This is a genomic window from Spirosoma sp. KUDC1026 (genome assembly GCF_013375035.1).
GTDB lineage: Bacteria > Bacteroidota > Bacteroidia > Cytophagales > Spirosomataceae > Spirosoma.
In genome coordinates this window covers 2945343-3003013 of sequence record NZ_CP056032.1, presented here as the reverse complement: position 1 = coordinate 3003013, position 57671 = coordinate 2945343, and the positions used below count along the sequence as shown (strand labels likewise).

General features: G+C 52.6%; 37 protein-coding genes (1 of these 37 only partly in view). 15 read left to right on the top strand and 22 right to left on the bottom strand.

From position 1 onward, the window contains the following. The 3 genes from HU175_RS12580 to HU175_RS12570 form a co-directional block, all read right to left on the bottom strand. A protein-coding gene (locus HU175_RS12580; protein WP_176566935.1) for a VCBS repeat-containing protein crosses the window boundary here: on the bottom strand, nt 1-2520 show its 5' portion. 843 nt of this gene lie to the left of the window's left edge; only the first 2520 of its 3363 coding nucleotides appear in the window; it begins with the start codon at nt 2518-2520; its stop codon lies off the left edge, out of view. 68 nt (nt 2521-2588) lie between these two features. Beyond that, the gene (locus HU175_RS12575) at nt 2589-4145 is read right to left on the bottom strand and encodes a SusD/RagB family nutrient-binding outer membrane lipoprotein (RefSeq protein WP_228724141.1); all 1557 of its coding nucleotides are present in this window, start codon (nt 4143-4145) and stop codon (nt 2589-2591) included. Between the two features lie 15 nt (nt 4146-4160). Next, on the bottom strand, nt 4161-7334 hold the full coding sequence (locus HU175_RS12570; protein WP_176566934.1) for a SusC/RagA family TonB-linked outer membrane protein: 3174 nt from the start codon (nt 7332-7334) through the stop codon (nt 4161-4163). Nucleotides 7335-7708: 374 nt separating this feature from the next. On the opposite strand from HU175_RS12570, the gene HU175_RS12565 reads away from it, so the two are divergent. From HU175_RS12565 to HU175_RS12545, 5 genes are all read left to right on the top strand, one after another. Next, nucleotides 7709-8899, top strand: a complete 1191-nt coding sequence (locus HU175_RS12565) for a glycosyltransferase (protein WP_176566933.1) — start codon at nt 7709-7711, stop codon at nt 8897-8899. A 252-nt stretch (nt 8900-9151) separates the two neighbouring features. Further along, nucleotides 9152-9946, top strand: coding sequence for a TolC family protein (locus HU175_RS12560; RefSeq protein WP_176566932.1), 795 nt, complete (start codon nt 9152-9154; stop codon nt 9944-9946). Nucleotides 9947-9953: 7 nt separating this feature from the next. After that, nucleotides 9954-12128, top strand: a complete 2175-nt coding sequence (locus HU175_RS12555; RefSeq protein ID WP_176566931.1) for a GumC family protein — start codon at nt 9954-9956, stop codon at nt 12126-12128. A gap of 125 nt (nt 12129-12253) precedes the next feature. Next, complete coding sequence (locus tag HU175_RS12550) at nt 12254-19021, top strand: polyketide synthase (protein ID WP_176566930.1); 6768 nt, start codon at nt 12254-12256, stop codon at nt 19019-19021. A gap of 6 nt (nt 19022-19027) precedes the next feature. Further along, entirely contained in the window at nt 19028-23086 is a 4059-nt protein-coding gene (locus HU175_RS12545) for a non-ribosomal peptide synthetase (protein WP_176566929.1), read from the top strand. A gap of 85 nt (nt 23087-23171) precedes the next feature. Here the strand turns inward: HU175_RS12545 and HU175_RS12540 are convergent, their stop codons facing one another. Together HU175_RS12540 and HU175_RS12535 are read right to left on the bottom strand one after the other, a co-directional pair. Next, complete coding sequence (locus HU175_RS12540) at nt 23172-24140, bottom strand: zinc-binding alcohol dehydrogenase family protein (RefSeq protein ID WP_176566928.1); 969 nt, start codon at nt 24138-24140, stop codon at nt 23172-23174. A 2-nt stretch (nt 24141-24142) separates the two neighbouring features. Next, nucleotides 24143-24283 (bottom strand): hypothetical protein, encoded by a 141-nt coding sequence (locus tag HU175_RS12535; RefSeq protein WP_176566927.1) that lies wholly within the window; start codon nt 24281-24283, stop codon nt 24143-24145. Between the two features lie 66 nt (nt 24284-24349). Between HU175_RS12535 and HU175_RS12530 the strand changes: the two genes are divergently transcribed. Genes HU175_RS12530 through HU175_RS12520 form a run of 3 tightly spaced genes read left to right on the top strand, consistent with a single transcriptional unit; the run spans nt 24350 to nt 25617 of the window. After that, complete coding sequence (locus HU175_RS12530) at nt 24350-24712, top strand: VOC family protein (protein WP_176566926.1); 363 nt, start codon at nt 24350-24352, stop codon at nt 24710-24712. A gap of 10 nt (nt 24713-24722) precedes the next feature. Beyond that, nucleotides 24723-25169, top strand: coding sequence for an EVE domain-containing protein (locus HU175_RS12525; protein ID WP_176566925.1), 447 nt, complete (start codon nt 24723-24725; stop codon nt 25167-25169). Beyond that, a complete protein-coding gene (locus HU175_RS12520) occupies nt 25153-25617 on the top strand; it encodes a MarR family winged helix-turn-helix transcriptional regulator (protein ID WP_176566924.1) in 465 nt (154 codons plus the stop codon). The genes HU175_RS12525 and HU175_RS12520 overlap by 17 nt, the downstream gene beginning before the upstream one ends. Before the next feature lie 73 nt (nt 25618-25690). Here the strand turns inward: HU175_RS12520 and HU175_RS12515 are convergent, their stop codons facing one another. The 4 genes from HU175_RS12515 to HU175_RS12500 form a co-directional block, all read right to left on the bottom strand. Further along, nucleotides 25691-27382, bottom strand: a complete 1692-nt coding sequence (locus tag HU175_RS12515; protein WP_176566923.1) for a TlpA family protein disulfide reductase — start codon at nt 27380-27382, stop codon at nt 25691-25693. Between the two features lie 164 nt (nt 27383-27546). After that, on the bottom strand, nt 27547-28113 hold the full coding sequence (locus HU175_RS12510; RefSeq protein ID WP_176566922.1) for a PPC domain-containing DNA-binding protein: 567 nt from the start codon (nt 28111-28113) through the stop codon (nt 27547-27549). 225 nt (nt 28114-28338) lie between these two features. Beyond that, complete coding sequence (locus HU175_RS12505) at nt 28339-28872, bottom strand: DinB family protein (RefSeq protein ID WP_176566921.1); 534 nt, start codon at nt 28870-28872, stop codon at nt 28339-28341. A gap of 190 nt (nt 28873-29062) precedes the next feature. Further along, nucleotides 29063-31729, bottom strand: a complete 2667-nt coding sequence (locus HU175_RS12500; RefSeq protein ID WP_176566920.1) for a glycosyltransferase family 2 protein — start codon at nt 31727-31729, stop codon at nt 29063-29065. A gap of 246 nt (nt 31730-31975) precedes the next feature. Between HU175_RS12500 and HU175_RS12495 the strand changes: the two genes are divergently transcribed. After that, on the top strand, nt 31976-33292 hold the full coding sequence (locus tag HU175_RS12495) for a glycoside hydrolase family 2 TIM barrel-domain containing protein (protein ID WP_176566919.1): 1317 nt from the start codon (nt 31976-31978) through the stop codon (nt 33290-33292). A gap of 2 nt (nt 33293-33294) precedes the next feature. Here the strand turns inward: HU175_RS12495 and HU175_RS12490 are convergent, their stop codons facing one another. From HU175_RS12490 to HU175_RS12465, 6 genes are all read right to left on the bottom strand, one after another. After that, nucleotides 33295-34155 (bottom strand): HAEPLYID family protein, encoded by an 861-nt coding sequence (locus tag HU175_RS12490; protein ID WP_176566918.1) that lies wholly within the window; start codon nt 34153-34155, stop codon nt 33295-33297. A 59-nt stretch (nt 34156-34214) separates the two neighbouring features. Continuing rightward, a complete protein-coding gene (locus HU175_RS12485; protein ID WP_176566917.1) occupies nt 34215-35480 on the bottom strand; it encodes a sensor histidine kinase in 1266 nt (421 codons plus the stop codon). A gap of 22 nt (nt 35481-35502) precedes the next feature. Further along, complete coding sequence (locus HU175_RS12480; protein WP_176566916.1) at nt 35503-36180, bottom strand: response regulator transcription factor; 678 nt, start codon at nt 36178-36180, stop codon at nt 35503-35505. 188 nt (nt 36181-36368) lie between these two features. Further along, on the bottom strand, nt 36369-37808 hold the full coding sequence (locus HU175_RS12475) for an MOP flippase family protein (protein ID WP_176566915.1): 1440 nt from the start codon (nt 37806-37808) through the stop codon (nt 36369-36371). 30 nt (nt 37809-37838) lie between these two features. Continuing rightward, the gene (locus tag HU175_RS12470) at nt 37839-40160 is read right to left on the bottom strand and encodes a T9SS type A sorting domain-containing protein (RefSeq protein WP_228724140.1); all 2322 of its coding nucleotides are present in this window, start codon (nt 40158-40160) and stop codon (nt 37839-37841) included. A gap of 80 nt (nt 40161-40240) precedes the next feature. Beyond that, nucleotides 40241-41152, bottom strand: coding sequence for a gliding motility-associated C-terminal domain-containing protein (locus tag HU175_RS12465; protein ID WP_176566913.1), 912 nt, complete (start codon nt 41150-41152; stop codon nt 40241-40243). Between the two features lie 218 nt (nt 41153-41370). On the opposite strand from HU175_RS12465, the gene HU175_RS12460 reads away from it, so the two are divergent. The 5 genes from HU175_RS12460 to HU175_RS12440 all read left to right on the top strand — a co-directional run bounded on the left by HU175_RS12460 (nt 41371) and on the right by HU175_RS12440 (nt 46237). Continuing rightward, complete coding sequence (locus HU175_RS12460; protein WP_176566912.1) at nt 41371-42123, top strand: 4'-phosphopantetheinyl transferase family protein; 753 nt, start codon at nt 41371-41373, stop codon at nt 42121-42123. Nucleotides 42124-42307: 184 nt separating this feature from the next. Further along, on the top strand, nt 42308-43285 hold the full coding sequence (locus tag HU175_RS12455; RefSeq protein WP_176566911.1) for a hypothetical protein: 978 nt from the start codon (nt 42308-42310) through the stop codon (nt 43283-43285). Between the two features lie 27 nt (nt 43286-43312). Further along, nucleotides 43313-44185, top strand: coding sequence for an alpha-1,2-fucosyltransferase (locus HU175_RS12450; RefSeq protein WP_176566910.1), 873 nt, complete (start codon nt 43313-43315; stop codon nt 44183-44185). Nucleotides 44186-44306: 121 nt separating this feature from the next. Next, on the top strand, nt 44307-45179 hold the full coding sequence (locus HU175_RS12445; RefSeq protein ID WP_176566909.1) for a glycosyltransferase family 2 protein: 873 nt from the start codon (nt 44307-44309) through the stop codon (nt 45177-45179). A 395-nt stretch (nt 45180-45574) separates the two neighbouring features. Further along, nucleotides 45575-46237, top strand: coding sequence for an acyltransferase (locus HU175_RS12440; protein ID WP_176566908.1), 663 nt, complete (start codon nt 45575-45577; stop codon nt 46235-46237). A gap of 12 nt (nt 46238-46249) precedes the next feature. On the opposite strand, the gene HU175_RS12435 is transcribed toward HU175_RS12440, so the two are convergent. From HU175_RS12435 to HU175_RS12410, 6 genes are all read right to left on the bottom strand, one after another. Continuing rightward, complete coding sequence (locus HU175_RS12435; RefSeq protein WP_176566907.1) at nt 46250-47467, bottom strand: glycosyltransferase; 1218 nt, start codon at nt 47465-47467, stop codon at nt 46250-46252. A gap of 13 nt (nt 47468-47480) precedes the next feature. Then, on the bottom strand, nt 47481-48953 hold the full coding sequence (locus HU175_RS12430) for an O-antigen ligase family protein (protein ID WP_176566906.1): 1473 nt from the start codon (nt 48951-48953) through the stop codon (nt 47481-47483). 13 nt (nt 48954-48966) lie between these two features. After that, nucleotides 48967-50175, bottom strand: coding sequence for a glycosyltransferase family 2 protein (locus tag HU175_RS12425; protein WP_176569204.1), 1209 nt, complete (start codon nt 50173-50175; stop codon nt 48967-48969). A gap of 21 nt (nt 50176-50196) precedes the next feature. Further along, nucleotides 50197-51138, bottom strand: coding sequence for a glycosyltransferase family 2 protein (locus tag HU175_RS12420; RefSeq protein WP_176566905.1), 942 nt, complete (start codon nt 51136-51138; stop codon nt 50197-50199). Further along, on the bottom strand, nt 51117-52292 hold the full coding sequence (locus tag HU175_RS25025) for a sugar transferase (protein WP_317167733.1): 1176 nt from the start codon (nt 52290-52292) through the stop codon (nt 51117-51119). The genes HU175_RS12420 and HU175_RS25025 overlap by 22 nt, the downstream gene beginning before the upstream one ends. 136 nt (nt 52293-52428) lie before the next feature. Next, nucleotides 52429-52947: a PleD family two-component system response regulator gene (locus tag HU175_RS12410; RefSeq protein ID WP_176566903.1), complete on the bottom strand. Its 519-nt coding sequence runs from the start codon at nt 52945-52947 to the stop codon at nt 52429-52431. A 742-nt stretch (nt 52948-53689) separates the two neighbouring features. On the opposite strand from HU175_RS12410, the gene HU175_RS12405 reads away from it, so the two are divergent. Continuing rightward, nucleotides 53690-55129 (top strand): helix-turn-helix domain-containing protein, encoded by a 1440-nt coding sequence (locus HU175_RS12405; RefSeq protein WP_176566902.1) that lies wholly within the window; start codon nt 53690-53692, stop codon nt 55127-55129. An 82-nt stretch (nt 55130-55211) separates the two neighbouring features. On the opposite strand, the gene HU175_RS12400 is transcribed toward HU175_RS12405, so the two are convergent. Next, nucleotides 55212-57479: an aconitate hydratase gene (locus HU175_RS12400; RefSeq protein WP_176566901.1), complete on the bottom strand. Its 2268-nt coding sequence runs from the start codon at nt 57477-57479 to the stop codon at nt 55212-55214. Between the last annotated feature and the right edge of the window lie 192 nt (nt 57480-57671).

Genomic DNA, 57671 nt, shown 5'->3' with positions numbered 1-57671 from the left:
ATCGCACACCAGCCCCAGCTTTTCGGCATTGCCCAGGCAGATCGGCGTGGCATCCGTGAAATGACCGTGCCCATCGTTCAGCAGCACGCTGCTCCGGGCTACCGTCGGGTAGTTTCCCGGCACAAACCGGGCGCCCACAAACAGGTCAAGATCCCCGTCATGGTCAACGTCAAAGGGTGTAACGCAGGCACCTGCTACGGTTTCTTTCGGAAGGGCATTCACCGCTTTGGTGAAGTTCCCCCTGCCGTCGCCTAGGTAGAGCCGATCCTGCAGTAATGGATCATTCTGGGCAAATGGGTACCCACCACTCACGACGTATACATCCAGATCACCATCTTTGTCGGCGTCAAAAAACGCGGCTGCCTCGTCCTGACTGCCCCGGTCCTGCTCGAAAGCCGACACGGACTGCTGGCGTAACGTACCGTCGGCCTGCTGCAGCCACAAAACCCCGGCCTGCCCTTTAGCGCCTGCTACGTACAGATCGTTCCGGCCGTCCTTGTTCACGTCGCCGGTAGCCAGCTTGGGACCGCTGTAAGAGAACTGATAGGGTAACAGTTGCTGCCGTTTAAAATCGTTGGTATCAATGGGCGTATGTCTCCATCCAGAAACGACGGTTTCGGCAAACAGGGCCGCTGATGGTTGAGGATACGTAAATACTTGTGTCGCATCTTCATAGCGAGGAGCCAGCACCTTGCTTGCGGGTACGTTGCGCACTAGTTGGGTATGACCATCGGGGTAGACAATCCGTACGGAATCGGCTTTTTGCTGACGGTTCAGACCAATCGTCAATGGGACGTACTGACACGATTGGAAACCGCGTACCGGCGAAAATTCCTGGTACTGCGCGTGGCCACCGGCATATACCCACACTTTGGTACCCGTCAGCTGACGCGCTGGGTTATTCTGTTGTAGATTGATGGTCAGGAACGTAGCGTTCCGGTCTTCAACGGCCTTATTCTGGTAGATAACCGCGGGGGCATTCATCGCGTTGGCAATCAGATCGAGGTCACCGTCGCTGTCCAGATCAGCGTAAGCCGCGCCATTCGCTTTTATAGCTCGGGTCAGGCCCCAGTCTTTCGTTACGTCGGTAAAGGTCAGGTCGGCATTGTTACGAAATAGAAACCCACCTACGTCAATAGACGGCATCCGGTCGAGGATCTGGTCGACTGACGCACCCTGCCCGGTTTCGCGGGCCTTCACCCGCTCGTCGACCGTAAATTTCAGGAACTCCATGTTGGTGTAATCCTTCTCATAGCCGTTTGTAACAAATAGATCCTTCCAGCCATCGCCGTCGTAATCAGCCAGCAGCGCCGACCAGCTCCAGTCGGTATTGGCGATACCAGACAACTGACCAATCTCCGAAAAGGTAGGCATCGCCAGGCCGTTTTCGGAAGTCGTTACGCCGTTGTTCAGCTGCAGCATATTCCGCATGGTCTGGGGGTGAAATCCGGCATCCAGCAGCATGCGGTATTTGTCGTAGTTATCGTCACCCGAGGAGAGTTTGATCCGTTCGTTCGTTGCCGGTAGCATGTCCAGCGTCAGGATATCGGGCCGGGCGTCGTTGTTGATGTCGGCCACGTCGGAGCCCATCGAGAACAGTGACGTATGGCCTGTTGCCTCTCGCGCTACGTTGCGAAATGAGGGTTTACCCGGCCCGTGTTGGCCGGTATTCAGGTAGAGATAGTCCTCTTCGTTGAAATCATTTGATACGTACAGGTCCGGCCAGCCATCGGCGTTCACGTCCGACACGGCAATGCCCAGCCCGAAACTCAGTACGTTGTTGATCAGTCCCGACTGGGTCGATACGTCGGTGAAATGCGGCTTTTCATCGGGACCTTTATCGTTGCGATAAAGCTTGCTGCCGAAGCGGTTATCCTTCTCCTGCTTATACGAACCCAGGAGTTTGCTGAAACCAGCGTATTGCGGCAGGGAGTGATTCAGCACAAACAAGTCGGGATCGCCGTCGTGGTCGTAATCAAAAAAAGCGGCTTGGGTAGAGTACGATGCATCGGCAATGCCGTACTCAGCTGCGCGTTCCGAGAAGGTTGGCCCGCCGTTCAGCGTGTCTTTGTTGTTGATGAACAGGAGATTTCGGCGCAGGGTCGAATCGCCCATCGCCGAGCGGCAGACGTAAATATCCAGCCAACCGTCCTGATTCACATCGGCCAGCGTGACGCCCGTTTTCCAGCCATCAGTGGCCGCTACGCCTGCTTTATCGGTTACGTCGGTAAAGGTCAGGCCGCCCTGATTCAGATAGAGTCGGTTCGGGGTTTTGTTGCCGGTAAAGTAAATATCCGGTCGGCCGTCGTTGTTCAGATCACCCACCGCTACCCCCCCGCCATTGAAATAGTACGGGTAGTTCAGAACGTTATTTTCACCTTCCTGTTTGACGTCGTTCACGAACGTAATACCAGTTTGGTCAGCCGTCAGCTCGTTGAACAGGGGCGTTTCGCCGGATTGACAGGCCATTGCCAGACTTGTCATGCCTACGTAGAGCCAGCCATAAACTCGTTTAATCATACCTGAAATATAGCGAAAGCGGAGCCAATCCACTAAGGCTGACTCCGCTTTCTGAAGGGTACTTTAGATTAGTTTTTATCCCACCAGAGGGGGGTCGTTACTTTGTCGGGACCATTAATCAGCGATTCGGCTTTTTTGGCCTCTACCGTATTGGTCTGCTGCTCAACCAGCAGGATCGGAATCCGACGCAGCACCCCACCGGCTGGAATATCCGGGTTATCCGAATTCACTACCGGATACAGTTTCGGATAGCGCGTCCGGCGGTATTCGGCCCAGCCTTCAAAGCCATCCGGGAAGATAGCCAGCCATTTCTGGGTGCCAATCTGCTCACGCTGGATAGCTTCGGTAGCGCCCCAGGCAACCGGAATCGTGCTCAAGGGCGCCGATTTTAGGAAATCGTTCGGAGCCACCGGCGTTTTGGTGCTGGTCTGATAGGCAGTAATGGCCGCAGCGCTCGTTACGCCCCACTGGGTCAGTGACATAGCGATACCTTTGTTATAATAATCCTTCGCTGTACCACCCATATTCCAGCCGTTCAGGGCACCCTCCGCCATCAGGAAATAAGCCTCGGCGGTCGCCATTACGTTCTGAGCCGTTCCCAGACCAGTGGATGTCCACCGTTGCCCAACGTGCGAGTTGGCGTCAGCGGTATTAGCAGGATCGGTTAACTGAGTTGTTGCCAGCCCGTTACGTAGCCCTTCGTAGGTATTGGTTTTCACGGCTGGCAGGAAGTAAGTTGGCAGGCGTGGGTCCTCGTAGCCTTTCAGCACCGATTCCATGGCCGCACTCATCCGAAACTCGTTCCAGTCCGACATGATGGCCAGCCCGTTGTTGTCACCGCCTTTCGTGCTACGCGCCACTAGGGCATCATCGTCAGGGCTGGTGGTCAGGACGCCACCCGCCACCGCAGCTTCGGCTTCGGTTTTTGCCCGGGCCGGATCAACTTTCGAAATCCGCAGCGCCAGCCGGAGCCGGAGCGTATTGGCGAACTTGATCCATTTGTTTACATCGCCCCCATAGATCAGGTCGAATGAGCCGTATGGTTTTTCGGACGTTTTGGTTTTCAGCAACGTCGTAGCAGCTGCTAACTTCTTGAAGAAATCGTCGTAGATTTTGTCCTGCGCATCATAGGCTACCGACGTAGCGGGTTCGCCGGCTTTAAAATACGGGATCGGTCCAATGTAATCCGTCCAGCGGTGGAACGAGTATACCCACCAGATATTGGCCAGCGCATTCTCCGCCGAGTTGGCGTCCGTGCTGCTCATGATGGTTTTCAGCTGGGGCACCACCTCGGTGTACTGCGCGGTCCAGGGACCGCCCAGCCAGTCCATCCGGATCACGAACCGATCAGACGGGAAGTATGTAGCTACGCAGGCGAAATACTGCGCATACTGGTCGGAGAAGAGGTTCTGACCAACCTGATAGTTACCGCCGGGCAGTGTTGCTGCCGACTGCGCTTTCGAAAACAGGTAAGGAATTTCGCCCGCACCAATCGTAGAAATCTTCGTCTGGTTGGTGTTGATCTCGTCGAAATTCGTGGTGCAGCCAACAGCCCAGAACAACGGAGCCGATAGGCTTGCCGCCACAAGAGTCTGCCGCAAAAGCTTTTTATAGGGTGTCATCATGACGATAGTTTCGAATTAAAAGGAAAGTTTCAGATTCAGACCGATGCTCCGGTTCGACGGCAGCGTTCCGTATTCAACGCCCTGGAAGTTACCATTGCTGATGTTCACGTCCGGATCGAACCACATCTTGCGCTTGCCAATACCCGGAATGTCCAGGATGGAACTGCCCCGATAGAACCAGAACAGGTTACGGGCAACGAACGACAACCGGGCTGACTTGATAAAGAAGTTTGATGGTACCGGAATGCCGTAGCCGATCGACACTTCACGGAGCCGGACGTTGGTCGCGTCATAGGCAAAGAATTCGCCCCAGCCGTAGCGTTTGCCCGATACGGTCTGCCAGAATTGCTCCGCCGTAATGGCCGTCGTGTTGGCCTGTCCAGCGCCTACCAGCGTTACCCCATCAGCCCCGGCGATACCCGCCGTACGACCTGGCAGCACCCAGCCACCTTCCCGATTCTTCGCCGTCACTTCGGGGATACCGCTGAATGCCAGGTTCATCTCCGTACCCGATACGGCAATGCCACCGATGCGGGCATCAACCAGGAAGCGGAGTGAAAAGCCTTTATACGTGAACGAGTTCGTGAAGCCCAACAGCATTTTCGGGTTGAAGTTGCCAATATACTCCTGCTCTTTTGTGGCAACCGGCAAGCCGGTCGATACGATTGATGTCGTTCCTGTCGGACCGGTTACCTGCTGAGAGCCAACCAGGTACTGACCCGTGGCCGCATCCTTTGCCCAGCGATACGAGACGATATCCCCGTATGAACCACCTTCTGCCACAATCGGCGACGCTGACCGGCCATACCCACCGGACAGGAATGCTAGTTTGATATCGGGCGATAGGCTAATGATTCGGTTCCGGTTCAGGCCCATATTCAGCGTCAGATCCCAGGAGAAGTCAGTGGTTTTGATGGCCGTTCCGTTGACCACCACCTCAAGGCCCATGTTCCGGATATCACCCGCGTTGATGTACTGGTTGCCGAAGCCGGATGCCGGCGCCAACCCCAGTCGCAGCAACTGGTTGATCGAGTTCGTTTTGTAGGCCGTCACCGTCGCCCCCAGTCGGTTGTTCAGGAAGCGCGCATCGACGCCAAGTTCCAGACTTTTGGTGATCTCAGGTTTCAGGTTACCGATCGCCTGCGTACCGTCCCGGCTGATAAAGCCGGAACCCGCTCCCTGGCTATAGGAGTAGTTGGTCTGCAGCAGGTAGGGATCAGCTCCGTTACCCACTTGAGCATACGATCCATTGATTTTCAGATACGACAGTGGGCCGTTGATTTTCAGCAGATCCGATAACACCACTGAAGCACCGATTGAGGGATACTGAAACGAATAGGGTGCGGGCAAGGTCGACGACCAGTCATTACGCAGGCTGGCATTTAAGAAAATAGCGTCCCGCCAGGCCAGCGAAGCCTGCCCAAACAGCGACTGGGTCTGCACGCGGGAGAAATCATCTCCCACACTCAGGTTAGTACCGAAGTTCAGGTTGAATCGGTTGGGTACGTTCAGGCCGTCGGCCAAGCTATTGGTCGCCTGGTACCGGGTGTCCTGAATAATGGCCCCCGCCTGGTAATCGAGCGTCAGGTCTTTGCCGAGATTGTTCTTCCCGTCGATTAACAGGTCATACCAGCTTTGGGTGTTGACAATGTTATTCCGGGAGAACTTACCACCCGCCTGGTTGGCCCACAGGATCGTTCCCTGCGAGTAGCTTTCTTCGTTTTTATCGAAGTACTTGTCGAGGTTCGCCCGGCCCTGAATGCTCAGGAAGTTGGTCAACTGATACTTGGCCGACACAAATCCGATAACCCGGTCGCGATACTGATTGATGGCGGTCTGATTGATCATCCAGTACGGATTCTGGTAGATCGACGACAGGGTCGATGGCCAGGCCGTTGGTGTCGGAATATTGAATGCGTTCGGCGCAGCATAGTTCTGCGCTGTAGCCAGACTGATATTACGGGGGATCTGGTACAGGTCAATGACCGGCGCGTTTTCTTCACCCGTCCGGGGTTTGTTCAGCACCGATTGGTTGATGTACGTCACTTTCGCGTCGGTCGACAGTTTCGAGCTGATCTGGTTCGACAGGCGCAGGTTGATGGTATGACGGTTCAGGTTGTTGCCCGGCACTATTCCCTGCAGCGAGTTATTGGTGTAGGACAGATACGTCTGCGACCGCTCCGATCCCCCCGTAATGCCGATGGAATTGTTCCAGCCGACAGCCGTCCGGAAAAAATCACGGATGTTGTTAGGCTGAGCCGAATACGTATCTGCCTGACCCAGATAGTTCGTGTAAGACTGGCCGGTCATGGCTGCCCCCCAGCTGGCCCCAACAGCCGGATCGAGTTTACCACCCACGCCTTGTCCGTACTGATTCTGGACGAAGGGCAGCGCAAACGGCTTCTCGATCGACACGCCGGAGTTTACGTCGACTGCTACACGGCCCGCTTTTCCCCGTTTCGTGGTGATCAGAATTACGCCATTGGCCGCCTGGCTGCCGTAGAGCGCAGCTGCCGACGCCCCCCGTAATACGGTGGTGGTTTCAATATCGTCGGGGTTAATGTTCGAGGCTCCATCCGAATTAGCAACACTACCAAAATCACTGTTAGCCTGCCCGAACGTACTGTTGTTGATGGGCACCCCGTCGACAACAATCAGGGCGTTGTTCGTACCCTGAATCGAGCGGTTACCCCGCAGCACAATCCGCGAGCCCGTTCCCGGACCACCCGAGCCCTGGGTAATGTAGGCACCGGCAATTTTACCCTGCAGGGTATTCAGGACGTTACCATCACGCACCTCATTGATCTGCGACGTTTTGATGGTCTGCGTCGCGTAGCTCAGCGCCTTGGCCTCTTTCTTGATCCCCAGCGCCGTCACAACAACTTCGCTAAGCTGTCGGTCATCCGGAACCAGGCTGATGGTAAAGGTCGTCTGGTTGCCAATTTTAATCTCCTGATTGACGTAGCCGACATGACCGACTACCAGGACATCACCCGCGTTAGCCCGAATCTGGAAATCACCGTTGGCATCGGTGCTGGTACCTCGTGTCGTTGACTTAATCACGACGTTGGCCCCACTCAGCGGTTGGGCATTTTCGTCATTAACTTTACCGCTCAAGACACGTTCCTGCCCTAGTACCCAGGGCGTCAGAAGCAGCAAAAAATGAATTAATAGTAGTGTTTTTTTCATAGACCAGTTGTCACAAGTGGGGTTGATACGATAAGAATACGATACAGTAACAGAAAGGCTTCGATTTTCGAAACCATAACGTAGGCATACTGCCGGCAAAATAGCCATTTCGCAAAATTAATACAGAATATTTTAAACAATTTTAAAATATTATTAAACCTTATCACTCTCTGATGGATCTTACGTTTTGAAAAGACGCTGGTCAGTAGTAGTTAATCGATCCTTGTCAAGACATCGGCAGCCTTTTTTTGTATCATCAAATTTTTCAATCAATATTATACAGGCCAGAAGACCTAAAGCAATTTTTTGCGTCTAACGTACTATGTAACGCGATCGGGTAACCAGTTCACCGATTCTCGTTTTCTATCATCATTATGTATATACTATACGTTCTCTATCTAATCGTTCTCAGTTACATTGGGCTTACCGTTTTATACGTCGCCATTTTTTCGGCTGCCAGCCAGTCCGGTGGTACGGATGATGTCTATCCGGCTCCGGTGACAACATTCCGGAGAATAGGCGTGCTAATACCAGCTTACAAAGAAAATGCGGTCATCGTCGACTCGATCCAGACGAACTTACGGCAGAACTACCCCAGCGACCGCTACGACCTGATCGTCATTGCCGACTCCATTCATCCCGACGTGCTGGCCCAGCTGGCTACGCTCCCTATTCGGGTATTCGAGGTGTCGTTTGCGGTATCTACCGTTGCCAAAGCCATCAACGAAGCCCTGTCACGGATTGCTGATAATGAGTATGATATTATCGTCGTTTCCGACGCAGATAACCACATGGCGCCTGACTTCCTGGATCGTATAAACACGGCCTTTTCACAGGGCTGGCGGGCGGTGCAGGGCCATCGGGTGGCCAAGAATACCAATACCAGTGTAGCTGTGTTGGACGCAATCAGCGAGGAGATCAACAACAGCATCTTCCGGAAAGGCAGCCGGGCGCTGGGTCTTTCGGCGTCAATTATTGGCTCTGGCATGGGCATCGAACCGCCCCTGATGAAGCAGGCCATGGCTCATCTGCAAACTATGGGTGGGTACGACAAGGAACTGGAGATGAATCTGATTCTGGCTGGCCACAAAATCGGCTACCTGGAGCAGGCGTTAATTTATGACGAAAAAGTGGCGCAGAAAGCCGTTTTTGAAAACCAGCGTACCCGCTGGATTGCCGCCCAGTGGCAATTTCTGCGGTTTTATTTCCGCCGGGGCGTAGCGGAATTCGCCAATGGCCGGCTGGCGAGCGGATTCAAGTTTGCCCAGGCGCTGGTTCTTCCCCGGGTTCTATTGCTTGGCCTATTGGGCATTTGCTCGTTTCTGGGCCTGTTTACTGGCGACCCCGTCCTGTGGGGGTTCCCCCTCGTGCTGCTCATTATCCTGATGGCTAGTCTTATTACGGCTGTTCCATCTTATCTACGGGATCGTCTTACGGTACGAGAATTGCTCTTGATCCCGGTACTCATGCTCAGCTTTGCGAAGGCTATTTTTAATATCCGGAAGGCATTCAAAAGTTTTTTACCAACACCACATACCAGTTCACCCGATCGGCGGGTGCCCTAAAAACCCATTTTTTTTAGTCGATTAAGTTTACTTTGTGACAAAGAGAGGAATTAGTAGTCAAAAGCTAGCAGCCATTCGAAGACAAGAAGGGTAACAGATAAGTAAAATAGTATTCCGAAACTAATAAAGTTACAACGAACCGTTCAGGAATACCAGCACTTTTCACCTGATTCTATCTGATGTCTGTCTGACTGGCTATCATGCCCTCTACAGACGGTTGTAAGGATGCATTTTTTTGTTTACGCGTGTACTATGTTCAGTGTTTTACGAATTAACCTGCTGGTTCTGGTTATCTTTCTTTCCACAGCGGTAGGCTTCGGTCAGACCCGTAGTGCCAGGGGGTTGGTTTCCTTTGGCCAATCGTCGGGATCTGGAAACGATTCGTTGTTTCTTGATATTGACAAAGACATTGCGGTACAGTTGATGCCGTTTGATGAGTTGGTGAAGATTGCTGTTGCCTCGTCGCCACTCATGAAGTATCAGAATGAATTAGTCAATTCGCTGGATGCCGTTAAAACACTGTCGAAATTTCAGGTTCTCCAGAACGTATCAGGCTACGCGAACTATTCAGGGGGAAATCAGTCACTGATTTCGTCCTCAGCGACGTTACCGCAGGGCGATTTTCTGGGGCAGATTGCCAACGGCTACCGGGTTGGTGTTGATGTTCGGGTTACGCTTTACGATATTTTTGGTCGTAAGTATCAGGTGCGTCAGGCACAGTCCAACCTGAAAGCGGCCGCTGTCCAGAAAGATATTATCGAGTTGCAGATCCGCCGGGAAATGATCACGATTTATCAGGACATGATTACGGCGCAGCAGATGCTTAAAATTCGGCTTCTTGATGAGCAGTCGTCGCTCACCGCGCTGCGGGTAGCCGAAGCTGAACAGCAGAAAGGAACGGCAACGGCTGAAATTATTGCAAATGCAACAACCCGATATGTGCAGACGAAATCGATATCGGAACAGGTTAAAGGTGATTTTTTAAAAAGCGTACATCAATTTGAAGCCTTGGTTGGCGTTCCCATCCAGCGGTTAAAACGTTACTAAGAACCTTATGAATACTGAGGTCTTTCTTCGGCTGCTGAAGCAGCATATAGTATGGTTTATCCTTATTCCCTGCGTCACCGCTGGTACAGCCTGGTATTTTACCCGGAACGAAGTAAAGGTCTATAAATCTCAAGCTACGATCTACACGGGGCTCGTTTCCCGGTATTCGCTTCTGTCCGATCAGCAGAACAGTTTCATGGATCGGTCTTCGGTCGCGCTGGATAACCTGCTCACAACACTCAGTTCGAAAGAAACCCTGACCCAGGTTAGTCTGAGTCTGCTGACCGATCACCTGATGCTGCAACAGCCCGACAGCCTGGTTTTGTCGTCGGCCGGTTTTGAAGCCCTGCGTAACGACATCCCGTCCGAATGGCAGCCCCTGCTGATGGACGAAAGTAATCCCGTCCGCCTGCGTAAGACGCTCGACAGTCTGGCAAAATCGCAGTTCGACAATCCGATCAAAACGTTGCTGTTTAAGTCGAATTCGTATTACTCCCTGCAGCGGATTAACGAAAATCTGAAAGCGACGCCCCGTAAAGCCACGAACGACGTCCTGCAGATGGAGTATGAAGCAGGCGATCCTGGTGTAGCCAAGCAAACGCTTTCCTACGCCATCGAGGCCCTTAACAAACGGTCGTCGTCGTTCAAAACGTCCGAAAGCAAGTCGGTTGTCAGCTACTACGAAGATAAGTTAAAGGAGGCCAAACAGAATCTCGATCAGGCGGAGGGTAACCTGCGGGCGTTTTACGTAAAACATAAGGTCCTCGATTACGACGAAGAAGCCCGGAATATGGCCGCTTCACGCGAAACCAATATTACGGAATACAACCAGGAGCTGATGCGCAAAAACGCGGCAAAAGCGTCGCTGGATGCCCTGGACCGGAAACTCAGTCAGCAGGGTAATATGGGCTCGGTCAACGCCGACCTGAACGAAAAGCAACGTAGACTTACCGAAGCGGAAAGCAAACTGGCCAATGCCCGGGCTTATGGACAGCCAAAGCTCGTTATTAGTCGTTTACAGGCCAATCTTAACCAGGCCTCAGAAGAGTTGAAAACCAGTGCGCAGAAATACGATGCCGCTTCCAGCGGTTCGGATGCCGTACCAGCCCAGGCCCTGGCCAACGAGCGACTGGCTAAGTCGCTGGAGTATAACGAATCAGCCGCCCGCCTGGAAATTTATAAACAGCGGATGGATGAATACCAGGCCAAAACCGACGAGTACAGTCCGCTGGGTTCGCAGTTACGCCAGCTCAACCGGGCATTGAGCGTAGCGGAAAAAGAATACATGACGCTGCTCGACAACGTAGATCAGTCGCGTACTCGTCAGCAGGATATTTCAGTGACAGGGTCAATGGAAATCGTGGATGCACCAGACTTTCCTACCGCCCCCCAGGCCTCTAAGCGCAGCCAGCTGATTATTATCGGGTTTGGTGTTGGTCTGTTCCTGGCCCTGCTGCTAACAGCCTTGCGGTTCTGGCTCGACAAACGGATTTACTCGCCGGAACAGGCCGAACAGATGATTGGCCTGCCCGTTACGGCCATGTTCCCCACGGTTCGGAAACCGCTGGTGTACTCCAAAATTACCCGGGCGGCCCAGAGCATGTTCGAGCAGTTGTTCAATGCCATCAACGTAGAGATTGCGCAGGTGACGACCAAACCTTACCCACCGGTTATCACCCTGTTCAGCATCCGGCCCAAACAGGGCAAAACCTGGGTGGCCAGCGGTCTGATTCATCTCTATACTGGTGCCGATCAGCAGGTAGCCTACTGCTATCCAAAGACGACCGGCCGGGAACGGCGTGAAGACCGGATTGGCATTACGTTCTTTCCGTACACAATCCGGCCTGATTTTATGAACGTAACGAGCGTTGACTATCTCATCGACCATGAAATGGGCTTCGACTCGTCGCAATATGATCGGATCATTCTTGAGTTGCCCCCACTCATTAACAACCAGGTACCTACGTTCCTGTTGAAAGGAAGCGCCTTGTCGTTACTGGTCGTTGATGCAAACAGCACCTGGGCACGCGCCGAAAAGCAATTACTCAGTCTGTACATCCGGATAACGAAACAGCCGATTCTGGCTATTCTGAACCGGGTAAGTGTCAATCTGGTCGACATGTCAGGTCAACCAGTAAAAGGACCAGAACCCGTCCGTCCAGAGCGTTCGCTCCAGCAATAAACACTGGCCGAATCAGCATCTGCTGATCGTCCGGGGATCAAGATGACCGGTAAAAGCATGTCGGCTAGCCTTCCCAGGGCGCCCGATTCTTACTTAGTCTAACTGATCTGTAAACGAGGAATAGTATGCAAACCGTTACCAACCGTGACTCAGGGGCGGAGCTCGCAGCTCCATTACTTCATCATCTCGTTGACGAAGTTGCTCAGCGTCATCCTGACCAGGTGGCGGTTGTGCATAATGACCAGTCACTGACGTATCAGCAACTGGTTATCAAGGCCGACGCATTAGCGCAGACGATTCTTCATCGCGACACTGCCAGTCCGTTTATCGGCATCAGTACCACCCGTGACCTGTCCATGATCGTCGGCGTGCTGGCCATTCTGAAAGCAGGAAAGGGCTATTTGCCGCTTGACCCTTCCTACCCGATCGCACGTCTGAAACAGATTGTCGACAGCGCCGGGATTCGCACGGCGCTCATTACTGAAGCCGATGAGCAGCCCCTGGCTACTCTGCCGCTCCAACGGCTGCCCCGGAATCAGACCTCTCCTCTTTCGGAACGTATCACTGCCCAACAGCACAGCACGGCCTATGTCCTGTTCACATCAGGATCGACAGGTACGCCCAAGGGGGTTTGCCTGGGGCAAAGTGCCCTGATCAACCTGTTGGCCTGGCAGAAAACCCAGTCGCAGGCTGGTATCGGAACACGCACACTCCAGTTTGCGCCACTCACCTTCGACGTATCGTTTCAGGAAATCTTTGCGACCCTGAGCACGGGCGGCACGCTGGTCCTTATCGACGACAGCCAGCGCCTGGATCTGAACAGTCTGCTGCCGTTCATTGGCGAGCAGCAGATCAGCCGGCTTTTTCTGCCTTTCGTTGCCCTGCAGTATCTGGCCGAAGCGGCCGTGACAACCAACTATTTCCCCAATAGCCTACGTGAAATCATGACGGCGGGCGAACAGTTGAAAGTTACCCCGCAGGTCGTTACGTTCTTCACCGGCATGCCGGGCTGCGTTCTGTTCAATCAATATGGCCCAACCGAATGCCACGTTGTCACTCAGTTGCGCCTGGATGGCGATCCGGCGACCTGGCCTGCCCTGCCGTCCATCGGTTCACCCATCGACAATGTCCGGGTGCACGTTCTTACCGACCAGTTAAAACCCGTTTCTGAGGGTGACGCTGGGGAGTTGTGCTTCAGCGGAGCTTGTCTGGCCGAAGGTTATCTAAACCAGCCCGACCTGACTGCCGAAAAATTCACGTATGTCTCGTTGCCTGGCGAGCCGCATCCCGTTCGGATTTACCGCACGGGTGATCTGGGTCGTCTGTTGCCGGATGGCAGCATCGATTTCCAGGGCCGCCGGGATGATCAGGTTAAAATTCGGGGCCACCGGATTGAGCTGGGCGAGATTGAGGTCGTTCTGAACCAGACGCCGGGCATCAAGCAGGCAGTAGTTATGGCCCGGAGTGGCCCGGCTGGTCAGCAACTGATCGCGTATTTGATCTCAGCTGATGGTCAGTCGGATATACTGGCGGTCCGCAACGCCATTGACCAGCGGCTGCCGGATTATATGCTCCCTTCGGCCTACGTCTGGCTGAACGATTTCCCAAAAACGAGTAGTGGCAAGGTCGATAAGAAACGGCTGCCAGCGCCCGAACGGAAACGTCCGGAATCGGCAGGTCCTTACCGGAAGCCGCGGACTGAACTGGAAAAAACCATCGAACGTATATGGGTATCGTTGCTGGAACTGGACACAGTAGGACTGGACGACAACTTTTTCGAACTGGGGGGCAACTCACTGCTCGCTCAGAAAACCGTAGCGGGTCTCAAGCAGGAAAAGCTGACACTGCCGATTACGAAGCTATACCAGTTTCCGACTATAGCAGGCGTGGCTAACTATTTGCAGCCGACACGCGAAACAGCAAAAAAAGTTCAGACGAGCCCGCTAAAATCACAGTCAGATACGTCGTCAGACATTGCCATCATCGGTATGTCGGGTCGATTTCCGGGGGCCAGCAGTATCGACGAGCTCTGGCGCGTCCTGAGCCAGGGTATTGAAACAGTTCGGTTCTTCACCAACAGCGAGCTTGACTCAACAATTCCCAAAGACCTACGTACTGATTCACGCTACGTGAAGGCGCGGGGTGTGCTAGATGGCGCCGATCAGTTCGATCCGGCATTCTTTGGCATTCCGCCCGCTATTGCGCAGCTGATGGACCCGCAGCAGCGGGTTTTTCTGGAAATTTCCTGGGAAACCCTGGAGCAAACGGGCTACCTGCCCACGCATTACGACGGGCGTGTGGGTGTGTTCGCGGGCAGCGGCAACAATTCCTATTTCCTGAATAACGTTCAGTCAAATAAAGAGCTAGTCAATCAGGTGGGTGCCTTCCAGGTGATGACACTCAACGAAAAAGACTATGTAGCTTCCCGGACGGCCTACCAGTTGAACGTAAAAGGTCCGGCGGTCAGCGTCTATTCAGCCTGTTCTACGTCGCTGCTGGCGGTCACGCAGGCAGTACAGAGCCTTCGTAACGGTCAGTGTGATGTGGCGCTGGCGGGCGGGGCCAGCATTACGGCTCCCATCAACAGCGGCCACCTGTATCAGGAGGGGGCTATGCTCAGCAAAGACGGCCATTGCCGCTCGTTCGATGCGCAGGCGCAGGGCACTACGTTCAGCGATGGAGCCGGAGTTGTTCTGCTGAAAGATGCAGCAGCCGCCCGTCGCGATGGCGATACCATTTATGCTGTGATCAAAGGCGTTGGCGTCAACAACGACGGTGGCGGAAAAGGCAGCTTTACGGCTCCCAGCGCCGAAGGTCAGGCAGGCTCGATTGCGATGGCGATTGCCGACGCGGCTATTGACCCAGCTACCATCAGCTACGTTGAAGCCCACGGTACTGCTACGCCCCTGGGCGATCCCATTGAGATCGACGGCCTGACGATGGCCTTTGGTGAACAGGAACAGAAACAGTTCTGCGCCATTGGCTCCATCAAAAGCAACATGGGGCACCTGACGGCAGCGGCTGGTGTGGCCGGACTGATCAAAACTGTGCTGGCCCTTTCCCACCGCCAGATTCCGCCTTCGCTGGGCTTTTCGACCCCGAATCCAGCCATTGATTTTGCGAACAGCCCGTTCTTCGTCAATACCAAACTAGCCGACTGGCCGTCAGACAATCCGGTGAACCCACGTCGGGCGAATCCACACCGTCCGTATCCACGCCGGGCGGGGGTAAGTTCGTTTGGGGTAGGCGGTACGAACGTTCACGTCATTCTGGAAGAATTTATTCCCGCGGTCGAAGCAAACCAGCCGGCTTCGGAGCCAGCGGCTGCTGATCGGGCTGTGCAATTAATTACGTGGTCGGCGAAAACAGCGAAGAGCCGGGATGCTTACGCGGGTAAACTGGTTAATTTTCTAAAACGCACCGACGATGTTAACCTGGCAGACGTAGCGTTTACGCTGCAGACCACGCGGGCGCCCTTTCGGCACCGACGGTTTGCTGTAGCAGCCACCACCGACGAGCTACTCAAACAACTGGCCGCGGCTCCGGCTGCTGCCAGTACCAGCCCAGCTGAGCTGACCACACCCGACGAAACGGTGTTTCTATTTCCGGGTCAGGGTGCTCAGTACCTGAACATGGGCCGGGCTCTATACGAAAATGAAGCCGTGTTCCGGGATGCCGTTGACCGCTGCGCCATTTTGCTAGCCGGCCACCTCGATCTGGATATCCGGCAGGTACTGTATTCTGAGAAGACAAATTCCGAATCCGAACAACGGCTCAAAAATACGCGCTACACCCAGCCCGCTCTCTTCGTAACGGAATACGCGCTGGCCACTTTGTGGATGAGCTGGGGGATTGAACCCTCCATCTTTTGTGGCCATAGCGTTGGTGAATTTGTTGGCGCCCATCTGGCCGGGGTTTTCTCGCTGGCCGATGCGCTGAAACTCATCGCGATTCGCGGGAAACTGGTAAGCGAGTTGCCCAGAGGAAGTATGCTCTCGGTACGTCAGCCTGCCGAACTTGTGCAGCCAATGATGCCCGACACGCTATCCATGGCGGCTGCCAACAGCCGTAACTTATGTGTTGTGGCCGGTCCTGATGAGCACATTGCCGACTTTGCGCGGCTGCTCGACGAGCGCCTGGTTCCCAATCGACTGCTGCTGACCAGCCACGCCTTCCACTCCACCATGATGGAACCGGTTGTCGGTACGTTCACGGAGGCTGTGACTGACATCGTACTGAATCGCCCCCAGAAACCAATTGTGTCGACGCTGACTGGCACCTGGATGACGGACGCTGATGCCGTTGACCCGGCGTATTGGGGTCGGCACCTGCGCGAAACCGTACGCTTTGCCGATGCCCTCGATACCTTGTTTGCGCTGGATAATCCGCTGTTGATCGACCTGGGTCCGGGCCGGGGGCTGGCAACGCTCGCCCGGCAACAGGTGGGCAAAAAAGCCGTTCCTATTTTCACCGGTCTGGTTGACCAGCTCGACTGGTCAGCCTGCAATCAGGCATTGCTGACAACCCTGGGCCAGCTCTATGTTCACGGGTTAAATCCTGACTGGCAGGCATTTTACGGCGGTCAGCAACGGCAGCGGGTTCTTTTGCCGACCTACGCCTTCGATTATAAACGCTGCTGGATCGATCCAGTACGTATTGAACCGGTCCCGCGCGAACCGGCAGCAACAACCGTCGCACTCCCAATTGCCCCCTCCTCTGAACTGACAACCAACCTGGCCGTTTCCACACAGCCAACCCAAGTAACTATGCGTAAAACCATTCTGATTGGTCAGATCAACGACCTCATCGAAACCGCTTCCGGTCTGGATATGGTCGACGTAACGCCCGACATGAGTTTTCTGGAGATCGGTCTGGACTCTTTGTTGCTGACGCAGGTCGCCTTGACGTTGAAAAAGGAATTTGACGTTCCCATTACGTTCCGCCAGCTAACCAACGATTTCACCAGCCCGGCCCTGCTGGCCGAGTACCTCGATCAGCAGTTACCGGCCGAAGTAGCTCCGCCCGCGGTGGATTCAATGGCGGCCCCGGTAGCTCCTACCCCGGCAGCCGCTCCAATGCCAGCACCGGTTTATGCAGCTCCTCCGATTTCGATGCCCGCGACACCGGTCACGGCCGATGGTGACTCAGCGCTGAACCTGATCGCACAACAGATGCAGTTACTGGCCCGGCAGATCGCCTTGTTACAGGCAGCTAGTCCAGCGGCAGCACCAGCTTATGCAGCGCCAATGGCTTCGGCGCCTGCGGCTATATCAGCATCCGTACCAGCTCCTACTCCGGCGCCAAAACAAGTACAACTGTCTACGCCTGACATTACCGCGGAGGAAGCGGTTGAGCTGAAGAAACCGTTTGGTGCCACCGCACGTATTGAGCGGCAGAGTACGACGCTGACCAGCCAGCAACAGACGTTCCTGCAGCAAGTTACGGACCGTTACACAAAAAAAACGGGCAAGAGCAAAGTCTACGCGCAGGAGCACCGTGCTCAGATGGCCGATCCACGGGTTGTTTCCGGGTTCCGGCCCCTGACCAAAGAGATCGTTTATCCGCTGGTTGTCAACCGCTCCAAAGGCAGCCATTTATGGGATATCGACGGTAATGAATACATCGACGCCCTGAACGGCTTTGGTTCGAACATGTTTGGCTACCAGCCCGACATGATCAAGAAAGCCCTGCTCGATCAGATTGAGGATGGGTACGAGATCGGGCCCCAGCACCCGCTGGCGGGCGAGGTTAGTGACCTGATCTGCGAGCTGACAGGCAACGACCGGGCTGCCCTCTGCAACACCGGTTCCGAAGCGGTGCTGGGGGCGATGCGGATTGCCCGTACCGTTACGGGGCGGTCGCTGATCGTAGCGTTTTCGGGTTCTTACCACGGTATTGTTGACGAGGTAATCGTTCGGGGAACCAAGAAACTTAAGTCGTTCCCGGCCGCGCCCGGCATCATGCCGGAGGCCGTGCAGAACATGCTGATTCTCGAGTATGGCACCGACGAAACGCTGGCCGTCATCCGCGATCGGGCGCATGAACTGGCGGCCGTCCTGGTCGAACCCGTGCAGAGCCGACGCCCCGAGTTTGTTCCGATTGATTTTCTAAAAAAAATACGGAGTATCACCGCAAAATCAGGCACGGCACTGATTTTTGATGAAGTAATTACTGGTTTTCGTATGCATCCGGGCGGTGCTCAGGCGCTGTTTGGCATAAAAGCTGATCTGGCTACGTACGGGAAAGTAGTTGGTGCCGGTATTTCCATTGGTGTCATTGCCGGGAAGCGGGACTTTATGGATGCACTGGACGGTGGTTTCTGGCAGTACGGCGATGCCTCGGTACCCGAGGTTGGCGTTACGTATTTTGCCGGTACGTTCGTTCGGCATCCGCTGGCGCTGGCGGCTTCGAAAGCGTCGCTGGAGTACATGAAACGCAAAGGTCCGCAGCTTCAGGAAGAGCTGACGCGCAAAACCAAACGGCTGGCCGATGCGCTCAACAGTGTACTGAACCGGCACCAGTTACCAATCTACGTGGCTCAGTTCGGCTCACTCTGGAAGATTAAGTTTAAGGAAGATATCCTGTGTGGTGAACTGCTGTTTACCCTCATGCGCGAGAAGGGTATTCACATCTGGGATAATTTCCCCTGCTTCCTGACCGAAGCGCATACGGATGACGAAGTGAACACGATTGTTCGCTGTTTCGAGCAAAGTGTGCAGGAACTGATGGATGGTGGAATTTTTACGGGAACCGAACCTGCCGTTGAGCACACGTTCATTGCCACACCACCCGCGCCCGGAGCCCGGCTGGGCCGCGATCAGAACGGGAATCCGGCCTGGTTTATCCCCAATCCGGATCAAGCCGGAAAATACCTTAAAGTTGAGCTAAATTAGGTTTGAATGCAGGACAGCAACACCAACATTCGCTTTATTGAAGTCGATTTCGATCCATTCAGTGGTCCGCCCATAGAGCGGCTGGCTCCTACCACCGAGCCTCAGCGCGAGATATGGGCTTCCTGTCAGCTGGGTGGGGAAGATGCAAGTCGTGCCTATAACGAATCTATTTCGCTGGCTTTTACTGGCCCTGTCGATCAACGGGCTATGGCCAGCGCGTTCACTGACCTGGTTCGCCGTCATGAATCCCTCCGCCTGGTTTTTAGTGGCGATGGCCTGCAGATCTGCGTTTTTGAGGAGTTGTCGGTTGAACTTACGTATCTGGATTATTCCGGTATTGATGGGGATACGCAGCAACAGTACGTTACCCGGTACGCGCAGCAGGATGCCATTTACACTTTTGACCTGCTGAACGGCCCGCTCATCAAGGCGGCTCTGCTCAAGCTTTCTGATACGGCTTACCATTTCATTCTGACCGCTCATCACATCATCTGCGATGGCTGGTCGCTGGGTATCGTGCTGCAGGATCTGGGTTCGCTATACTCGGCCCATGTTCAGCAGCAACAGGCAAACCTACACGAGGCTCCGCTGTTCAGTCAGTACGCCCGGGAGCAGGTAGCCTTCGCCGACAGCAATGCCTATCGGACGAACGTTCAATTCTGGCTGGATCGGTTTCGGGATAACGTACCGGCACTAAGCCTGCCCACCGACTCGCCCCGGCCCGCTATCCGAACCTACAAAAGCACCCGTCAGGATTACAAACTGGATAAGGCGCTGGCCCAGGACATCCGGAAAGTAGGCGCTAAAGCGGGTTGCAGTTTCGTTACGACGCTCATGGCCACCGTCGAGGTACTGCTGCACCGGCTGAGCGGCCAAACCGACATTGTGCTGGGGCTTCCCGCGTCGGGACAGTCGGCAACGGGCTACGACCGTCTGGTTGGCCACTGCGTCAATCTCCTGCCGCTCCGGAGTTTTCCCAAGCCACACGATACGTTTACCCAGTTTCTGCTTCGTCGGAAGGAAGCGCTGTTGAACGCCTACGAACACCAGCAGCTTACGTTCGGCAGTCTGCTTCAGAAACTGAACATCACCCGCGATCCGTCGCGGGTGCCGCTCGTCCCCGTTATTTTCAACGTGGACATGGGCCTGGACAACGATGTTCATTTTCACGGACTCGATTACCGGCTGATCAGCAATCCGCGGCAGTTCGAAACCGTCGAGATTTTCCTCAACATCGGCGGGTCGGTCTCGGACCTGACGCTCGAATGGTCGTTCAATACGCAGTTGTTCGAAGGCGCGACCATCGACCGGATGATGCAGGAATACGAACGTATTCTCCGGGCGGTTGTCGCCAATCCGGTTATTCAGCTCGACCAGATTCCGCTCACCGATCAGCGGGAGCTGCTGCAGAAGCTGGCCCGTTGGAACAATACGGATGCCGATTACCCCCGTACGGAACCGTTGCACGTGATTCTCGAAAAGACAGCCAACGAGTTTCCCGATAAAATTGCTCTGGTTACCAAACAACGGGACGTAACGTACCGGGAGCTGAACGAATCAGCCAACCAGCTGGCGCACACGCTACGTAGTCAGGGCGTGCGCGTCGGTGATATTGTGGGCGTGGTACTGGACCGGACGCCCGACCTGTTAATTTCACTTTTAGCGATTCTGAAATCCGGAGCCGCCTACCTGCCGATTGACCCCGAGTATCCGCAGGACCGCATTGCGTTCATGCTCAGCGATTCTTCGGCCAGCACAGTCATTACCTCCCGAAAGTACCAGCAGTCACAGTCCAGTTTTACACCCCAGACCCAGACGGTATCGATAGAAACATTACTTAATCAATCTTCCGCAAACCCGACCACTGCCCCCGACGTATCGATGTCGAGCAGTGATCTGGCGTATATTCTCTACACTTCTGGATCAACGGGCCGGCCAAAGGGTGTGCTGATTGAGCATCGGAATATTGTCAACCTGCTGTTCAGTATGCTCAATTTTCCGGGCATGACCGCCGACGACCGGCTTCTGGGCGTTACGACGGTGTCGTTCGACATTGCCGGGCTTGAACTGTTTCTGCCCCAGTTGGTCGGTGCGACGCTGGTGCTAGCCGATGCCGAAACCACCCGAGATGGCAGGGCGCTGCTGCAGATGCTGGTCGACCAGCAGATCACGGTCATCCAGGCCACGCCCGTTACCTATAAGATGATTCTGGCGGCTGGCTGGGACGATACCATTGTTCCCGAACTCCAGGAATCGCTTAAAATTCTGTGCTGTGGCGAACCCCTGTCCAACGATCTGGCGCAGAAGCTTACTGTTCGTTGTGCATCGCTCTGGAATATGTACGGCCCGACCGAAACCACAATCTATTCGACGGGGAAACAGATTCTGGCAACCGACGAGCTGATTACTATCGGGCGGCCCATCAACAACACCCAGGTCTATATCCTGGATGAGCAGTTCAACTTACTACCCGAAGGCATTGCCGGAGAGATTTATCTGGCCGGCGAAGGTGTTGCCCAACGCGGCTATCTGAACCGTCCGGAACTGAACGATACCAAGTTTGTTCAGAACCCCTTCAGCCGCGTTCCCGGCGAGCGAATGTACCGTACCGGCGACCTCGGCAAGTTTACCACTACGGGCGAAATTCACTGCCTGGGCCGTATCGACCACCAGGTCAAAATCAGAGGGTACCGCATCGAGCCGGGCGAGATCGAGCAACTATTGCTCAAGCAGCCGGGCGTGAAGGAAGTGCTGGTGATTGCCCGCGAAGACCGCCCCGGCGATCAGCGGCTGGTGGCTTACGTTGTCACGAATTCTCCCCTGCCGGAACCGGCATTCCTGAACGAAACCGGCAAATGGCGGAGTAAACTCACTGAAAGCCTGCCGACCTACATGGTGCCGGCCGATTTCGTCAGCCTGGATCAGTTCCCGGTCACCCCCAACGGCAAAATTGACCGGAATGCACTACCCAAACCCGTTTCGGCGCGGGGTACGCAAAAGCGGCTCAAACAGCCAACTACGACGCTGGAGAAACAAATTGCCGCTATCTGGACTGATATTCTGGGTCTGGACACAGTCAGCGTGCAGGACGATTTCTTTGAACTGGGCGGCCACTCCATGATTGCCGTTCAGGTGATGGCCCGGCTGGAAAAGGAAACCGGCAAACGGATCCCGCTCTCTACGCTCCTGACGTATCCAACCATCGAAAAACTGGCGTCTCTGCTGGAGAATGACAAGCCCGCCAACCGTTGGAAATCGCTGGTTCCTATTCGTCCACAGGGTACCAAGTCCCCTATTTACATTATCCACGGCATTGGCCTTAACCTGCTCAATTTCAGCAGCCTTACGTCGTACATGGATCCCAATCAGCCAATCTATGGCCTGCAGGCTCGCGGGCTGGACGGCACAACCGAGCCGCTGGACAGCATGGAAGCCATTGCCGCTGCCTACAACGCGGAGCTGATTGATCAGAATCCAACTGGCCCCTACGCCATTGCGGGGTATTCGTTTGGCGGCTACGTAGCGCTCGAAATGGCCCGGCAATTAAAGGCCATGGGGAAAGAAGTAAAGATGCTGGCGATGTTCGATACGAACGCCGAAGAGTCGCTGACGTTCCGGTCGCCGATGTACCGGCTGGGTCGGAAAATCGCGCGGCAGGTACCCAAGATGATCTGGATCGGGAAGTCTTTTCTCAAGCAGCCAGCCAACACGCTGCAATACCAGCGGGAGTTCGTTGAGCGGCAGGTGAAGCAGTTTATGCAGGCCATCGGTCTCCGCGACGAACCGCAGCCTGAAGCGGGTTTCGAGCAGTTGAACCACATCATGGAAAAGCACGAAACGGCTTACCAGAACTACATTATGCAGCCATACGACGGCATCATCGACCTCTTTAAAGCGAAAGATCGACTCTACTTTGTGGACGACATCAAGTACCTAGGCTGGAAAAAATATGCTCTGAAAGGTGTGCGGGTGCACGACGTACCGGGCGATCACCAGTACATGCTGCTGCCGCCCAACGACAAGGAATTCGCTCGTACGCTTCAGCGGGCGCTGGACGCCAGTTAAATCCGGTAGTTAAAACAAACTGCGATCGGGTCTGTGAACAACTGTGTCACAGACCCGATCGCAGTTTGGAAATGTATTGAATCGGCTACGTCAGCACGATGATCTTACCGGCTCCCTGGTTGCTTTCCATGAAGCGATGAGCATCTACGATCTGGTCAAGGCCGAACACGCGGCTAACCGACAGCCTGATCTGGCCCGTTTCGATTAGTTGGATAAACTCCTGAAATACGCTTGTCGGGCTAGTAATCTGCCCACTGTCGTAGGTCGTGAGCCGGACCGTAGCTGGGATAAACTCCATTGGGGCAAAATCAGGGATGGTCCAGCTTTCTGACAGCATCCCGCTCATACAGCCCGTACCGCCGGGTTTGAGGCAGCTCAGCGAATCGTGCAGGGTGCCGGTACCAACCAGTTCCAGTACCTTGTCGACACCGCCCGGAAAAATAGCCTGCACTTTGTCCTTCAGGTACCCATCATCAATTAGAACGTGCGCGGCTCCATTATCCAGCAGGGTCTGCACTTTCTGGCTATTTCGCGTGGTTGAGATGACGGCTACGCCCGCGTGAGTGGCCAGCCCGGACGCCAGCATCCCCACCGACGACGTCCCCCCGCGAATCAGCAGAGTTTCGCCCGGTTGAATACCCAGGGCCGAGTACAATGACCCATGCGCCGTTTGAAACATTTCGGGAATAGCGCCCAATGTTTCCCAGGGGAGCGCACTTGAAACGGGGTGCAACAGGTACTTCGGCAGGACCGTATATTCGGCGTAACTACCATCAAAATCACGGCCCATCCCCCCCATCAGGGCCAGTACCTGCTGGCCTGTCGCGTACTGACCGGATGGGTCGGTTTCTACCTCGCCGACGCACTCAATCCCCAGCACGCGGGGAAAGATGACATTGGGCGAGTAGCCTTTGCGGGTCATCAGCTCAGATCGGTTCAGGCCAAACGCTTTGACTCTGACCAACACCTGCCCATCGGTCGGAACAGGTACGGGTCGTTCTTCCAGAATCAGCTCCTCGGGAGAACCAGGGCGATAGATGACAGCTGCTTTCATATTCAATTCGGATTCTTGATAAACGGCATAAGACTAGCCCACACCGCCAGAAAGTTTTCCAGAAAAACGATATACCCAGCCTTCGGCACAATAGCAAGCTGGCTGTCAGGAATCATCTGATACGTATCGATAACTATTACCAAAAATCGAAAAAAATTTCTAACATAATAGTCACATATACTATATTTGTAACTGTAAAACTGCACACAATGAGAAAGCTAGAATTTGCCTCCCTTCAAGTCAGAGATCTTGAAGCCTCGAAAGAATTTTATACCACAAAACTAGGCTTTGAGGAAGCTGGAATTCCCAACCCACAGGCCTGCGTCTTTACGTACAACAAGGGTGAGGCAAGCTTTGCTATCAGAACGCCCATTGGTAACCTGGACGGAAAAGAACTGGGCATCGGGGCCTCACTCTGGTTTGCCATCGACGGGGAAATAGAGGATTTGCAGGCCCAGTTGTTAGCCAAAAATGTGCCCTTGCTGGGGCCGGTCCAGGCAACTCCTTTCGGAAAAATCATTATCGCCAAAGATCCCGACGGCTACAACATCACCTTTCTGAAGGCCAACTAATCGGATCGACATGAGCGGAGATACTAAATACTGGATTATTGTAGCCTCGAAGGATCATGTCAAAAGCGCGCTGGCGCAAGGCATTGCCCAAACCTGTCACGGAAAGGCTTCGCCTTTGAAACGGATGCGTAAGGATGATGTCGTTATCTACTATTCGGGAAGGCAGTCACTGGGCAAGCCTGAGCTGTGCCAGGAATTTACCGCTATTGGCAAGGTTAGGGATGACGAAATCTATCCGTTCCGGGTGTCCGACGACTTCTGCCCGTCGAGACGTAACATTGACTACTTACCCAGTAGGGATGTGTCCATTTTGCCCCTGATTTCGGGACTGAATTTTATTCACGACAAGAAAAACTGGGGTTATCCATTCCGTTTTGGCCTTCTCGAAATCGACCGGCATGACTTTGACTTAATTTCTTCACAGATGTTACAGAACGAATATGCCCACACGAATTGAATTTCATTTTAAAAAGCCAGAAGACAGTCCGGGTTACCTTCTGGGGCAGCTAACCATGTTGTGGCAGCGTAAACAAAAGCGTGTCTTAGACCCTCTGGACCTGACGCATACCCAGTTCGCTCTGCTCTGTGCACTGGCCTGGTTATCCAGGGAAAGCGACAAGGTTACGCAGGTGGACATAGCCAATCAGAGCAATGCCGATACGATGATGGTGTCGAAGGTACTTAGGACACTGGCAGAGAAGAAATTTATCACCCGCCATGAGCACCCGACAGATACCAGGGCTAAAATTATCAGACTGACCCCAGATGGGGAATTGATCCTGCAAAAAGCCATCATCTCTGTGGAAACCGCCGATCAGGATTTTTTTCACACGCTGGAAACCGATCTGACAACCTTTAACTCAACGATGGTGGGACTTATCGAACAGAACACCAGAGAGAGGTGAGTGAACAGTCAAGCTTTCACTAAGCTTATATTGGTGAGTTCTAAGGGAAATTTCTATCCTCTCTGGGCAAAAATCAGTTAAGCAGATCTGCGAGTGCATTCTTATCCTTTATAGCTGACATCCAGGTGATGACTCCTGGTTTATAAACCCCCTTTTGATCGATGAAGGCATAACCTGGGTAACCACTGAAGGAGAACAACTTCGCCAGTTTTGCATCCAGTGCTTCATCAATAAAAAAATGGATACCAGGTAGTTTTAACTCCCCTATTTTTCGCTTCCACTTGTCCTCGTCCGAACCTTGGGCTGTGCAAACGTACACAAATACAACCGGCAGGTCTTTGGCGTCCTGCTGCAATTTTTTACTGTGCGGCATTTCTTGTAAGCAGGGCGCGCACCACGTAGCCCAGCGGTCAAGTACGATGGCCTTCCCTACGAAACTCTGCTTGAGCTTGGCTAAAAAATCGGCTCCGCTCATGTCGGAGAGCTTATACAATGTCGCCCCAAAATCAGTTTGTTGTAAGGTACTGCCGAAACCGGAAGCGGTGAGTGAATTTCCGGAAGCGGCCAATGCCCTGTTCGCCGAGGCTAGCTGCTCAATGGTACGAGCGTACTCTTTCTGGGCTATTACCTTACACCAGTTAGTAGTCATACTGGGCAGTATCTGTTCTAGTGCCGCTTTCTGTTCGGCAATATCCTTACTATTATTCAGCTGTAACTTCATCAAGTCGGCCTGTGAGGGCGAGTAGAGACTATCCAGCCAACGAATACCTTGGGCAATCCTACGATCCTGGTACATTTTTCGCATTCTTGGCCCCAACTGTTTAGTCCACTGGGCTCGATGGGCAGGAGCGGGCGACAATGTTTCTGTACTCCGTAAAGAATCAATGGCGGCTCTTTCCGGCTCCGTCAGCTCGGACAAACGGGCCACATCCTCCCAATTGACCGTCACTCGATTAGCTGGAAGTAGGCGAAAATAAGTGGACATGTATTGGTAAAAGGATATACTACTATTGGATAGTAGATACGTCTTATGCTTCTTAATTTGATCGAAAAGAGCAGGTTCCATAGGATGCCCCCAGTAATAAGAGCAAATCTGGCTATAAAACTCGGATAGGCGCTCATTCTCGAGTAGCCAGGCATAGGGCGACGGATGAGTAGCTACAAACTCAGTCTGAATCGTTTTTAAAGAGTCGAAAATAGGGGTGTGAGCGGCCAGCACTTCCATAGCTACTGGGTGTTGGGACCGGCGAACCTGCTGTATGCGCGAAGAAAGGGCCAACTGGTCCGCCCGTTTGAAGAGTATATGCTCATTCATGTACTCGTTTAGTGGCCCATCGTCGCCTAGATACCGAACGCCGTCTGCCTTAAAAGCAACCTCCTTTCCTGCTGCTTTTAGTTTGGGTATGTCTAATTCTACATATAGCTGTTTATTGGCATAAAGGCCCGTATAAAACAGCTCACCGAAATGTACCCATATCTGCTGGTAAGGCAGTGGATAGTCCAGCACCAGTTCAAAGCTTCCGTCCGCGGCCAATTGAGCGGTTTTGGTTCTCTGTCCTGACAGGGTAACGAGCGTATAGGTGATAGTCGTTTCCTTTATTTCTTGTGGACTTATATGGAGGAGTTTGCCAGTGACCTGGGGTATTGTGCGTTGAGCAAACTGGGCATCAAATTGCGGGTCTTCGATAGCGACAACGCCAACCGGCTGCGCCAGGCTTGTAACTACGGTTGTGAGTAAAACCCAGATTGTAATAGAAGCTTTCATGTTTAGGTATGGCGTTTGATAATGAGCTTAGAGTCATTAAATCTAGGAAAATTAGTGCAATCGTAAACACACAATTTATCCCCTGAAACGTCCGTTCTAAGCGACGAATCAAGCACATCCTAAAACCGCTACAAAACCTCCTTATAAGTGGCTTTACACTCCGCCTATTTATTCAGCGTGGGATCGATTACGCCGGCGTCAAACTCAGGATTGAGTCGTTTGTAGAGCGGGGTTGGCTCAACCGTAACAAATACCTCTAACGTAGGGCCGACAAACAATTCCAGCAGGTGGCCGCCGTGGCTGATGCCGTCCTCGGTAGCCAGGTTAAGGTGGGTGTGGGCAACCGGTTTGCCATTAAACACAGCAATGTCACCCACCATAGAGGTAACCTCAGCTTCACTAATAGGGATCACTTTGAACTGTTTGCGCTTGTAATCATACCAGCCTACCTTGGCCGATTTAGCATCCCCGATGGCTGTGTAGTGGGCGCTTTTTACGTCATACTTCTGGGCAAACTCGGTCAGTCCAGACACAACTTCATCACCCGTAGAGAAGATGACGGCGTATGTTTTTACGTTTCCGTTGGTACTCAGCAGCTTCACTTTCACCCCCGGCGATCGGCCTGTCTGAGCGGGCTTAACGGGCGACACATAATCCTGCGCCTGGGCAGCCCCTCCAATGCCTGCCAGCAGTAAGGCAGCGACAACATAATTCGTCCAGAGTATTTTCATAACGTTCAATTTACTGAGTTAACCCAGAATCTCAGGCTTGGTTTCGGCTAGCGGTCCGAAACTACAGCAGATGAACGTATCATAGTCTATCCCCAAATGGGAATGACAAGCCAAAGACTAATAATTGGCTGTCTATTAACTTCAAAACCCGGCGATCTGAAAAACTATACCGCAGTTTTTCAGATCGCCGGGTCTAATGATATCGCCAAACGGATACGTAACGACTTAAAACAGCTTCTCCTGAGGTGGTTTTACTCCCGCTAACCGCAGGTAAACAGTGGTCTGACCCCGGTGGTGCGTCTGGTGTTCGAAGAGTTTGGTCAGCACCATGGCTCGGCTCATCTCAAAACGGTTAAACAACTTGGTCTTTTCAGCCATCTTTTCTGGCGTCATTGTCTTGACGTTATCGATAACAAAATCGTAGCCCGCCAATACCAGCTTGGTAATGTTCGCTTTCGATTTATCGGTTGTCGATTTTTCCAACTCCCCCTGGCCGTAGGGGCTTTTAGCACCAGTAGCCGCTGCGATGAAGCCATAGTTGCCATCGGTCAGGTGGAGCATTTGCTCGGCAAACGAGCGCATCTCCGGCGTGGGCTTCAGGCTGTACTTATCGTCGGGCATGGCGTCCAGGTACTCGTTGGTGTAGGCTTTAGCCCGCTCCCACTCCTTTACGGTTTCGTCAACAGACGATTGTGCCTGGGCAAATTGAACAAGTCCCAGCGCCAGGCACAGGGTCGAAAAAAGGTAGACTGCTTTCATTATCTGATAGGTTTGACTTCGGCAAAGATGGGACAATCGGGTTAGGGAACCCAATACACTAGGTTAAGGAACCGGCGTAAAATCAGCTCAGTAACTAGAGGACGGGAACGCGAGATTTTTCTGGATCTTGCTCAAAAATTCGGGTGTACTACCCAGACAGATAACTCTTCCCTGTAGGCTTTTTGCGGTTCTATTTTCCAATACCTGACGCTTTTGCCTGCTCCCGGCTAAACAGTATCCCCCGAATTTCGGGATAGCGTTCACGAATACTATCCAGCGCATCCTGTAGCCATTTCTTGTCCTGCCTATTCCTGACCTGCCCTGCTGGCTGGCCAAGTCGCGTCAGTAGAATTGGCTTCTGGCGAATGTCGTACGTGATGTGGGTCCGAATGGTGCTGTGCATAAGCTGGAATCGTGAAGCAAACGAATGACTCCGGTGATCGTCGGCCCGGGCGGGATCGTCTACGGCTTCGACCCCAATCCAATCAATACAGTCGGCACCGGGGTAATACGCAATAATCGTCGAGGGCTCTGTAGGGCACCATACCCACGTTACGTTGGTTACGTTACGCTTGTGGCTAAACCGAACAACGTATTGCCAGGCCTGCCGATACAGCGCGAGCAGCTTCTCATTGCCGGTCCCCCACTGGCGGGTCGTATCGTCGAAGCCCGGCGCAAACGACAGCAACACCGGCCGACGGTAGCGCTTTATCTCGTCAAAAAAATTGATTAGTACCGTATCGCGCTTTCCTTCCTTAACTCCCAGCAGCCAGCGTTCCAGGGCTCGGGACGTCTCTGTCTCCGGCAGGGCTGGCTCCAGGTACAGCAGCGGTAACTGATTGGATGCAACCGACCAGGCTGGGGACGTAATAAGCAGCTTTCGGTCTGTACCTTTCGCCGACGAGTCCGGACTGTCAGCATCCGTTACCAAACTGGAGTCTGCTGTGACAGGCATGACCGTTGTCCGCTGACTGGTCGGCCATGCCAGATGCTGAGGTGCAATAACCATATCTGGCAGGAAAACCCGTTTCGGGCTAGCGCTCATACTGGTATCTGCCCGCGTGGATGTGTCCCGCACGGGTTCATCGGCCAGCAGTCCGTAGTAAAAGGGCTGCGTCGTAGCATGCTGAATATCGTTCGTGATGTCGGCCGATCGTTTCTTCTGATCATACGCAATCAGCCCTGTCGTCAGTAACAGCACCAGAACAGCCAGCGGGATGGCCGAAATACGCAACCAGCCGTAGATACCATGCCGTACGTACCAGGCCGCCAGCCGGAATATACGCATGCCCGACCGCGGGAAGGTCTGTCGCTGTACCCATTTTTTCACGACGGCCAGTGACTGCTCCTGCCCGATGACCACATTGATTGTGAGAATGAGTACGTTGAGCAGGGAAAAACCGATCATTAGCTGCGAATAAAAATTACTGACCGCAAACCGACCGTAGTGATAAATGCTGTACCCAAGGGCACCCAGAGTCAGACCGATCATCAGGATATTGGGTAGACACAGCAGCACGTTATTTCGCAGCCGGTCCTGCTTGGGCGTTGGCAGGTATGGCACCTCGACTCGGCAGATCGTGTAGATCAGCCCCAGCAGGTATACCCACCAGGTACCGCTGCTGAGAATACCGCCCAACACGTGAAAACCGGCTTCATGCTTCTCAATCAGCCACCGCTGGGCGTACTGGCGAATTAGTAACGTAGTCGTAAAGAGCGGTAGGAAAGCCGTCGCAAAAACCATGAGGTCCAGCTTCAGCGGGAGCCGCATCATCACCAGCGCCAGAATCGGGATGAGAAGGTCGATTAGTTGTACTACTCCCGTCAGGTAATGCAGCGGCATAGTCAGGTAATGCAGTCGCTGCCGCCAGGTGAACGCGCTGAACAGCCGGGGATACGTAACAAACAGGAGCTCGAACGTACCGCGCGCCCATTTCAACTGCTGTTTGTAATAAGCCGACAACGTAGCCGGAACCAGACCGTATGACAACGGCAGGGGCACATAAACCGATTTCCAGCCTTTGGCGTGGAGTTGCATGGCCGTATGCATATCTTCCGATAGGCCAGCTGCGTGCCCGCCAATCGAGTCGAGGGCATCCCGACGGAATGTACAGTTCGCCCCAATGGCCTGGGCTGTGCCGTAGCTGCCCATAGTGGTCATCATTGGTCCGTAAAATGTATACGTCTGCTCGGTAGCGCCGTAGGCGACCAGGCTTTCTTTTCGGTTATAATACCCTTGAACGCATTGGACAAAGCCGACCTTAGGGTCCTGAAAGTACGGCAGCACATGGTCCAGAAAATCAGGAACGGGAATGTGATCGGGGTCCAGAATCAGACAGATATCGCCCTCGGCTACCTGGAGCGCGTTGTTGATGTTGCCGGCCTTGGCGTCTTTCCTGTCATGACGAACAATGTGCTCAACGCCCAGCTCTTCACAGATCATACTCAGGTAGGGGTCACCCTCTTCGTCGCACAGGTAGGTAGTATGAGGATAGTCTATATTCTGAATAGCCCGCAGCGTATTGATAACCATCTCGTAGGGTTCATCCGCGCAGTAGGTCGTAAAAATATCGACGTGCCAGTGCCGGTTGATGGCGGCCGGTTTGGGCGGAACAACCTGCCAGTAGTGGTACCATTCGTGCAGTAATCGGAACAATTTAAGGCAAATCGAGACCGATAGGAGGACAAACAGCAGGGTGTATCCCCGGTTCTGGGGCTGAAAATACATCCACAGGAACGCGCCCATAAACAGCATCCCAATCAGAATCAGGATACGGATTGGTGTTCTATCCTTCTTTCGGTACGAGAAATTGTAATTCTCGTTGGGGGAAGGTTCCGTAAAAACAGGCCAACTCATAGGCATGGTCTAGCTAATACACTCTCGGCTCACGAAATCCCCCCGACGCCGGTAGGATCAGCGCCCTGCTCACCTTGTCGTGGTGAACAAATATACGCTCTGCACACACTTGTGACGTTGAATTGCCCGATTCGTCAGTGACTAATCGGCGGAATCGCGTATAAAGTAAAGAATACGTCCTGCATACCTGTTTGCATTTATGTCCGTTGTGCCCGTTTCGACAACGTACTGAGCTCTCTTTTCCGAATGCGCGTAGTACCTATTTTCCTGGTTTTCCCCTTTGCCTGGCTCTTTAGCACCTGTCAACAGAATGGTACGGCCGATTACACCGTGTACCACCGCGACCAACCGACATCGATCTATTTCAACGGTCGGCACTATAGCCTGCTGCGCTACGGGAAGCCTTATTTTATCCACGGAGCCGGGGGGAAAAGTCACCTGGAGCGGCTGAAACAAAGTGGGGGCAACTCCGTTCGAACCTGGGATGATATTGACGGCGAACAAATTCTGAATCAGGCGCAGAAGCTGGATCTCACCGTACTGTTTGGCCTCTGGGTCGAGCGGGAAACGGATGGATTTGATTACAACGATCAGCAGGCTGTGGACCGGCAGTACGAGCGGATTCGCAAAACAGTACTGAAGTATAAAGACCACCCGGCCCTGCTGATATGGTGCGTGGGCAACGAATGGTCGCAGGACGCTACCAACTTCGACGTCTTTGACGAAGTCAACCGGCTGATCGCGCTGGTTCATACGCTGGACCCGAATCATCCTGTCACTACGGCGATCTCGCCCGACAGCGAGCGGTCGATCTGGCTGGTGCGGGAGCGCTGCCCGGAACTCGACATTTTATCCGTCAACTCCTATGGACTGATGCCCGAGCTGGCCGGATTTCTGGAGAAAGGTGGCTGGACCAAGCCCTACCTGATATCCGAGTTCGGGGCCAAAGGCTACTGGGAAGAAAAGACAACTTCCTGGAAAACACCCATCGAACCGACCAGCAATCAGAAGAACGACTTCATCGACCGTATCTATCGCCAGTACATTGGTTCGCACCCGACAAACTGCTTCGGTTCGTATATTTTCTATTGGGGGAACAAGCAGGAAGAAACGCACACCTGGTTCAGTCTCTTCGACGAAAAAAGCCACGAATCACCCCAGGTTGAACTGATGCAGGAACTGTGGACCGGAAATCGGCCCGCCAACCGGGCTCCGGTCATTCATAAACTGGTGGTCGATGGCTCAACTGCCCTCAGCCAGTCTTTTCCAGTAGCGACGGGACTTCACCGCGCCCAGATTCTGGCGACCGACCCCGATGGCGATACGTTGTCTTACCGCTGGGAGATCAAACTGGCGGCAAAAAACACGTCCGATTACATCAATACCAGCCGCCCCGCTATCAGCGGGCTGATCCGTTCCACCAACGGCCCTTACGTGGATTTTGTCCTGCCCCAACAACCGGATGCCTATCGTCTGTTCGTGTACGTCTACGACACCAAAAACCACTTCTCAACGGTGAACTTAGCCTTTCGCGTCACCGCCGACGGAGTGACCGCCGAGTAAGCTTAGCGACGTCGTGGCTCGTAAATGAGCCGGAGAAAAGAACTAGCGGTACCCGTGCCGTTCACAGGCAGGCTGCTCACCAGGCCAAGAAGCAGGTTGTTTTTCAGGGCTATGCGCACTTGCGGACGAACAGTCTGCTCCTGGAGGGGTCCATTACGGTATTGATAGAGTTCGACCCCAACAAAGGCTTTATACTGGGGAATGACGTAGTGCAGAGCCAGGTTAAGCTCGTACCCATCAGAACGGATAGCGCCGTGCATCGGCAATTGACCGCCCAGTGCGGCATACACCAAACTGTTCCAGTGCCGACCCCACTTTTTGGCGGCTACCAGGAACGGGTGTCCTTCCTCTGTAGTGAATATAGCTTTCCCCGCGTGAATCCCGCCCGAATTGACGACCAGTTCATTGGTATACCCAATCGCCAGTGAGGTTTGCCAGGGGCGAATTACGGCATATGTCCACTGAACCGACGTTTTGATACTATGCACCCGGAAGGTCGTCGTTGGTAACTCCTGACTGGACGTGGGCACCAAAAGCTGAAACGGGACCTCAACTTCCAGGCCGAGTCGATTGATCGGTGCAAATTCGTATTCGACAAACGGATGCCAGGACGTCATTCCTCCCTGTCGGCTGAACTCGGTACCCACGTTCCATTCCCGTTCTCCTTTACGGGCGCCCAGATCCCGGACCAGATCCAGGTACAAGGGTTCGGCGTGAGAGATCTTAGTAGCTTTACTGGACGTACCGACCGAGCTGGGTACGGTATCAGCCGCAGTAGGAAGCGGGTTGGTTGTGCTTTGCCCCCAACCTGTTAAATAGCTTATACATAGAATACAGATCCAATAGATTGACGCCTTTTTCATGCCGTTTGCCGTTTTGTTAAGGCAAAGCTCCGGGGCATTTCTGGAACCAATCTGGAATTCTAAAACTGAACGGAAATCACAAACAGATTCGCTTCCAGCGTGATCGTCGGCGTAAATTGATACGTATCGCAGATGGATTTAACAATGGCCAGGCCCAGGCCCAATGACTGGGGTTTATCACTCTGTTTGACAAACCGGCCGAAAAGCATTTCAGGTTGGCCCGCCACCGAAGCCGTGGTATTTTCGATACGTAAGCAGCGATCAACCAGTTGAATGGTGATTGTCCCCCCGGCAACGGCGTGGAACAGCGCATTCCGAACCAGGTTACGAACCAGAATTTCCATGAGGTACTGGTTGGCGGCCAGCTTGAGATCACCCTGACTGGTCAGTTGAACGTGCAGTTCCTTCTGGTCGGCCATGAACTCGTATTCGTCCACTGTCCGACGTACTATATCACCCAGATTGACTAACTGCGTATCGCCAAACTGCTGATTGTCGATTTTACTGAGAAGTAGTAACGCCTTATTCAGGGCCGATAACCGTTCCAGTTGCTGGGTCAGTAACTCCAGGGCCTGGGCGTCGGCCGGCGTTAGCTCAGGATTTTGAATGAGCTGTTCCGTCTGGTGCAGTGCAATGGCGAGGGGCGTCTGAATTTCGTGCGATGCGTTTTCGACAAACTGCTTCTGGTACTGATAGGAGCGCTGGTTGACCGTTGTCAGGTTGGTAATCGTCTTGTTCAACTCTTTAAATTCCTGAACCGAACTCGTGGGCAAAAATAGCGGATCGGGCTGGTCGATCCGGAATGCCCGCAGCTGGGCCAGCGTTGAATAGAAAGGTTGCCAGAGCCGCTGCTGCAGGAAAAAATTGAGCAGAAAACTCAAAAGCAGCAGCCCAACAATGACAGCACCGGTACTGAACGCAATAACCTCGCCCATGTCCTCCAGGTCGAGCAGCGACATATGGATTCGTAAGCGATAATAGACACCCTTATGGATGAATTTGGTAACCAGTTGCCGATGGGGCTCGTACTCCTGCTCTACCAGTTCATACACGGAAATATCTTCCATATGCTCCCGCAGTGCCAAATAAGCCGCTTGGCTGATGGTATCCAGCTGAAAATCGTTGGCTATGGCCGAGTGAGTTACCAGCGGATTCGGCTGCGCAGCGATGCTGGCCAGTATCTCCAGTTTTCGGTTCTGTAGCTCCTCTCCTATTTCGTCCTCTACCTCCTGACTCACCTGGTCAAAGATGTAAAACCCGCTGCTAATAAGAGCAACAAAGAAAACCAGCGCGCTTAAGAGCGTGCTACGGGTAAGAAGTCGCATAGCAATCCATTAATGAGAGATGTCAGTCGGCCAGGAATTTGTAGCCGATGCCATAAACGGTCTGAATATCCAGTTCGTAGCCAACCTGACTGAATCGTTTGCGCAGGTTCTTGATTTGGGAATAAATAAAATCGTAGGAATCCGACTGATCTGCGTTATCGCCCCATACGTGCTCCGCCAGCGCCGATTTCTTAATCACCCGATTTTTATTGGTTGCGAACAACAGCAACAGATCGTATTCTTTTCGATTCAGGCTAACGGGCTGATTATCGACAAAAACGGTGCGGGCTTCGGTATTGATGCGCAGGCGGCCGACCTCCAGACTAGCCGACCCCTCAAATTTCGTCCGGCGTAGAATAGACTTGATGCGGGAGTTGAGTTCAGCCAGGTGGAACGGTTTGGGGAGATAATCATCAGCGCCTAAATCCAGGCCGGCCAGTTTATCTCCCAGCGAGTCTTTCGCCGAGATGATGATAGCCCCCGTTTCCTGATGTTCCTGTTTTAACTGGCTCAGAATATCCAGGCCATTACCGCCGGGCAGCATCAGATCGATTAACACACAGTCGTACGCATACACGCCAATTTTTTCCTGTGCCTGCTGGTAAGTCGTTGCCGTTTCACAGATATGGCCCTGACTCTGCAAAAACTGGGTTATGGTCTGACTAAGGCCCGGCTCATCTTCAATGACTAATAATTTCATACAGTTGCTGATCGACTTCCAAATTAAACCCGCAAATCTGGAAAGAATCTGGACAAACGGATACGAATTGATTCAGGACAGCTGTTCGAAACCCGAAAGTACGTCGTCCCTGATTGACAGTCACCATTACGTATTTAGCAGAGCATTTCGGAGGCCAGTTTTGCGTTGACGTACCCTCAGCCGGTCGCCTAGAGAATGGCCTGTCGGTACGTCTTTATCTCAGAGAGAGATATTTTGTAGGCCAGCGTCAGCCCGCCATAAATGCTGCCGCCCAGCACGACTTCGGCAATGGTGTTGGCCAGCCCTTCGTAGCCAACAAAGATTTTGTAGAGCGTTACCGCGCCAACCATAATCAGGCAGAAAATAAGTGGCTTGGCAATATTGCGAAGAAATACACCCATGAAATCGCCAACCAGCATGTGCACGATTACAAAGTTGGCAATCAGGTTCAGCAGCGTTGCGAGCAGAAAGGCCATTGCAATACCCGTTACGCTCCAGTACGTCCCCAGTACATACACCAGCGGAATTTTCACGACCAGCGTTCCCAGGTTCAGGTAAAACAACAGGTTCGGTTTCCCTTTGGTGAAGGCCAGCGTAAAGAGCGGATGGCTCAGACAGGTAAAAAATCCCACGAACACAAAGATTCGGATCAGGTCAATCGTTTGCTCCCAGCCCGGTCCGTAGAACAGCGGCACAACGCTCTCGGCCGTCACGAACAGACCCGCCAGCAGCGGCAGGTTGCAGTAGCTGATAAAATCCAGAATCTTAAGATACGAGTTTTTCAGACCCGCCGTATCCTCTTTCATCTTGGCCAGAATGGGATAGGCGACCTGTAAAATGATCGGGTTAAGTTTCGTGATCGGAAAAATAGCCAGTTGGTAAGCGATGGTATAGTACCCCAGCAGCTTGACCCCCAGCATTCCGCCGATGAAGATGTTATCGGAGTTGGACTGAATGAACCCCAGCAGCCCATCGCCCAGGTTATACATCCCGAAACGGAGGTGTTCCCCCGCTTCGCGCAGATTGAACGACAGCATGGGTTTGAACAGCGGCCAGCCCAACATAACCTGCAGGATCGTCCGGACGGTCTGCCCAACCAGCGAGCCGATAATCATCGACAACTCCGCAAAGCCATTGAACGCCAGTGCAATCGTCACAGCCGAGCCGATCACCGTTCCGAGAATATCAACGGTAGCTACTGACCGGAACCGGAGTTCTTTCTCCAGCAGAAACATGTACAGCTGACCGAAGTAAACGATCAGAAAATAATAAGCAGCCAGTTTAACGACCCCTTCCAGTTTAGGCTCGTCGTAGAACGTAATGATATAGGGCGTGCTGACGTAGACGATAACGAAAATGAGCGCGCCAACCATCAGGTTGAGCAGATACAGCGTCGAGAGGACTTTCCGGTCACTTTCCTGCTTGTAGATGATCGAGTTGGAAAATCCGAGATTGGAAAAAATCTGGAAGAAGCCAATGATCAGATTACTGACGCTCACGATACCAAAGTCATCCGGCTCCAGCAACCGGGCCAGAATAGCGACCTGAACGAATTGAAAAACGGTGGAAATGGCCGTAGAAATGGTGATCCATTTCCCCCCGTTCATAGCCTTTTCTTTGTTACTCATTTATATACACACGCGGTAATTACGGCCTTCTTAATCTGTTCGGATCACTTTTTTCACAATTCGGTACTGATCCTGCCGGATATCGAGCAGATAAACGCCACCGGGCAAATCACTAAGATCCAGCCGCTCGCGGAACTGCCGGACAGGCTTGGCAAATCGAATAGGGTCGCTCTGCTTGCTGCCTTTGCTATCCACAACAACAATGCTAACCGGCGTAAAAACACCATTTTCGAGAACAATATCGACGTAGTTGGCCGCGGGATTCGGATAAACCTGCACAGTAGCCAGTCCACTATCCACGATTCGCTCACCCGATGCCGGCAGGACGAAGATAGGTGTTTCGGTAACAGTAAGTGGAATCATTCCCGTAGTGCTCACCCGTATTTCCTGCGTCATCGTCTCGCTTCCAATTCTGGGCGTACAGATCCGTACCGTATCACCCTTCGGGATAGCCAGGTTGTAGCGAGTGGTTCGGCCGTGTTCATCCGGCACCACCAATACGAAGGCCGATTTGCCGGCCAGGTCGTACCGATCCACCACAACCCCACTGGTTCGTTCGGCAGGAAGGGTTTCCTGATACCGATAATCACCCAGCAGATTTCGTACCTGGTATAAATAATCGGCGGCTGGTTTGCGCGTTTTATCACCGTTGATCAGCCCCATAGACGAAAACTGGGTTGGATTGGCCAGGTTATCATCGTACAGCTGGTAGAAGAACAGGCGATCGATACCGACCCGGGCGTAGACCAGGGCTGTTCGCAAGATCCAGTCGGCCTGGGTTTCCTGAACGCTCTTGCTACCAATCGCAATCGCTTTTAGCGGACTGCCCTGGTTCAGGTCGTAGCCCGCTTCCGTAATCCAGACGGGCATATCGTGGGCGGCCTGGTGAGCCACTTTCACAAATTCCCGCGCCTGTTCGCCCACGCTGGCTACCTCCGGCGCTGCCCCCCGCGACGAGCCGCCCCCCTGCGACGAAGCAGCGTCGTTGGCATACAGGTGCTGGTTCATCACATCCCAGCACAGATCAACCCGTCCGTCGGGTTTCAGGCCCCGGAACTCACGGCACCAGTCAATCATCCCCCGCACGTAGTCAGTGGAGGAAGCAGCCAGCCCCCCGATCACGACAATCATGGATGGATCGGCGTTTTTAATGCCAACGCCCGGTCCCAGCGTATTTTTGTGTCCGTCGTAAAAGGCCGACAAGTTGGCGGCATATTCGCGCGCGGTCTGGTACGCTTTGCGGCCTTTCCAGGTTTTATCCCGTTCGTTTTCGCATTCAATATAGCGAATCAGGCCCAGCCCGATTTTTTGGGTATTGATACCCGCCCAGGTTTTTACGGAACTGACCTTAACCAGCGCCGGATCAATCTTCTGGTTGTATCCGTACCGGGCCGCAAACTGAAACCCTACTCTGGCCTGCTCGATATACGACGCGGGCTCGGCTAAGTTCCGGCCATAGGGAGCCGGTACATTCTCATTATCCCGTTCGCCCGCAGGGTACGTATTCTCCAGCCACTGGGGAATGGTTTTCAGGCAGGCCAGCACCGTAATACCTTCGGCTTTACAGCGTTCGTACAGCGCATCATAGTTCCAGCTACCGGCGCCGGTGGGGTTGAAAGTATACTGGCCCGGCGTCGATTCCAGTTTTTCCCAATCCATATAGTGCCGGATAGACGAAAACGTTTTGACGGCCGGAATCCGGCTCTCGTCGATTTTCCAGGGGGCATTAGCATCTTCCAGATTCCACTCAAACGCATTCACGCCCACCATCTGTCTGAAAGGCGTAGGCCGAATGGGGGTAGGCGAAGGTGCAGCCCCCGCCTGGTGGGTCCCGTACAGTTCCAGTTCGTTGGGATACGCGCCCGATGTATTCAACACCAGGTAACGGGCGCCGGTAATGGGTGTTTTCAGATCGAAATTATCTGGATTTCCGGGGTCCGGACCAACCCATTTGTTGTAATGATCGCCCAGAAAACGGGCAATCGGTATCCGCTCCCAGCGGTCATTGATGATATACAGCGTTACGGGGGCCTCTTTGTTCTCGCCCTGACCATCATACATTCGGATTCGTTCGATGGTCATCTGCTCGCCTTCCAGCAATGGGTAATACGCGTCGTAATTGGCGAGTAGTTTGTTCCAGCCCGTATTGACGGCCTCCTGCGTATTGCCGTCAAACAGACCATCCAGTCCGTTCGTTACGTTGTTGAGTTGATACCAGCGTTTGGCATCAATCGGAATTTTTCCCGTCGTTTGTGGCAGGACCACGCTGGCCAGTAACGTATGCGTTTCGGCGGGGCCGATGAGATAAAATAGGCCCGCGCATACTACCAACGTTGTCAGTAGGCTTTTCATAACTATCATATCCATTCAGATCAACATCGTCCTCACTCCTCAATCTGTGCCCCCTGATATTACCTGATGTTCGAATTGGATTAGCGTACCAACAGTACCCGTCCTTCCTGCACGTACTCCCGGACCGTATTTTCCGAACTGGGCACCTCATACCGAATAATCCAGGTATAATGCCCCGCTTCGCACGGACTGCCCGCCATATTACCATCCCAGTGCTGCGTCAGCGCATTGCTGAAGAAAACCGGCTTGCCCCAGCGGTTATACACACTCATGGTAAACGACACCGAATGCTGCAGATAAACGCTTAGCTGATCGTTTACGCCATCGCCGTTGGGCGTAAAGACATCGGGAATATAAGCCGGTTCGGGTGGACACACATCGCACTGTTTCAACTGAATATCATCCAGCGCCATGTCGTTTCCGCAGCCACCCGCGCCCTGGTTGTTGATTAATCGAACGACCACCGGTTCCGCTACTTTAGGCGCCGAAAACGTAGTGGAAAACCGGCGCCAGACGGGCGTGGCAGTTACGTCAATAAAACCAAAATCGATGGTTTGCAGCACCCGCCCGTTGCTTGTCTCGATCTGAATTGTCAGGTTAGGTAAGGCATAGTCAGAACAGATACCCGGTTTCAGCAGATTGACGCCCCAGAGCGAAAACTCATATTTCGTACCTCCGCACAGGCCCGTCAGGGTCTGCTGATAGAAGGCTCCTTTTTCGTCGGCCGCGTTAATAACGAGCATGTTTCCCTGTACATCGCCGGGCGTGTGGTCTTCCGGGATGTTGTGCCAGGCATTATCGAAACAGTTGCCGGTTATACTGGGCGTCAGACCGTATTCCCCATTATCGGGGCAGACCGAGCTCGAAAATCGATACGTTGTTTCGTTGACCAGTTGATTACCGCCGGCCATCGTACCAAACGACTGATTGATAGGAGGTTCTCCGGCGACACCAGTACATTGCTGGGCAGCCGTATTTTGAACTACTGCCAAAAACAAAAGCCCCCCCAGCCAGCTTATCACTGACAGTCTGTTCCAAAGCCAGGAATTATTCTGGAAAAGTGTACGAAACAGCATTGTCATAATTAGCTATTAAGACGCTTTATTCCGTCGTCCGTCACCCAGAAAACAACCGGTATTCCTGGCTTGAGTAACTTATCATTTGCTACTAGCTACCAAACCGATAGTTTTGTGTACTAACCCAGCCGTTTATGTCCCAGTCAACCGTCGATTGTTTTACCCAGGCTGTGGTAGACTGGCTACCCGCCGAACCTGACTGGTCGGCGAATGAACTGGCAATTTTCCGATGCTACCTGCCTGATTTTATTTCCTTCGATAAACGTTTGCTGGCTCAGTTACAACCCGATGAATACAACCGGGCGCAGCGATACCATCGCTCCGATGACCGACGCCGGTTTGTGTACACCCGGGCGTTGTTACGCATGCTGATTGGTCGTTACGCCCAGCTGCCGCCGGTTACGGTTCCGATCCATGTGGGTCAGTATGGCAAGCCGATGCTGCCTCCGGAACTGGCTAAACATATCAACGTTACACACGCCGGAGACTGGGCTCTGCTGGCCGTTGGGCCGTCGGCGGTGGGCGTCGACCTGGAAAACAGTGCTACCGGACTGGTCTTTGCGGATATTGCTTCGCTTAGTTTCAGCCCGACGGAGCAGCAGTTTTTGAACGAAGCCTCCGATCAGCACGCTTTTTTCTTTCAGCTCTGGACCCGTAAGGAAGCGCTCATCAAAGCCACCGGCCGGGGGATCAGTGATACGCTGGCTGATATTCCCGCGCTGGATGGGCATCATACCGTCGCAGATGCCATTCTGGGTGAGCCGGGCTTCTGGCGTATTGCCAGTTTCATGGCAGCGCCGGATTATCCTGCGGCTCTGGCCTACCGCCCCACGCCGGCCCCCATCCGGTTCTATACCCTTGCGTCCTGGCTGTTCCCTTTTGACTAAACGTCATTTACGCTAATCGCTTTGCGGACAAGGCGATTAGCGTAAATGACGCCTTAAATAGTTTACGAACCAGCATTTTCGTAAACAAAACAAGTGACCTTTTGTAGCGAAAGCGGTCAAATAGGACAGTTCCCCCCGTCAACGTAGCTTGTTACGTTCAAGCTTTATTCCTGTTCGTTTGCCCATGCAGCGCTTCTTGCTGAAATTTCTTTACGTCGTAGCCACCCTGAAGTATCCCCGTATCCGTCGCGACCTGCGGTACTTTGTCCGGGATAACTACTTTTGCCGCATCAATCAGCTTCGTTTTCTACCCGATGATTACGTAAACCGCAAGCCGTATAAAGTCATTGATTATCACGGCGAATTCGACCAGGAGCTACGCTACGTCTTACCTTTCGCGTATTGGCATCACCTGAACGGCACCCTCCGGCAGACCATTTCCTGCACGGATACGAAACCGTTTTATTTCTTCAGCCAAGATCACGTCGAGAAATACCCAAAGCGCATCTGGCAGGCCGGGTACGATTACTACGATGTTCCTAACATGACCCACAGCCCTACCTTCGATTACAGCAAGTGGGCGCGGGTGCCGCTGAAAAGCCACTATCAGAACGATTGGTTTGTGTACGACAAGCCGCTGCTGATCATTGCTAATAAATACAATATTGAATGGGATCGTCCGCCCATTAACTTCCTGGACATCCCAACGCTGGACGCGATTATTTCGACCTACAAGGATCGGTATCAGATCATCTATAACCGGCCGCTTTCCTCGCAGATCGTTCTGGACAACAGCGAAATCATGGACCTGAACGAGCACGCCTGGCTGCGGGAAACCCACCCGGACGTCCTGCTGATGCACGACCTTCACGAGCAGTACCGCGACCGGGTTACCAATTTTAACCACCTGCAGTTGCTGGTGTATGCCAACTGCGACCGTTTTATCTCGATGCACGGCGGTACGGCGGCCCTGGCCAGTTATTTTGGCGGCATCAATATAATTCTGTCGCACCCCTCGGGCGGTATGGAGCATCCGTTCAACGAGTATACTACCATTTTTCCGGCCCTGTCAGGTGCCACTATTTTGCACGCCCGTACCCGCGACGAGGTGATGCCGTACCTGGAACAGCATTATTCACTCCCCCCCGGCCGACCTGTCTGACCATTCGCTCATAACTCATCTTAGCTTATGATTATTACCCGAATTACGAGCGGCCTGGGCAACCAATTGTTCCAGTACGCCATTGGCCGAAGTCTGGCGCTGCGGTACAACACGTCCCTTTATTTCGATCTGAGTTATTATTTACAGACGTACGAAACTGATACAGTACGATTGTTCAAACTGGACCGTTTCTCGATCGATTACCAGGTGCTGAATACGTCGCCTTATTTATACGTATCAAAATTCACTAAACTACTGCCCAACCGGAGTCTGAAACCTGTTTTCGCGTTTGTTCAGGAACAGCAGTTTCATTATGATCCGCGGGTAAATCAGACGAAAGCCCAGTTTGTTACACTGGATGGGTTCTGGCAGTCGGAGCGGTACTTTGCCGGGTATGCCGATATTATCCGGCAGGAATTGACGTTCCGGCGCACGCCCGGCCCCGCTTTTGGTGCCTATCAAGCCAGAATCGGTCAGACCGAGACGCCGATTTCGCTGCACATCCGGCGGGGAGATTACGTAAACCACCCGGAGTTCAGTCAGTCCTTTGGCTTTGTCGGGCTCGATTACTACCAGCGGGCTACGGCGAAAATGCTGGAACAGCATCCGAACGGGCATTTTTTCGTGTTTAGCGACGACCCAGCCTGGGTACAGGAAAACCTGAATCTAACCACGGCGCACACGTTCGTAACAAACACGGGCTCTGACGCCGACGTAGACGATTTACAGTTGATGAGCCAGTGCCATCACCATATTATTGCCAATAGTTCCTTCAGTTGGTGGGGTGCCTGGCTGAGTTCCAATCCGCAGAAAACAGTGCTGGCCCCACAGGCCTGGTTCCGCAACAAACCCGACTGGAATACCGCGGATCTTATTCCATCGCGCTGGATACGTACCTAATGTTACCTGACAGCTATTTTTCATTCTAAAGAAAGATTACAGCCTGATAGTCTGTATCGTACACTTTTTTGTTGCGGTAAGATGTAGCAGTCATTGTGATTTACCTCTTTTTTTATGATACATGGCTCCTCTCAAACATTTCCTGTCTAACCCTGCCTGGCTTCAGCAGCACGAGTTTCCGTTCACGTCACTTGATGAAGTCCCCCAGTCTGTTTTTGATGATATCAATGCGCGACTGGACCAGAAAATCAGCGCCGAGCCGTTGGTATCGGTTATGGTTATTGCCTACAACGAAGAAATCAACGTGCTGCGGTGCGTCAGCACTCTCTCAAAGCTCAAAACGACGATTCCCTTTGAGATCGTAGCGGTGAATAACCAATCCACGGACCGTACCCAGGAAACGATGGATCGGCTGCACATCAGGAATTTTTTCCAGCCTATTCAGGGATGCGGTCCTGCCCGGCAGATGGGCCAAGAGATGGCCGCCGGGAAGTACATGCTGCTGGCCGATGCCGATTGTTTCTACCCGACCAACTGGCTGGATGAGATGATGAAGGTATTGCAAAGGACCGGCGTGGTTTGTGTATATGGCCGGTACTCGTTTATCGCCAATTCCCAGATGCCCCGCTGGCAGTTGACGCTGCACGAAACTATGAAGGACGTTATTGCCGAGTTCCGGCATTACAAGCGTCCTTACCTCAATGCGTACGGCATCAGCATGGGCTACGTTCGGGAAGCAGGGTTGAAAGCAGGATACATGATGCACAACCGGACCTGGGGCGAAGACGGTCGATTGTGCTTTGATATGATGCCGTACGGTCAGGTCAGGCAGATGAAAGTCTCATCGGCCCGCGTCTGGACTGGCACCCGCACGCTGGCCAAAGACGGCACGCTGTGGCAGGCTTTCCGAAATCGAGCCAGAAAGGAATTCAACCGGGCTTTCTCGTATCTGACTCCCCTGGCTCCTCACGACACCAAAACCTCTGCCGACTAACTCCCTGAATACTACTTGTTTTGTAGAGATATGTTCGGTATTATCTCCCAATCGTTGCCTTCCTAAAAATTGGCGTAGCTAAGATTTTTTCACCGAAAACACCTTTTTTTCTGTATGTTACCGGCTCAACAGAAAGGCAATTTATTCTTTACTATTTCGCACATTTTCTAGCCATTTTCGTCTAAACAGACAAAAATGGCTAGAAAATGGCAACTAGACTGCATCAAAATAAATCATCTACCTGATTATACTTACTCCTTTGAGCATAAATTCGTAATTGAAATACGATCTGTATTTATTTTGCTATGTGACGCCCTGTCTGAGGGAGCGTATAAATGATAACATTGCTCTTCAAAGCCTGGTTATTATTCGTGCTCACCACAAGACTGACGTTCATGTCTGTAACTGCCTATCTTAACACATATCCGGCCCTGAAACGGTTGGTGCATTATCTGTTGATTCCGCGGAATCAGGCACGTCCCCGGCGTTGGGTTAATTGGGTTATCAACCCCTTCGTTCACAAGCGTCATCAGTCAGCCGCTATCAGTGCTACCGCCCGGCTCGATGTATTACCCTTCAACAAGTTTTCTATAGGTGCCCGCAGCACTGTCGAGGACTTCTGCGTGATCAATAACGGGGTGGGCGATGTTTTGATTGGCAGCAACAGTCTGGTTGGTATTGGCTCCGTAGTCATTGGCCCCGTCAGCATCGGTTCTGATGTGATTATTGCCCAGCATGTTGTTATATCCGGCCTGAATCATGGTTATCAGGATCCTAACGTACCGATTCGCAAACAGGCCGTTAGCCGGAAACAAATTGTCATTGAAGATGACTGCTGGATCGGGGCTAACGTAACCATAACGGCCGGTGTTCGTATTGGACGCCACTCGGTTGTGGCGGGGGGGAGTGTGGTCACCCGCGATGTCCTGCCCTACTCAGTCGTTGGCGGGAATCCGGCCCGGGTACTCAAATACTATGACGAAAAAATGGAGCAGTGGATCACGGCCGAACCAGCCAGCGCAACCGTCGTTAGTCCGTTAATCGGCCAGCCCGAATAAATACCCTGAAATTCAGGCGCCTTTGGTAACCTGCGCAGCAGGAATTCGTTGTTTGGCCAATACGTCAATTACTTCCTCAAATTCCTGCGCCCGCTGCTCCCAGGAATTATTTTTCGCCGTAGTTACCCGCTGCTCCCGGCGTTGGTCGTCCTCATCAGCCAGTGCCCGTTGCAGGGCCTGCGCGAACTCCTCCGGTTCCTGAGCCAGCTCAATTACTTCGTCGAAATCGTCCAGAATGGCAAACGGTGTCGAAACCACCGGCAACCCAGCTGCGAGGTATTCGTTAATCTTAAGCGGATAGATCGTGTACGTATGATCGTTACGCACGTAGGGGATCATAGCCGCTTTCATCCGGGCCAGCAAAGGCGGTAGCGCGTGCGGCTGATGTGGCGGGGTGAACGTAACGTTTGGGTATACAGAGAGCTGCTCAATGATTTTAGGCTCGTGCACCTCGCCCACGAACTGAAACAGCACGTCGGGCATCGTTTTGACGCAATGCTCAACCAAGGGCAGATCGACCCGGTCGTCGGCCGTTCCCAGATAACCCACAATTGGTTTTACGGTGGGCTTTTTATCGGTCAGTTGATTAGCCTGGTTAAAGAGCTCGAAATTCACCCCATTCTTCACGCAGAACGCATTCGGCTGAAGGAGTGATTTGGATTGCAGCAGCGCCGTCGACGTAGTGACAACTGCATCGACCTTACGCAGGTAATCCAGTTCATAGCGACCGCCATGCCGACCCATCCAGCGGCCAATCGTTATTTCGTCGAAGCAGTAATAGATGGTGGCCCACTCGTTGAGTTTTCCCAGCATGGGGAGGCCAAAGACCGGATTCAGACCGTTTACCACCAGCGGACGGTGCATATCAAGCTTTTTCATGACCCCCCGCAGCTGCCGCGTCAGGCGACCAACGTTCTGTTTCAACAAGGCATCATACGGAGACTCGGTTAGCCAGTTGATGGGCAGCATAACAGGTGGGGTCCAGACATAGACCTCGCCCCCGTTGGCCATTGTTTTCTTCACCAGTGGCTCGGCCCGCGATAAGGTTCGGCCGGGGAGCGACCGCTTACCCAGCAGATGCATGGCATAATCTTTCAGCGTGTATTGGTAATCGACGTACAGAACCCGGTGACGTACAGACAGCTCTGTCATGAGTTGTACGACAGCCTTCTGAAAATCGCCTTCCCAAGCGGTTTGTCCTACGCAGATGATGCAGTCAAAATTTTCCATGAATCCTTTTCACTTATTGGCCCAACAGATCAGCACCTTTTATGCTGGGATCAATATCCCAGCGTTGGCAGGTCGTAAACAGAACGGCGTTGATGGCCAGCATTGTGCTGGTCGGAAATTGTCCTAATGTTGGATTCGAGTAACTCATTACGGATATACCAATAAACTCCGCCAGCATAGCCAGCAATACGGTTGTCAGCCACAGGTCCTTAAGCTGCCATACTTTCAGCGTTCCAATGCCAATAATGGCCAGTAGCATCAGTATATACAGCACCATGCCGACAATGCCAGTTTCGATCCAGAGTTCGACGTACCAGCTGTCGGGCGGAATCTGCGCAGCACCGTGGTTGGGCGAAAATCGAGCCCCCATCCCCCCCGACGTGCCTAGCCCGGCCCCAAACGGCAAATCTTTCATATAATTACGTAGCATCGCCTGGTTTTCCATCCGAACCATGAACGATGCATCTTCAGAAGGACGCAGCGCCGTCCGGATTCGGTAAATCTGATAGACTGAATCGCCAATGTGCGTAAACAACAGGATTGCCATAATGGGAGCGGCTACGGCAGCCCCCTTCAGGAGGGTGGCCGGATTACGCCGGAGAACCAGATAGGACGGGAATCCGCCAATCATCACGAACAGAGCGCTCCGGGTTCCTGATACGGCGAAGCCCCAGAACATCACGAGGGCCATCCCCAGAAAGAACAGCTTATGTAATCCCCCTTTGGCCGACATCAGGAAGATCAGGCAGATCAGCGTCATGCCGGCCATCTCCCCGCCAAACTGGGACGCATCGGAGTAGAATGAGAAGCTGCGCAACTGCCCCCACAGTACGTGCGTTTTGGCGTTTCCGAGCGCAAATAACCAGTGAGCTTCGGCATCGGCCAGACCGAGATATTGCTGCTTAAAGGCCCAGAGCGCACTCATGAATGACCAGAAAAGCCATATGCCTACTAACCAGCGGATATCCCGCCGGGAGATCGGCAGGACCAGTACGATGACAGTAATCAGCAGCCAGTTCAGCGAAAACGACCGCACCTTGTAAAACCAGGCTTCGTGGTTTGGCACTTCCGGATTAAAATATTCCAGAACGGTATAGAAGAACCAGGTCAGTAATAAGTAGAAAATGGGGCTGTTCAGCCGTTTCCAGGTCATTCGCTTTCCATTCAGCAGTACACTCAGGAAAGTCATCCATAATACGCCGTCCAGCGATAGGCCCAAGGGTGCTTCGGTGGGAATGAAACGGGTAAATCCCAGAGCAAAACCCAGGGTGATGAAGACAAACAGGCCTACTTTAGGCTCAACCAGTATACCGACCAGCATGATTATCGCAATAGGAACTATCACCGTAGCGGCTCCTCCTATCGCACCAAAATTCCCGATCAGCCAGCCAGCTCCCAAGGCTAACAGCACCCCCAGTCCGCCCAGTATCCAGCCACTTCGGGTGGGTTCATCAAGACTGTACGTATCCCGATCAAATACATTCATAATTTATGCAGAATCAGTCGGCCCGCCGGGATTTTTCCCAGACTCCCGATATGTTGCCCCGGCTAAAACGGACAAAACCGGCCAGCACGCATCCGTTCATGAATACGAAATAAAACGGCACAAACGTCAGTTTCCAGCGTGTCTGCCGGTTTTCTAATACGTACCCGACGTAAGCGGCTCCGTAAAACAGCACCTGACCAGCCAGTATCAACCACCAGAAACCAGCCTCGTCGGCGGGCTGGGTCACCAGGATCAGGTTCAGCAGGAACAGCATTGGTAAACAGAACGGTGTAACTGCCCATCGTAGTACCCGGTGCGATACGTACTGAAAACTTAGCCAGCCATATTTTGCTATATTCAATAGGTATGCCAATCGTTGCATAGCCTGAAAGCCGCCCGTTGCAATGCGAATTTTTCGTTTGGTTTCCTCTCCTACCGAATGCGACGGACGTTCCACCGCGTAGGCATCAGGTGCATAATCAACCCGGTAACCCCGCCCGGCTATGCGCAGCGAAATAATAAAATCATCGAGCAGCGTATCCGGTTCGACGGGTTCATATAGATCGGTACGTACCGCAAACAGTTCACCCGCTGCCCCCACAATAGTGTATAGCTGGGCATCCAGCTTTTTCAGAAACGACTCGTATTTCCAGTACAGCCCTTCGCCACTGCCCGCAGCTGATTCTTTTCCTTGTAAACTAATGCGTTTCTCGCCCGTCACGGCGCCAACCGCTTTAGCATCGAAGCGCCGGGCCAGCCGCCGGACAGCTTCCCGGTTCAGTTGGGTATTTGCATCCGTAAAAATAGTGATAGGTGTTGTCACCTGCAGCATTGCCCGATTCATAGCTGACACTTTCCCCAGACGCTGCGTTCCCGACAGCATCGTCAAATCAGGCAGTTCAGCCTGGCGCTGCTGCAGGTACTCATCCGAACCATCCGTCGAGCCTTCAATTACAAACAGCAGATGCAGTTTTTCGGGTGGGTAATCCTGATGCAGACAGTTCTGTAATTTTTCGGCTAAATACGCCCGTTCGTTATAGGCCGGTACGACCATCGTCACATGCGGCAGTGACTCATCGGATAGCGCTTGATGCGCCGGACTTTTTTTTCTCAGTAACTTGACCAACAGCCAGGCAACAATACCGTACCCTAGATACGTGTAAAAAACCAGAAAAAACAGAAAGAAGAACAGAAAACCAATCAGATGATACACAGAATCAATACGTTATCTGCCATCCGGAGATTATACCGTCGAGACACTCGTTGAGGTAAAATTCCAGAAGACACCTTTAGCAAATGCACGAGCGTGTTCTAACTTTCCCCGGAGCAGGTACGTAGCCATGTGCTTGGGAAAAACACAGCCCGCAAAAAACAGGTAAAAGATCAGGCGCTGCGCGGGGGAGCAGTGCCGTCGCATGTACAGAATCCGGTTACGGGTCAGGTAGTAGGTCTTCATCGGATTCTGGGGTCCGACGGATACGGATTCTTTGTGCAAAATGTAGGCCGAAGACTGATAATAAATCAGATAGCCCGCATCTTTTATTCGTTGCGACCAGTCAAGCTCTTCGTAGTACAGGAAGAATCGCTCGGCAAACCGACCTACTCGCTCAATCACTTCCCGGCGAACCATCATGGCGCAGCCGTGCGCGAAATTCGTAACACCGGAGGTATCGTACTGTCCGCTGTCGGGCTGATTCAGGCCAACAGGCGTCGCGGTCCCGGTGTACATATTCATCGAGTTATATCCAGCATACTGGAGTACATCGGGCGTATCGTAAAATTTGATCTTGGGACACGTAACCCCAATGCGCGGATCGATCCGGAAAGGCTCCAGTAACTCGTCAAGCAGGGTGGGCGTTAGTTCAGTATCGTTATTGACGATAAACAGGAAATCACCATTGGCCGCTTCGATACCCAGGTTATTCCCCCCTGTGAAACCCAGATTACGCTCGCTGCGGATTATGCGCAGGTTTGGATACTGGCTGGCATCAAGGCAGGTGCTTAGTACGGGTTGAGATGCGTTGTCGACAATAATGATCTCGACGTTTGGATACGTCAGCGAGCGGGTCGATTCGAGAAACTGACGGGTAATTTCGGCCTGGTTGTAATTGATTGTAACGAGCGATATGAGCGCCGGAGATCCAGCCGGTCGGCCCTCTTCGGCTACACGTTCTCCTTTTGCCATACGCTGAAGATTGTCTTCCAGATAATGTACATATCTGTTTTAAAGGAAAAGGTTCTGGCGTATTCAATATCGAGGGCAATCCGCTCTTCGTCCGACACGGGGCCTTTTCCTTTTGCCCGTTTTTTCACCTGCCACAGTCCCGTTAGTCCTGCCGGACCAGCAAAACGTTCGGCAGCCAGGTTTGTTGTCAGCTGCTCGGCTTCGTAGGGCGGTAGCGGCCGGTTACCCACCAGCGACATATCCCCAAACAGGATGTTAAATAGCTGGGGCAGTTCATCGATACTGCTGTTACGCAGGAATCCACCCAAGCGGGTAATCCGCGGATCATTGCGGAATTTCATAAACTTGGCGTTATCGTCAAGCTTTGCCTGGTACACTTTTTCGCAAATAGTTTTATCCTGATCGAATAACGGCTGCTGACAGACAACACCTTTCAATTTACAGTCAGTACAGCGCGTATCTTCATCCATTACCTCAGCCGTGGGCTTTTTGGCGTAGATGTTCTGATCGCTCATCTGGGAAATCAGCTGGTCAGCCTGCACTTTCATTGTGCGAAACTTGTACATGCTAATCTCTTTATAATTAGCCCCGATCCGCAACGATTTGTACAGGATAGGGCCTTTAGAATCTAACTTTATGAAAAGAGCCGTCAGAATCATGACGGGGGAGGCAAGAAGCAGAGCCGTCAACGAGACAGCCACGTCAATACCGCGTTTCCAGAGGGGCATCGAAAAGACGACCGATACTGGTTTTTTCGATACTGGTGGCACCGAAAGAACGCGTTTGTTTAAATCCAGGTAGTTGTTGATGGTAATACGAATGTCCTGATCATTTTCTGTCAGAACCAGCAGGTCGGTTGCTCTGGCTTTAATGGCAGCGGCAATCAACTGTTTATTCAGAGAGAAACAGGCAACCAATACCGGTACGTGCTGCCAGCTGGGGTTGTTCCGAACTTTGGGGAGCAGAACATTAAAGGCATTTTCTTCAACAATGATAAGATCAACTTCTTTGGTATTGCTCAGCCACCGACCCGCGTCTTTTACGTTGTTGAATCGAACGACAGACGTATCACTTGGAACGAGCGCACTAAACCGGCCAGCAATTAAGTTGTCTTTCTCCACTAATAAGATACAAAATGCGGGTGTATCGTTCACAAAACTAAGCTGGTTTACGCTTTTTCTAGCTCCGCTTTGGTACAACTCATTGGCACGCATTTTGTAACTGTTTTGGTGTCTATTCGGTATCAGCAGGCGAAACAGAGACTAGTTTGCCGTATTCGTTAATAAATTGTCAGGCGCTCTGCCCTAGTGAATACCCCTTTAGCACCATAAACAAAATGCGTGATTTGTTTTGCCAAAACGATTCAACCTCAGGCAATAATCGGGCCGAAACAGGACCAGGACGTTCAGGCGCTTCTTCCGCAACGGGCATATCCGCCCGGCGTATGGTGGCCAGCAGGCGAACCTTTACTTCAGTTGGATTAAATGGTTTAGGCATGAAGCTATCAACACCCAGTTCCAAACACTGAATACGCGTATTACTATCCGATTTAGCGGATAAAACAACAATTGGAGTCTGGCATAGCAGGCGGTTAGACCGAATAAACTTAATAAGGTCAAAACCACTGAATACATCCAGTTCCAGATCGGTTAACACGCAATCAAAGCGGTTACCCTGAGTAAGCAGTTGAGCGGCCTCCTGTCCGTTAGAGGCAACCGTTACGTCGAAATCTTTCTTCAGCGTCTGAACAAGAATCCCGGTTACGTATGGGCTACCGTCCACTATAAGTAGGTGACGTTTCGAATTCATTCTATAAAGCGTTTAATAATCTCCTAACTAGCATCAATCTAAATTTTAGACTACTCGATAATCAATCGGTTACTCTTAGCTTTTGAAAAAAAGTAGTGGCATCGTTTTTGCGCTTGGTGCCCGATTACTCCGGCACGTTGATTTAATTTTAATCTCAGTCCAGCGCATCATCCTCACAACGTATTGATTAACAGTATTTTATTGCAAGTATATAATTTATCTATAGAAAAAATTATTTCATCGTAATCAATTATATATACCATATAAAAGACAACATTAAAAATAAATTAACTCGAATTAATTATACAATAACTTTTAAATTTACTATTTAATTATATACTTAAATTAATAATTTGGGTAGTAAAGGCTTCATTTTTTGCCCAAACGGGATAAATGGTTGCCTCTAGGTTAATTAAAATCACTGTTTTTTTTTCGGTACTGATTCTTTTCTAAATCGTCTTTCTTGGATTTGTCTAATTCAAAGCAGCCGTAGGCAAATGGAATAAATAGTTATCGCTCCTCAGGCTTTTGTATTAGTTTAAAGTGCTTTCGGCAACTTCCTGCCTGTATTGTCTGCCCCGAACGGGATGGTTGCGGGTTGTTTCGTATTTTTACTGTATCAATCATCTACCAGCCGCAAAACGTTGGTTGATGTACGCAATCATCTTTTTTTATTTGTTACGTATTGAGCCCGTCCCTAAGCCTTCCCGCTGATCATATCCGCCTTTTGTTTGGCCTGAAAATGAGACAGCTTCGCCTTGACAAAGGATTGTCTGTCAGCGAATTAGCCAACAAAGCAGGTTTATCCGTTTCGTACGTCACCGAAATAGAAAAAGGCCGAAAGTACCCCAAAGCCGATAAAATCTCGGCTCTCGCCACAGCCATGAATGTGGATTACGATACGCTGGTATCGCTAAAGTTGAGCAAAAAGCTGGAGCCAATTTCGGATCTTCTGCGGTCGAAGTTTCTGACCGAGATTCCACTGGAATTATTTGGGATCGACCCCTCTGATCTCCTTGAATTATTGGCCGAAGCGCCCGCTAAAGTCAGTGCAATGATCCGTACGTTTATGGATATTGCGCTAAGCTACAATATGAGCGTTGAGCGGCTTTACCAAACTATGTTACGCTCTTACCAGGAAATGCATGATAATCATTTCCCGGAGCTGGAAGCCGACGCAGATCGTTTTCTGGCGTCCTTTGCCGGACAGGGGCAAATGGTGCATGAAACGTTGCTGGCCAACCTGTTAAAAACACAGTATGGCACAAAAATTGACTATTTCGACCCGCTCGTTAACCCGGATCTGATGTCGCTCCGGTCAGTATACCGGCCGGAGAGTGCTACGTTGTACCTGAACGCGGGCTTATCTTCCGAACAGCGCGTTTTTATTCTGGCGCGGGAAGTGGGCTTTCAGTATCTGGCACTCAAGAACCGGCCTTATACCTATTCGTGGGTGGAGGCCGAGTCGTTCGAGCAGATTTTGAATAATTACAAGGCTTCTTATTTCGCCGGTGCCATTCTGATCCGACGCGACGCCCTTATCGAAAAGATCTCCGCGCTATTCGCGCAGGAAAGTTGGGACAACGACCGCTTTCTGGCCCTGATTCACGAATTTGGCTCGACCCCTGAGCGCTTCTTTTATCGGCTCAGTAACATTCTGCCAAGTCATTTCGGAATTGATCAGCTATTTTTCTACCGGTTTAACCACACCGCCGGGCAGACAACGTTTCAGCTCACAAAAGAAATGCACCTGTCGCGGCAACAGGGACCGCGTCGCATTGCCGATGAACACTTCTGCCGCCGGTGGATTGCCTTGACGATTTTGCAGGAATTATCGTTCCTGCAGCAGAACAAAGGGCAGAACGAAACCCTTTGCCGGGCGCAACTATCTGAGTATGCCGACTCGGGTTTACAATACCTGATTATCTCCGTCGCTCATCCATTTCAGGCGGCAACGCAACAGAACATGAGCGTGTCGATGTGTTTTGCGATGAACGACACACTCCGAAGCAAAGTGAAATTTCTGCAGACAGATCCGGCCAGTGCCCCTTTCCGTGTCGTGAATGACGCCTGCGAGCGCTGCTCTCTGTTCGACTGCCGCGAGCGGGTAGCGGCTCCTACCGTGCTGCAGAAGAAGCGCCAGTTTGCCAGCATGAAGCAGGCGATGGAAAAATTTCGGTAACGATGTATAGAACAGTGTAAACACAGGAAGGGGGCTGTACCAAACTGGCACAGCCCCCTTCTGTATATCTGAAGTGAACAACTTACGCGTTCTGTTTCATGCGGATGATGTTCAGAGCAGCACCGGCTTTGAACCACTCAATCTGTCCTTCATTGTACGTATGGTTCACGGAGAACTCATCCGTCGTACCATCAGCGTGCGTCAGTTCAACGGTCAGGGGTTTTCCGGGAGCAAACTCCTGGAGCCCTTTAATTGCAATCGTGTCGTCTTCCTGTACCTTGTCGTAGTCGGCAGGGTCGGCAAACGTCAGCGCCAGCATGCCCTGTTTTTTCAGGTTGGTTTCGTGGATCCGGGCGAATGAACGTACCAGAATAGCACGAACACCCAGGAAACGTGGCTCCATAGCTGCATGCTCCCGCGATGATCCTTCGCCGTAGTTTTCATCACCTACAGCGATCGAACCGATACCAGCCGCTTTATAAGCGCGCTGTACGGCCGGAACTTCACCGTACTCACCCGTCAACTGGTTTTTTACCGTGTTGGTTTTGTCGTTGAAGTAGTTCACCGCACCGATCAACATGTTGTTGGAAATATTGTCGAGGTGACCACGGTACTTCAGCCACGGACCAGCCATCGAGATGTGGTCGGTTGTGCATTTGCCTTTGGCTTTGATCAGCAGTTTCAGACCGGTCAGATCGGTACCTTCCCAGGCGGCAAACGGCGCCAGCAACTGCAGACGATCCGACGTCGGGCTAACGATTACTTCTACACCCGATCCATCTTCGGCAGGAGCCTGGTAACCGGCATCGTCGACGGCGTAGCCTTTGACGGGCTGCTCAATACCAGCGGGTTCGTCGAGCATTACCTGCTCACCGGATTCGTTGGTCAGCGTATCGGTCATTGGGTTGAACGTCAGGTCACCGGCAATGGCGAAAGCCGTTACAATCTCGGGCGATGCTACAAACGCGTGGGTGCTGGCGTTACCATCATTCCGTTTCGCAAAGTTCCGGTTGAACGACGTAATGATCGAGTTTTTCCGGCTTGGGTCGTCCATGTGCCGCGCCCATTGCCCAATGCAGGGACCACAGGCGTTGGCCAGAACCACACCACCAATTTCTTCGAACGTATCAAGGATACCATCGCGCTCGGCCGTGAACCGAACCAGTTCCGAGCCCGGCGTTACGGTGAATTCGGCTTTTGCTTTCAGGTTTTTTGCCGTGGCCTGGGCCGCTACCGACGCCGACCGGGTCATGTCTTCGTAGCTGGAGTTGGTGCAGGAACCGATCAGACCAACTTCCAGTTTTTCGGGCCAGTTGTTTTCTTTTATCGCTTTGGCAAAATTCGACAGCGGCCATGCCAGATCCGGCGTGAACGGACCGTTGATGTGCGGTTCCAGTTCCGACAGGTTAATTTCAATCAGTTGATCGTAGTACGTAGCGGGATCTGCATATACTTCGTCATCCGAGCGTAGGTTGGCTTTAACAGCTTCGGCTGCGTCAGCGATTTCGGCGCGGCTGGTTGCCCGCAGGTAGTTGCCCATTTTCTCGTCGTATGCGAAAATCGAGGTCGTTGCTCCAATCTCGGCACCCATGTTACAGATGGTTCCTTTGCCCGTTGCCGACAGACTTTCGGCTCCTTCGCCAAAATATTCGACGATGCAGCCCGTACCACCTTTTACAGTCAGGATACCGGCTACGCGCAGGATAACGTCTTTGGCCGATGCCCAGCCACTGAGTTTACCTGTCAGCTTCACACCGATCAGTTTTGGCATTTTCAGCTCCCAGGCCAGCCCCGCCATTACGTCGCAGGCATCCGCCCCACCAACGCCGATTGCGATCATACCCAATCCACCCGCGTTTGGCGTGTGCGAATCGGTACCGATCATCATGCCGCCGGGGAAGGCGTAGTTTTCGATAACAACCTGGTGAATGATGCCAGCGCCGGGTTTCCAGAAACCGATACCGTATTTATCCGAGATCGACGACAGGAAGTCGTACACCTCTTTATTTTTGTTTTTGGCTGCGGTCAGGTCCGTTTCGGCACCCACTTCGGCCTGGATCAGGTGATCGCAGTGAACCGTCGACGGAACAGCAACCTGGGGCCGCCCAGCCTGCATAAACTGTAACAAAGCCATTTGTGCCGTTGCATCCTGCATGGCTACCCGGTCGGGTGCAAAATCGACGTACGTTTTGCCCCGCTCGAATGCCTCGGTTGGCAGACCGGCAAAAAGGTGACTATACAGAATTTTTTCCGACAGGGTGAGCGGTTTTCCCACGACCTGACGGGCTGCTTCGACGCGTTCGCCCATAGTGGCATATACGCGCTGAATCATATCGACATCAAAAGCCATAATAAAATCGAGATAACGGTTCTTTACATTAGGGATCCTACCTGGATCTGTTCCTACTTAGACAACTATTGGAAACCCAAAATGGATTCCGGATAGCTGCTCAAAATTAGAAGATTCTCCTCTTTTTGAAAATAATCCGGCGAACGGACGGACGACAGAGCCTTATTCAGAACCATTCAATCTAATTTTGTA

Coding starts and splice junctions, on each gene's coding strand:
- HU175_RS12430 (WP_176566906.1), bottom strand. CDS start 48,953: ATGAATGTATTTGATCGGGATACGTACAGTCTTGATGAACCCACCCGA.
- HU175_RS12485 (WP_176566917.1), bottom strand. CDS start 35,480: ATGCGACTTCTTACCCGTAGCACGCTCTTAAGCGCGCTGGTTTTCTTT.
- HU175_RS12550 (WP_176566930.1), top strand. CDS start 12,254: ATGCAAACCGTTACCAACCGTGACTCAGGGGCGGAGCTCGCAGCTCCA.
- HU175_RS12495 (WP_176566919.1), top strand. CDS start 31,976: ATGCGCGTAGTACCTATTTTCCTGGTTTTCCCCTTTGCCTGGCTCTTT.
- HU175_RS12560 (WP_176566932.1), top strand. CDS start 9,152: ATGTTCAGTGTTTTACGAATTAACCTGCTGGTTCTGGTTATCTTTCTT.
- HU175_RS12400 (WP_176566901.1), bottom strand. CDS start 57,479: ATGGCTTTTGATGTCGATATGATTCAGCGCGTATATGCCACTATGGGC.
- HU175_RS12500 (WP_176566920.1), bottom strand. CDS start 31,729: ATGAGTTGGCCTGTTTTTACGGAACCTTCCCCCAACGAGAATTACAAT.
- HU175_RS12565 (WP_176566933.1), top strand. CDS start 7,709: ATGTATATACTATACGTTCTCTATCTAATCGTTCTCAGTTACATTGGG.
- HU175_RS12545 (WP_176566929.1), top strand. CDS start 19,028: ATGCAGGACAGCAACACCAACATTCGCTTTATTGAAGTCGATTTCGAT.
- HU175_RS12515 (WP_176566923.1), bottom strand. CDS start 27,382: ATGAAAGCTTCTATTACAATCTGGGTTTTACTCACAACCGTAGTTACA.
- HU175_RS12435 (WP_176566907.1), bottom strand. CDS start 47,467: ATGGAAAATTTTGACTGCATCATCTGCGTAGGACAAACCGCTTGGGAA.
- HU175_RS12440 (WP_176566908.1), top strand. CDS start 45,575: ATGTCTGTAACTGCCTATCTTAACACATATCCGGCCCTGAAACGGTTG.
- HU175_RS12475 (WP_176566915.1), bottom strand. CDS start 37,808: ATGAGTAACAAAGAAAAGGCTATGAACGGGGGGAAATGGATCACCATT.
- HU175_RS12460 (WP_176566912.1), top strand. CDS start 41,371: ATGTCCCAGTCAACCGTCGATTGTTTTACCCAGGCTGTGGTAGACTGG.
- HU175_RS12570 (WP_176566934.1), bottom strand. CDS start 7,334: ATGAAAAAAACACTACTATTAATTCATTTTTTGCTGCTTCTGACGCCC.
- HU175_RS12555 (WP_176566931.1), top strand. CDS start 9,954: ATGAATACTGAGGTCTTTCTTCGGCTGCTGAAGCAGCATATAGTATGG.
- HU175_RS12490 (WP_176566918.1), bottom strand. CDS start 34,155: ATGAAAAAGGCGTCAATCTATTGGATCTGTATTCTATGTATAAGCTAT.
- HU175_RS12520 (WP_176566924.1), top strand. CDS start 25,153: ATGCCCACACGAATTGAATTTCATTTTAAAAAGCCAGAAGACAGTCCG.
- HU175_RS12405 (WP_176566902.1), top strand. CDS start 53,690: ATGAGACAGCTTCGCCTTGACAAAGGATTGTCTGTCAGCGAATTAGCC.
- HU175_RS12530 (WP_176566926.1), top strand. CDS start 24,350: ATGAGAAAGCTAGAATTTGCCTCCCTTCAAGTCAGAGATCTTGAAGCC.
- HU175_RS12445 (WP_176566909.1), top strand. CDS start 44,307: ATGGCTCCTCTCAAACATTTCCTGTCTAACCCTGCCTGGCTTCAGCAG.
- HU175_RS12450 (WP_176566910.1), top strand. CDS start 43,313: ATGATTATTACCCGAATTACGAGCGGCCTGGGCAACCAATTGTTCCAG.
- HU175_RS12410 (WP_176566903.1), bottom strand. CDS start 52,947: ATGAATTCGAAACGTCACCTACTTATAGTGGACGGTAGCCCATACGTA.
- HU175_RS12470 (WP_228724140.1), bottom strand. CDS start 40,160: ATGAAAAGCCTACTGACAACGTTGGTAGTATGCGCGGGCCTATTTTAT.
- HU175_RS12480 (WP_176566916.1), bottom strand. CDS start 36,180: ATGAAATTATTAGTCATTGAAGATGAGCCGGGCCTTAGTCAGACCATA.
- HU175_RS12575 (WP_228724141.1), bottom strand. CDS start 4,145: ATGATGACACCCTATAAAAAGCTTTTGCGGCAGACTCTTGTGGCGGCA.
- HU175_RS12455 (WP_176566911.1), top strand. CDS start 42,308: ATGCAGCGCTTCTTGCTGAAATTTCTTTACGTCGTAGCCACCCTGAAG.
- HU175_RS12420 (WP_176566905.1), bottom strand. CDS start 51,138: ATGGCAAAAGGAGAACGTGTAGCCGAAGAGGGCCGACCGGCTGGATCT.
- HU175_RS12525 (WP_176566925.1), top strand. CDS start 24,723: ATGAGCGGAGATACTAAATACTGGATTATTGTAGCCTCGAAGGATCAT.
- HU175_RS12540 (WP_176566928.1), bottom strand. CDS start 24,140: ATGAAAGCAGCTGTCATCTATCGCCCTGGTTCTCCCGAGGAGCTGATT.
- HU175_RS12510 (WP_176566922.1), bottom strand. CDS start 28,113: ATGAAAATACTCTGGACGAATTATGTTGTCGCTGCCTTACTGCTGGCA.
- HU175_RS12505 (WP_176566921.1), bottom strand. CDS start 28,872: ATGAAAGCAGTCTACCTTTTTTCGACCCTGTGCCTGGCGCTGGGACTT.